A 57671-nucleotide genomic window follows, 5' to 3' on the forward strand; every position below is an offset into this window, starting at 1 on the left:
CTGCGGTCAGCCGACCACCTCTGACCGGCTCGCCGAGCGCACCGACACGAACGAGCGCTTCTTCCGACGGGGCTACAATGCGAACCTCGTCGAATCGTGGATCCCCGCGCTCGAAGGCGCCCAGAAGAAGCTCGGTTCCATCGACGCTTCGCGCGGGCCGCCAGCCAAGAAAGAGGTCGTCATGGAAGCGAACGAAAAATGGGTGCTGTCGGTCACCTAATCGCTGGTCCACCTGATGGGATCGTGGGCGCTCTTCGCTGCCTTCACGACAGCCCCCTGAGGTAACCGGCTTGACCACGGCTCACACTGCGCGCGAATGTCGCAGGATGAGCACCTCACCCGTCACGCACCTCCGCACCTGCCCTCTGTGCGAGGCCATGTGCGGTCTCGAAGTCACGGTCGAGGGCGACCAAGTCACGGGAATTCGCCCCGACAAGGACGACGTTTGGAGTCGAGGATACGTCTGCCCGAAGGGCCCCGTCCTCGGCGATCTTCACCACGATCCCGATCGACTCCGCGCACCGCTCGTCCGCAACGGTGACGACTGGAAGGAGGTCGGGTGGGACGAGGCGTTCGAGACCATCGCCGAACGCCTCCATCCGGTGATCGAGAAGCACGGGATCGGCGCCGTCACGGCGTACATCGGGAATCCGACCGCGCACAACTTCTCGCTCTCGCGCTACGTCGGCGCCTTCATGCCGATGTCGACCCTGCCCATCATCTACTCGGCAGGCACCGTCGACCAGTGGCCGAAGAACGTTTCGAGCGCTCTCATGTACGGCGGCATGTGGAGCATCCCGGTGCCCGACATCGATCGCACCGACTTCTTCCTGGTTATGGGAGCGAACCCGAGCGCCTCTCAAGGGAGCCTGCTCGCCGCCGCGGACGTGCTCGGGCGCATGGACGCGATTCGAGAGCGCGGAGGCAAGATCGTCGTGATCGACCCCCGGCGAACCGGGACCGCGGACCACGCGGACGAGTGGATCCCGATCCGACCCGGAACCGACGCGGCGTTGCTCGCGGCCATCGTGAATGTGCTTTTCGCCGAAGGACTCGTCGACCTCGGGCGACTCGCGCCCCTCACCGCCGGCCTGGACGACGTCGAGCGCCTCTGTCGTCCGTTCACACCCGAACGCGTCGCAGCGACCTGTTCGATCTCCGCCGAAGCGATCTACGGACTCGCGCGCGACCTCGCCCAGGCGAAGACGGCCGCCGTCTACGGCAGGATCGGAACCTGCAACCAGGAGTTCGGCACACTCGCCTCTTGGCTCGTCGACGTCGTGAACATCCTCACGGGCAACTTCGATCGCCCCGGCGGTGCAATGTTCTCGAACCCGGTCGCCTGGTCACTCACAAGCCTGCATCCACCCGACCAACCGCCCGGCTTCGAGTTCGGCCGGTGGAAGAGCCGCGTGCGCGGTGCCCCCGAAGTGCTTGGCCAATTCCCGGTGTCGTGCCTCGCCGAGGAGATCGCCACCCCGGGCGAAGGGCAGATCCGAGCCTTGATCACGATCGCCGGAAACCCCGTGATCAGCGCGCCCGACGCGGGCAAGCTCGACGCCGCCCTGCCTCAGCTCGACTGCATGGTGTCCGTCGACAACTACCTGAACGAGACGACCCGACACGCCGACGTGATCCTCCCGGGGCTCTCACCGTTCGAGCAGCCGCACTACGACGAGCTCCTTTGGGCGTGGGCGGTCCGGAATGCCGCGAACTACTCGGGTGCGATCTTCCCACCTGAACCGGGGCGCCTTGCCGAGTGGGAGACGCTGCTCAAACTCGCCGCCGTGATCTCGGGGGCGAAACCCGCCGAGGTCGATCCGCACGTCCTGGACGATCTCTATTTCGGCGGCCTGGTCGGCGTCGTCGCCGCGAACGAGAAGTCGAGGATCGCCGGCCGCGATGCAAACGAGATCGTCGCCATGACCGACGGGAACGGTCCCGACCGCTTGCTCGACTTCTCGATCCGCTCGGGACCCTTTGGGGATCTCTACGGGCGGAATCCCGACGGGCTCACCCTGGCGAAGGTTCGAGACCAACCGCACGGCATCGACATGGGCGCGCTCGAGCCAAGGGTCGAGGAGATCCTCCGAACGCCATCGGGGAAGATCGAGCTCGCGCCTGCGTACATCACCGGCGACCTACCGCGACTCGAGGAGCGGCTCGCCCGCGAGGACCATGGGCTGGTCCTCGTGAGCCGCCGCCACCTTCGGTCCAACAACTCTTGGATGCACAATCTCGAGAAGCTCGTTCGGGGCCGCGACCGCTGCACTCTCCTGATCCACCCCGACGATGCCGCCCGCGCCGGCGTGGCCGAAGGCGACCAGGCGCGCGTGTCGTCCAAGGCCGGATCGATCGAGGCACCGGTGGAGGTCAGCGACGAGATGATGCCGGGAGTCGTTTGTCTCCCGCACGGGTGGGGCCACGACCGCAGCGGCATTCAAATGGACGTCGCGGCCCGACACGCCGGGGTGAACAACAACCTACTTGCACCTGGTGACCTGATCGACGTGCCATCGGGGAACGCGATCGTAAACGGAATTCCGGTTGAGGTGACGCCCGCCTGAACCGAGCGTAGGAGCCTGACCTAAGACGGGGCAGGCTCCTACTCGCCGTATTCGGCGAGAGTCCCCTCCAGCCGCCCAAGGGACTCACGCAGCCCGCCCGGGCGGCTGCGCTCGAGCCACGCGCTGCGCTGCAGGTCGATTGCCTCTGCAAGGTCGGTTCGCAATTCGGCGACCGGCGGGGCGTCGAAGCCGGTCTGGCGCGCACTCCGCCAAGCGCCGTGGCGCGCGAGCCGCGCCGCCGCGATGAGCTCGCGCTGAACGATCTCACCATCCACCCCGCGAGGCTCTGCAGCGGCGATCGTCGCCATGATCTCGTCGAGCTCCTCGACGACGGCGGTGAGGCCCTTCTCGCTCGGACTCCCCATGAGGCGCGCGAGGAACGAGAGGCCTCCGCCCAGCAGTTGGTAGTGGAGCACGCTCCCGTTCATCGGCTCGACGCCGGTCTTCGCCGACAGACCGCCCGCGGCCTCGAGGGCACCGGCGAGGCAGCCCGTGCCGTCGAGAAAGATCTCGGAGTCGAGGAACGCGGAGGTCTCGACATCGCGATTCGTTTCCGTGCACCAACTCACCGCACCGCCGTAGGCGATCGGCGGGAAGCTCACCGACGGGGGCTGAAGGTGGCCGCTGTCTCCCCAGTCGGTGATCAGATAGCCGCACGCACCGTTCGCAAGCCCCTCCTCCGCGGCATCGAGTAGGTTCCCGCGGGCATTGGGAAGGCGCCCGACGAGCGAGTTCCAGCTCGAGGTCCCCGGGCAAACCCAAAACGGGAATCCGGCCTCTGCGAACGGAGGCACGTGCCCGACGAAACCCCGCATCACCTCGCGGGTGATCCCGAAGTCGCCGAGCATTTCGAACAGTTCGGAAGGCAGCTTGTCGGGATCCGTCGGCGCCTCGTAGTGCCACGCGAGCGCCGTCGTATTGGTCTGGGGGATCTTCGCGATGAACTCCGGAGCATCGCGCACGATGTCCCCCCAGAAGAGGGCCTTCTTTCCGCGACCGTGAACGGACGCAAGAATCCGATTCAGGAAATCGACGTACACGGCGCCCCTGCCGCGATTCGCGACTTCCGCACTCGAGGCCCCGCGGCCGAGCTCGAACGTCTCGTCGCAGTTCACGTTGACGGTGTCGCTCGTAAACTCGCGGAGGAGCTCGGCAAACAGGCCGTCGACGAACGCCAGGCTCTCATCCGTGGGCGCCAATACGCCCGGAGATTGGGTCCGGCCAAAGCGGGTCTGCCAGCCTTCGGGGGCTTCGGCCAGCCCTCGATACTCGTCGTGCTTCAACCAGCGCTCCATGTGTCCGAACGCATTCTGGTTCGCAACCAGCTCGATTCCGTGGCTCGAACAGCACTCGTCCAACCAGCGGACGTCTTGCGCAGTGATCGGCGAGGCATCGCGCCAGACCACCTCGTGCTGCCCGTAGGCGAAAGTGTGCTCGGTGTAGAGCTGTAGGTGATTGATGCGAACGCGGCTGAGCAGCCCCACGATACGTTCCAGCGTGGCTCGGGTCGGGACCCGATCGCGACTGACGTCGAGCATGTATCCGCGGACCGGGAAGTCCGGGCTGTCTCGGACCACGAGGCCCGGGAGCAACGCTCCGCCATGGGCACGGATCTGGTCGAGTGTCTGAAGCGCATAACGCTTCCCGTTTTCATCGGCGTGCCGGATATCGACGCCAGCCGCCGAGATCGAAAGCGAGTACGCCTCCGCTTCCATCCGGACATCGACCTCGAAACGTGGCGCGAATGCGTCCGCGGAACAACCTTCCCCCGTCGTCTCCAAGCTTCGTGGCCGAGGGAACAACCGCAATTCGTTAGCGTCACTGCCCATGACGCACTTTGTACCGCGGGGGCGATGAAACGACCAGCCAGTTCAGCCCAAAGGGCGTCGGGATTGCATTAGCTTGACAATTCGCCGACGCTATTTCGTTGAATCGGCCGTGGACGTATGTTGACTTGCCAAGGCTCGGGTTCTGGAGGGAGATCGATGTCGTCTTACAATTATGATCGCTTGTCCGCGCAGGATTACTCCTTCCTGACGTTCGAAAAGGGTGGCGTGCACATGCACGTCGCCTCCGTGCAGATCTTCGAAGCGGGCCCTATGCGTACTGAGAGCGGAGGCGTCAACATCCGGGCGATCCGCAAGGCCACCGAGTCCGTCCTGCACCTCATCCCGCGCTACCGACAACGTCTCGCGTGGACGCCGGTCGAAGGACGGCCGGTGTGGGTCGACGATGCGGAGTTCAATCTCGGCTACCACATCCGCCACACGAGCCTACCGCGGCCGGGCGATACCGAGCAGCTGAAGCACCTGGCCGCGCGCATCATGTCGCAGCCGCTCGATCGCACACGCCCGCTGTGGGAGTCGTGGGTCGTCGAAGGCCTCGAGGGCGGAGACCGTTTCGCCATCGTGAGCAAGATGCACCACTGCATGATGGACGGCAGCTCCGGTGTCGATCTGGCGCACATCCTCCTCTCCCCGGTTCCCCAGACCGATACCCCGAAGCCGGTGGCGTACATCCCACGGCCCGTTCCGACCGGCTACGAACTTCTGCGGGACTCGGTCGGCCGTGCTCTGAGCGCCCCGATTGAAGCTGTCCACGGTCTCCAGGAATTCGCCAACGCCAGCGCTGACCTCCGCGACGAGCTCCGCGTACGCATCGACGCGCTGCGCGAGCTCGCGGGCTGGGTCGTGAAGGGGGCATCCGACACCCCGATGAACGGGAAGCTCGGCCCCCACCGGCGGTTCGATTGGCTGACCATGCCTCTCGACGACGTGAAGGCCCTCAGCAAGCGCCTTCACTGCACCGTGAACGACGTGATCCTCGCGACCGTCAGCGGCGCCGTGCGGACCTTCCTGATCCATCGTCGGGTCGACCCGGAACGGATCGATTTCCGTGTCTCCGCGCCCGTGAGCGTCCGCCGCGAAGAAGACCGCGGCAAGATGGGCAACCACGTATCGTCATGGATCGTGAGGCTGCCCATCGACCTGTCCGACCCGCTGGACCGCCTTCGCGGAATTCACGCCATCACCCAGGATCTCAAGGCCTCGAACCAGGCGCTCGGCGTCGAGATGATGATGGCGATGGCCGAGTGGACGCCTTCGGTCGTGCTCTCGCTCGGGGCGCGCGCGGCGTCGGGCCCCATCAACATGATCGTGACGAACGTCCCCGGGCCGCAGATTCCGCTGTATCTACTCGGCGCTCGGCTCCTCGAGGCCTTCCCTCTCGTGCCCCTGCTCGAGAATACGGGCCTCGGAATCGCACTGTTCAGCTACGACGGGCGGCTCTGCTGGGGGTTCAACGGAGAATACGAGCGGCTGGCCGACATGCGACGCTTCGTCGAGGCGGTCCAGGCGGCGTTCGAGGAACTCCGCGCGGCCGCGCCCGCCCCCAAAGAGCCCGCAGCGGTCGTCGAAGAACCGCAGTCGCGCGTGGCGGCCGCGAAGTAGGGGTCCGCTCAGCCGGCTCGGCGCACACCCGGCTGCTGCCGGCTGATCTTGCCGGCGCGCACGGCCTCCGCGAACACGGTCACCGCTCGCACGGCCTGCGTCGATCGCTCGGAGTGGAAGATCTCGAAGGCATGCTGCGCTTCGTCGAGCTCCGCGTACAATACGGGGTTCTTCGAGACGTGCTGAAGGTTGTCTACGAACAGCCGGGCCTCCTCGACGAAGACCAGCGAGTCGTGAGTGCCATGGATGACGAAGAACGGCGGCGCATCCTCATGAATGAGCGATACAGGGCTCGCCGCCTCCCAGCGGTCTCGCTCCGCCACGGGCGAGCACTTCATCACCAGGCGTTCGGCAAACGGGGTCATTGAGTTCGAGCCCCGAACACCGTTGCGATCGAGGAAGTCGTACACACCGTAAAACGGTACGCAGGCCGCGACGGAGGTATCCACGTGTTCGAATCCGGGTTGGTACTGCGGATCGTTCTCGGACAGCGCCACCATTGCGGCGAGATGGCCCCCCGCGGATCCACCCGTGACCACGACGAGATTCGGGTCGGCGCCGTACTCGGCCCCGTTCTCACGAATCCAGGCGAGTGCACGCTTCACATCCACGAGATGGTCGGGCCAGGTCGCCTTGGGGCTGAGACGATAGTTCGGCGCGAAGCAAACCCACCCGTTGGAGGCGAGATGCGTCATGAGCGGCAAGCCCTGTTGATCCTTCTGTCCGACGGTCCAGGCGCCACCGTGGATCTGGAGGAGGACGGGGCAGCCTTCAGGACGCGAGGCCGGGCGATAGACGTCGAGGAGGTTGCGCTTCCCCGCTTCGCCGTATGCGATGTCGCGAATCCGCTCGACTCTGGAATCCTTGAAGCCGAAGGGTCGCGCGAGGCGGCTGAGCGATGCCCCCGGTTCCGGGCGCGCGAACTCCGCGCCGAGCCCTTCGCCGAGGACCTTGGCAAAGGTCTCACGCGCTTCGCCAGCTTTGCTCTGGACTCCGAGGAGCCCCCACCACGAGCCGAAGGTCAAAAAGAGACCCAATATGCCCGGCCAGGAGTCCAGGGCCCCGGCCGCGGCAAACAGCACCGTAGCTAGGGCCTGCCAGGCCAGGTGCACCAGAGCCAGTTCGCTCGTGAGCCACCCGGCAAAGAAATAGGGCACCAGCGCCGGCCCCAGCCGGAACCGGAAACGCGCACTCAGAGTGAACGCCAGACCAACGATGCTCACCGCCAAAAAGATCCACGAAACCATGGGCTGGAGTATGGCGATCCGTGGGAGCCGTCGCCACGGGGCTGCGAGCCACGCCGAACGACCGCTCAGAAGGCCGGTTTGGGACTCGGCGCAGCACCGCTCGGCTTGCGCCCGTCGCGGCGACTGCGCTCACGGCCGATCTTGCGCTGCAGCTTGATCTTGAGCAACGCGAGACGGGCGCGTTGATCGGTGTTGAGCTTGAGCATGTCCTGCATCGATTCGAACAGGGTGTACGGCATCAGAACGAGCTCCTTGTCGATCGCGAGGAACTGATCGGTGAGCTTTCGGATGTCGGGTTCATTCTGGGGGCTGCGTCCGAGGGCGGTATCGAGTTCGACTTCCGTCACCGCGCGCTGCCCGATCAGATCGTGCCGGCGCTTGTCGAACTTCCGATACTGGCTTGCCAGGCGAAGGGTCTGGTCCTCGTCGAGGTCGAGCTCCTCCGAGATTCGAAGGACAACCATGGTGCGATTGCGCTTCGGATCCTTGGGCTGCCTACCCTGCGCGTCGGTCAGGACCGCGGAGCCGAGGCCCACGAGCAGTACGCAGACGAAAAGGTATCGTACCGTTGCAGCGCCCCGTGTGGCGCCAGCCTTTTTCAGTTTCTGTTTCATGAACGGGAACCTCATCGGACGGAACTCAACCCAGACTCGGCGCGGAGCCGAACACGCCCGCGAGGGCGTCCAATTCATCGTCGGTCAGATCTTCCACCTGCCAATCCGAGTCGGCGATGTCGAGAGCGAAGATGTCGTAACTCGCGAGGAGCCAGGCATCCTGCGAAGCGGCGAGTTCTGCGGGATCCACGTCTCCGACCGATACGACCTCGATCTTCGGTGCGACGTCGACGTGAGCGACCTGTAGGCGCGGCAGGGGTCGGTCGGGACTCGGGCCAACGACCAAGATGAGCGCGATTCCGGCGGCGAGGGCCACCACGGTGCCGACCAGGCGCCGACGGCGGGACGCCGGACGAGCCCCGCGCGAGACACCGCTGGGGCGACGGCCCGATTCAGCCACACCGACGCGGGCCTTCCATCGACCGCCCGTGAGCCACCCGGCTTCCGGCTCGGCACGAACGGCCGCCATGATCTGCTCAGCACTCGCCGCAAAGGCGGACTCCGTCGGCAACGCGGCGTCGAGATTGCGGACCTCCTCGAGCAGGGGCGCCGATGCCGGCTCGCAAAGGCCACACTCCTGACACGACTCGAGGTGCGCGGACGCCCTCTCCATTTCTTCGGCGGTCGGCTCGCGAGCCTCGTCGCCGCACAGACGCTGGAGAAGCTCGGTTGCCACTAGGCACTCCGCGCGCTCGGTCACGAGTCCGCTCCGTCGTCGTCCGGGTTGGGAAGCACCCACCCTCGAAGCTTCTTGACGGCGTGAAAGTAGTTCACCTTCGCCGACGCCTCCGACGTGCCGAGGATCTCGCCGATGTCTCGGAAGGGCAGGTCATCACAGATCCGAAGAACGACTGCAGCTTTCTGCTTTTCCGGCAGGCGACCGACCATCTTCCCAAGTACGAGCCGATCCAAGGCGTGTCCGCCCGTCTTCGGCGCAACCGGTTCCGCGACCGAGTCCATTCCAACGGTGCGGCCGGACTTTCGGTAGAGCATTCGGCATTCGTTGAGCGCGACGCCGTAAACCCAGGTCTTGAAGGACGCCTCGCCGCGGAAGTTTCCGATCTGACGGAAGGCGTTCAGGAAGGACGTCTGCACGACGTCCTGAGCCTCTTGCGGGCTCCCAGTCATACGTTGGGCCAATGCGAAGACCATCTTCTGATACCTGGCAACCAATATACCGAAGGCTTCTCGATCTCCGCCCTGCACGAGTGCAACGACGTCGGTGTCATCGAGATCGCCCCCCGGCTTCGAGGAATCCATGCTCCGGCGCCTTCCCTACCGCGCTCCGGGTCGGCTCATGACCGACCTCAACCGCGCTCGGCACCCGCGCTCGGGAAGGGAATCCTCTCTCGCTTTCGATCCTGTCTGTCTCCCGGCCAGACAAGCAAGGAATTTCGCCCGCAGGCACCTCGATTGTCCGGTCCGGCTTTCATCGTCACGTTCTCCTCGGGAATTTTGGGGTCCGACTGAGCCGATCTGTGACTCGAGTCTTCCGATGCATCGACCCCGACAAACGTAAAATCCCGGTGGAGGCAGCGTCACCAAAAAATCTCGAAATTCCAGGGAACTCTCAGATTTCAGTGGAGAATGCTCAACCATCGTCCGGCGGAGGCTCGGTCGCTTGGACCCGCGCCCGCGGTTCAGCAGAGCAGAAGCCATGGCGTCCGCCATCCAGGAACTCGAACAGTTGTGCAAGCTCTGGTGTCGTTCCAGCTTCCCCTTCGAGCTCGCTTTGCAGCTTCGCGCGCGCCCGGCCGAGGTTCGGGCGCCCAAAGAACAGGGCCCGGTAGGCCTTCCTCACTGCGATGATCCGTGGCCGCTCGAGACCCGCTCTCCGCAGCCCCACCACATTGACTCCCCGCAACGTGTTCACGTCCGCGGCGATACAAAAGGGGGGGACGTCCCGGCTCGCCGCGCACAGCCCCTGTAGCATCGCGAGGCGCCCGACGCGGGTATGCTGATGAACCACCGCATTGCCAGATACGAATGCACGATCTCCCACCTCGACGTGACCACCAAGGAGGGCACCGTTCGCGAGCATCACGTGATCCGCCACCGTGCAGTTGTGGGCAACGTGGGTGTTCGCCATGAAGAAACAATCGCTGCCGATGCGTGTCTCCGTGCCGGCAGCCGTACCCCGGTGCACCGTACATCCCTCGCGAAAGACGTTTCGGTCCCCGATCGTCAAACCGGTCGGCGCGCCGTCGTAGCCGAGATCCTGCGGCTCGTTGCCGAGGAACACACCCATGTGGACGACGTTGTCTCGACCCAGCGTCGTCCCGCTACAGATGTAGGACTGCGCCTGAATTCTCGTACCGGCGCCGATCCGCACACCGGCTTCGATGACGGTGAAGGGCCCGACCGAGACGTCCGCCGCAAGCTCGGCTTCGGGACTGACGAGCGCGCGCGGGTGGATCAGCGTCGAGGTCACGAGGATTCATCTCCATCGTCGTCGGGCACGCCCCCCGGCTCTCCGGGAATGACGTACCGCTCATCCAGCCACGAACCCAGATCGATCAATCGGCATCGCTCGGAACAGAAGGGACGGGATTTCGCCTCCTTCCAGATCACCCCTGCGCCGCACTGTGGACACTGAATCCTTCTCATCGCGTCTCTAGACTCTACCACTTCGCTCGCCTCACGCATTGTGAAACGCCCGACCTGGACGTACTGTCGCGTCCATCGTGGGGAAGCTCGAAGGGCTGACGATCGTGGCGTTCGAGCGGCGAAGAGCCGTGGAGCTCGAGCGGCTACTCGCACGACACCAGGCAACCTTGGTCTCCGCGCCCGCGCTTCGGGAGATCCCGCTCTCCGAGAACCCCGAGGCTCTCCGCCTTGTCGACGAGCTCCAGTCGGGGACCATCGGCGCGATCATCCTCCTGACCGGAGTCGGCACGCGAGCGCTCGTGGAAGCCGTCGAGTCCCGATGCCCGCAGCCGCAGTTTATCGAGCTGCTCCGGAGCGTCCCTCTGATCGCGCGCGGACCGAAGCCCGTCGCGGCGCTCCGCGAGCTCGGCCTGACCGCCAGACTCCGCGCGCCGGAGCCCAATACGTGGAGAGAGATCCTGGCCGAACTCGACAAGAGCTTCCCCGTCGAGGGCCTGCGCGTAGCCGTCCAGGAGTATGGCCGCACGAATCCTCATCTCACGGCCGGACTCGAAGCCCGCGGCGCGACCCCGCTCCCGATCCCCGTCTATCGGTGGGGCCTCCCAGAAGACCTCGGGCCGCTGCACGGCGCCATCGAGCGGCTGATCCGCGGCGACGCGCAGGTCGTCGTCTTCACGACCGCTGTTCAGCTCGATCACCTTCTCGAGGTCGCGGGGGAAGCGGCCGACGAGGTCGTGCGAGCCCTCCGAGAGAACACCGTCGTGGCCTCGATCGGCCCGTCGGCGACGGAGGCCCTTGTAGAGAAGGGGATCACGCCCGAGATCGAGCCGGAGCATCCGAAGCTCGGCTACCTCGTAGCCGCGATCGCCGAACGAGCAGCTGCGCTGGTCGCCGGCAAGGCCCGCCCCGGCTCGTGAAGCCCGAAGGTGCCAAAGCCAGTCGGCCCGATTAGGATGGGAACGATGAGCTCCGACGCCCCATTCCTCCTCGCTTGCCGACGCCAGAAGACGCCGTTCACGCCAATCTGGATCATGCGCCAAGCCGGCCGCTACCTGCCCGAATACCGCGCCGTCCGCCAGCGGTTCAGCTTCCTCGAACTGTGCAAGACACCTGAGGCGGCGGCCGAGGTCACGATACAGCCGATCGATCTCGTCGGGACCGACGCGGCCATCCTCTTTGCCGACATCCTGCTCATCCTGGAACCGCTGGGCCTCGGTCTCGAGTTCTCGCCGGGCGACGGGCCATCCCTCGCCAACCCCATTCGGAGCCCCGAGCAGGTCGCAAAGATGCCGCGGCCCGACGTTCAGGACTCGCTCTCCTACGTCTACGAGACCATCCGCCAGGTGCGCAGCGGGCTCGCCGACCGGGTGCCGCTCATCGGCTTTGCCGGTGCGCCGTTCACCCTGGCCTCCTACGCGATCGAAGGCGGCGGCTCGCGCAACTACCTCACCACGAAGCGCTTCCTCCTCGAGCACCCCGAGGCCTGGAACGAACTCATGGCACGGCTCGTCGACGTCACGGTCGACTACCTGAGCGGACAGGTCGACGCGGGCGCGCAGGCTCTGCAGATCTTCGACAGCTGGGTCGGCCACCTCGGCCCGGACGACTACCGAACGTCCGTACTGCCCCACATGCAGAACCTCTTCTCGCGGCTTCCGAAGAGCGTTCCCGTGATCCACTTTGGCACCGGAACGCTGGGACTGCTCGAGTTGATGACCCGAGGGGGCGGTGACGTGATCGGCCTCGACTGGCGCGTTCCGCTCTCCGAGGGTTGGCGCCGCATCGGACACGACCACGCCGTGCAAGGAAATCTCGACCCGGCGATTCTGTTCGCGCCCTTCCCGGTGATCCGAGAGAAGGTGCGTGCGCTGCTCGCGGAGGCCGACGGACGCCCGGGTCACATCGCCAATCTCGGGCACGGCGTCCTTCCGAACACGCCGGTAGACGGGGTTCGCTGCCTGGTCGATACCGTGCACGAGCTCAGTACGGGAGCGTGACCATGGAGGCCCAGCAGCGCCCACGCCTCGTCGTAATCGGCGCCGGAATCACGGGCCTCGCCGCCGCGCACCGGGCCTGGGAGAAATCGGGCGACAGCGTCGACGTGCGAGTTCTCGAGGCATCTCCGCGCGCCGGTGGCGTGATCGCGACCGAGAAGCAGGGGGAACTCCTCCTCGAGGGCGGGCCGGATTCGTTCGTCACCGACAAGCCCGGCGCGATCAACTTGTGCCGCCGAATCGGGCTCGAGGACGAGATCCACCCCACCCAAGAGCAGTTCCGCAAGACGCTGATCGTGTCCCGAGGACGCCTACACTCGATGCCCGACGCGTTTCAGTTGATGGCACCAGCAAAGCTCGGCCCGTTCCTGCGATCCCCGGTCCTCTCGTGGAAGGGGCGTCTGACCGCGCTGAAGGATCTGGTCCTTCCGCGCGGGGGACCCGCCGAAGGTGGCGACGAGAGTCTCGCGTCCTTCGTGCGCCGACGCCTCGGGGACGAGGTCCTCGACCGAATCGCACAGCCGATGATCGGCGGGATTTACACCGCCGACCCCGAGACGCTCTCCCTGGCCTCCACGATGCCGCGCTTCATCGACATGGAACGCGATCACCGAAGCGTGGTACTCGCGCTCGCAGCCCGGATGCGTCAAGCGCCGAACGAAGCGGCGAGCGGACCTCGGTACGGAATCTTCGTCTCTCTGCGCGGCGGGATCGGTGCCCTCGTCGAGAGGCTCGTCGAACGGCTCCCGCCGGGGGCCTTGCGAACGAATGCTCCGGTCGCCCGGATGACGCGAGACGAAGCCGGGCCGCGTCCTTGGAAAGTACACCTCGAGAACGGCGACGCCGAAGAGGCCGACGCGGTCATCGTGAGCGCACCGGCCCAACGGGCGTCGACCCTGCTGTCCGACTTCGACGGCGCACTCGGGGCGGGACTCGGGGAGATCGCCTACTCCTCCGCGGCGATCGTGTCCCTCGCGTATCGACGCGCCGATGTTCCGTTCGCGCCCAAGGCGTTCGGATTCGTGGTTCCCTTCGTTGAAGGACGAAAGATCATTGCGGGGTCGTTCTCCAGCATCAAATACGCCGGCCGCGCACCCGAGGATCAACTCCTTGTTCGCATCTTCGTCGGCGGAGCGCTCCAGCCCGAGGTCCTGGAGAACGACGATACCGCGCTCGCCGCCCTCGTCCGTGAAGAGCTTCGCGACCTCCTCGGGATCCGATCGGAACCGAGCCTCACGCGGATCCACCGATGGCCGTCCTCCATGCCGCAGTACTACGTCGGGCACGCGGGCCGAGTCCGCCAACTCGAGCAACAAGCCGCCGCCCACCCCGGGCTTGCACTCGCCGGGAACGCCTACCATGGTGTCGGCCTCGCCGACTGCATTCGAGATGGAGAGGAGGCCAGCGCACGGATGCTCGGCTATCTCCAGACAAGCGGACGCTCCGAGGGACCAGTCACCACATGAACCGATTCATCACCATCGAGGGCGTCGAGGGCGCGGGGAAGACGACGCAAGCCGCGCGACTTGCCGACGTACTCCGGCGCGAAGGGCACGACGTCGTCCTGACCCGCGAGCCCGGGGGAACGGATCTCGGGCGCCGGCTTCGGCACCTCCTCCTGGACGAGTCGTCTCTCGCACCGACGCCGCAGACCGAGCTTCTCCTCTATCTGGCCGATCGCGCCGAGCACGTTCAGCGCCTCATCCAGCCGGCGCTGGAGAAGGGCTCGGTCGTCATCGCCGACCGCTTCTCCGACTCGATGGTCGCCTATCAGGGCCACGGGCGAGGCGTGCCCGTCGAGACGGTTCGCAGCCTCGACGACTTCGCCCGCGGGGGCATCGAGCCCGCGCTCACCTTCGTGCTCGACCTCCCTCCCGAAGAGGGCCTCGAGCGCATCCGCGCCACCCGTTCCGGCGACCGCCTAGAGAACGAGGACATCGAGTTTCACCGCCGCGTACGAGCGGGGTTCCAAACCATCGCGGCGGAGTACCCCCAGCGGGTCACCGTGCTCGACGCGCGCAGCGACGTACCCGCCGTCGCGGCCGAGATTGCCGCACTGGCTCGCAAGCATCTCGGAGCGCCCGCGTGACCTTCGAGTCGATTCGAGGTCAGGACGGAGCCATCCAATCAATCCGTCGTGCTCTCGGGCGCGGCCGCCTCTCCCACGCGCTCATCTTCGCGGGGCCCGGGGGCGTCGGCAAAGGCATGGCGGCACACGCACTCGCGACGGCCCTCTTCTGCAAGAACGACCCCGGACTGGGCTGCGGCGCCTGCGAAGACTGCCACCTAATGGAGACGGGGGGCCATCCCGATCTCTTCGTCGAGGATCTGGCCCGTGCCCGGGAAGAGAAGCCGACGGCCAGCCGACTCTCGATCGACCAGATCCGGCGGACGAGGTCCCAGCTCGCGATGCGCGGCGTTCGCGGGAACAAGAAGGTGGGCCTGATCGACCAGGCGGAGCTGCTCTCGATCGACGCGCAGAACGCGCTGCTGAAGACGCTCGAGGAACCGCCCGGCGAAACGACCCTCGTGCTCGTCTCCACGAACGCCGACGCGCTGCTCACGACCATTCGGTCCCGCTGCCAGACCCTCCTGTTTGCACCTCTCGAGCGAGAACTCCTGCAGGAACTCCTGGTGAACGACGGAACCGATCCTGAGGTCGCCAAGCACGCCGCCGCACTCGCCGAGGGTAGCCTCGATCGCGCGCGATCACTCGCCGCCGAGGGAGGACTCGAGTACACCGCCGAACTTCGCGGTAAGCTCGCAACACTACCGAAACTCAGGCTCCCCCAAGTGCTCGATCTCGCCGCGGAGCTGGCGGCGCCACGCGGCGAGAAGGGGCAGGCGCAGCAACAGCTGAACCGGGCGACGGTGCTCGATTGGTGCCGGGACCAGCTTCTCGAAGCAGCCCGCGCCACCGAGTCGACGGACGCCGCAGGCACCGACGACGAAGCCGAAGCCCACGATCGGCTGCACGAGATTCGTCGGGCGCTCCGGCGAGCCGATCGCGCCTATGCTATCAACCGGGAGTTCGAGAGGAACGCGAACTCCCACCTCGCCTGGGACCGCCTGCTCTTGGATCTGCGCGAATCTCGTTAGTCCCATGGAAGAAACCCACGAACAGGAAGCCCCCGAGGTCGCTCCGACGGCAGACGTCGTCGACGTCCGCTTTCGCGTTCCCGGTCGAGCCCGCGCATTCGACGCCACCCGGGTCGAGACCCGCGCCCAAGACCTCGTCGTCGTCGAGACGGACCGAGGTCCGGAGCTCGGCGAGGTCATGGCACCCGCTCGGCCTCGCTGGCCGAACGAAGCCAAGACGAAGCTGCCTCGCGTCCTTCGGACGGCCGACGCGAACGACATCAAGCGCGCGGACCACAACCGTCTTCAAGAACGGGCTGCCGAACAGCACTTCGCCGAGCAGGCGCGAGCCCTCAAAATACGCGCGAAGCTAAGCCGAGTCGACTATCGCTTCGACGGCGGCAAGGCCGTCTTCTATTTCATCGGAGACGACCGACTCGACGCTCGGGGTCTCGCCCGCGATCTCGCGCAGAAGCTCCATACACGGGTCGAGATGAGACAGCTGGGCCCGCGCGACGCGACGCGCATAGTCGGCGGGATCGGCCCCTGCGGCCGAGAGCTCTGCTGCAGTAGCTGGATGCGCGACTTCGGGCCGGTGTCGATCAAGATGGCCAAGGCGCAGGACTTGTCGATGAACCCGTCGAAGCTCGCCGGGATGTGTGGCCGCCTCAAGTGCTGCCTCCGCTACGAGTACGACACCTACCTGACGCTTCGCCGATCCCTGCCCCGGATCGGCAAGAAGGTGAAGAGCATCAAAGGGAACGGCGTCATCGTACGCCAGGTATTGCTGAAGCAGTCCGTCCAGATCGAGCTGGAAGACGGTGAAGTCGTGGAGTGCTCCCTCGAAGAGTTGGTCGAACGCCGGCCGCCGGAAGCGAAATCGTAATCGAATGTCGGACCGCGCCTACATCACGACCCCGCTTTACTACGTCAACGCCGAGCCCCACCTGGGCTCGACGTACACCAACGTGGTCGCGGACACTCTCGCCCGCTTCCAGCGGCAGCGCGGCGTCCCGACGGTCCTCCAGACCGGTACCGATGAGCATGGCGAGAAGATCGCCGAGACCGCGCGTGAAGCCGGAGTCAGCCCGAAGGACTTCGTCGACGACGTCGCCGCGAAATTCCAGGCCACGTGGGACTCGTGCGGCATCGAGTACGACAACTTCATCCGCACCTCGAACCCGGCGCACATCGAGTTCGTCCAGGGCGTCCTCGCGCGCCTGCACGAGAACGACGACATCTACTTCGGCTCGTACGAAGGGCTCTACTGCATCGGTTGCGAACGCCTCTACACCGAGAAGGAACTGAAGGACGGCCTCTGCCCGGATCACCTCACCAAACCGAGCGAGGTATCCGAGCCGAACTACTTCTTCCGCATGGCGAAGTATCAGGACGCCGTGCGCGAGCACATCGAGAAGAACCCCCGGTTCATCCACCCGGAGGGCTACCGCAATGAGACGCTCGCGATTCTTCGCGACGACCTCGGTGACTTGTGCATCTCACGTCCGAAGGAGCGGCTCTCGTGGGGCATCGAGCTGCCCTTCGATTCAAACTACGTTACCTACGTCTGGTTCGACGCTCTCCTGAACTATGTGAGCGGGCCCGCCACTCTCGGGAGACTCGACGAGCTCTGGCCAGCCACGCTGCACCTCATCGGCAAGGACATCCTGAAGCCACATGCGGTCTTCTGGCCCACGATGCTTCTCGCCGCCGGCTTCCCGCTATATGACCGGCTTGGCGTGGGGGGCTTCTGGTCGAGCGGTGGACACAAGATGTCGAAAAGTCTTGGCAACGTCGCCAAGCCTCTCGAGCTGCGCGACAAGTACGGCATGGACGCGCTGCGCTACTTCTTACTGCGCGACATGGCCTTCGGCCAGGACGCCGACTTCACCGAGCAGGCGCTCATCACAAGACTCAACGCCGACCTCGCGAACGGACTCGGCAACCTCGTGAGCCGCACGCTCGCGATGAGTAACAAGTACTTCGATGGGCAGATCCAGCCGCGCCTCCCCGAGGAGCCGGCCGACGCTGCCCTTGCGGCCGCGTTCGCAACCGCCCGGACTCAGCTCGACCAACACATCGACAACCTCGCATTCCACCGAGGACTCGGTGCCGTGTGGGAGGCGATCGACGCAGCGAACAAGTACGTGGCCGACCAGGCCCCTTTCAAGCTCGTGAAGGACGAAGCGCAGCGCCCACGCGTCGGTGCGATTCTGCACAATTGCGTCGAAGCGTTGCGGGTCGCAGCGCAGCTCTGCGCGCCCGTCCTACCCGAGTCGGCCGAGAAGATCCGAGAGGCACTCGGGCTTTCGTCCGATCGCTTCGCCGATCTCGATCTGGCCTGGGGTGACGCGTTCCAGGACGGGCACGCCCTCGGCGGCCCGATCAATCTGTTCCCCCGCGTCGAGGCCTAAGCCCCCCTCCCGAACCTAGGGCGTCCGGGGCGTTCGGCCGGCGCCTTCACGACATTCGCGACAGATGCCGTAGAGTTCCATCCGATGACGCGCGAGCACGAAGCCCAACCGCTCGGAGATCTCTTCCTGGAGCGCCTCGAGGCCCGGATCGTTGAACTCGACGATCCTGCCGCACTTGTCGCAGATAAGATGATCGTGGTGCTCTTCGTCGCTCTCTGAGTTCTCGTAGCGCGTTTGGCCGTCGGCGAAGTGCCGCTCCTCGGCGAGTTCGCAATCCTTCAGCAGCTTGATGGTGCGGTAGACGGTCGCGTACCCCACCCGCTCGTTCACCTTGCGAACCTCCTGATAGAGGTCGTCGATGCTCATGTGACGAGTGGACGCGAAGAAGACGCGCGCGATGTCGTCTCGCTGGGCCGTGGACTTGAGCCCCTTCTCCTTCAGCGCTCGCCGGAAAGCGGAGAACCTCTCCGTGCGCGATTGCATGTCGCTGCGTTAGAAGCGCCGCGCCCAATTGTCAACGCGCAGCGTCGCCTACTGGGCGGGAACGGGCTCGCCGCCGCGGATCATGACGAGCACTTCCTCCGAAAGGGGCACTCCGGACAGGTCGCGTCCCGAGAGGGCACCCAGGAGCAAGTCGACCTGGATGTCCGGCGCCAGCTCCGATTCCACGAGGAGAATCTCCTGGTCGTCGACGCGGCAGAGCCCACTGCGCACGTGATAGCCAACCTCACGAAGCAGCCTCTCGCGGCGCACACGGATGCCGATCGACTCGGCGGCCGTGCGCAGCTCGGCGATCAGCGCTTCGAGCTTCTCTTCCTTCGCGCGATCTTTCGCGGAGCCTCGGCGGCGTGCCGAAGCGGGCGGACGCTTTCGAACCTTAGATTTTGTGGCTCTAGCCATGTAGCCGCGCTACTATACGGCGCGAAACGCCGTTGTAAAGAGAAGCAAACTACGCAAGACACTGCGCGTCGGCAGAACTCTGGCCTCATCATCGGGAGCAGAAGATGATCAAGAGCATCATCGTAGGCTTAGACGGCTCGGACCATTCGCGAAGTGCCCTTCGGTACGCCACCTGGTTGGCGCGACAGTTCGACGCCACCGTGACGGGCCTCCACGTGGTCGACATCGTCTCGATCGAGGGATCGTTCTTCCACGACATCTCGGGCTCGCTGGGGTTCGAACCGTACCTCGACTTCACCTCCAAGATGCGCGAGGCGCTTCAGGATCGCGGCGCCGCGATCCTCGAAGAGTTTAGTCAGACCTGTCACTCCGAAGGCATCCGGTCGGAAACCGCTCTGCAGATAGGGATCGTCCCGAGTGAGATCTGTGAGCGCGCACGCGAAGCCGATCTCGTGGTGCTCGGGAACCGCGGCGTCAATCAGCGATTCACCACCGGCCTCCTCGGAGGCGTCACGGAGAGCGTGACGCGGCAGTGCTCCAAGCCGGTCCTCGTCACCCCACTCGAGTTCCAGACGCCTGCCGCTCCCTTGCTCGCGTATGATGGCAGTGAGCGAGCCAGCGCCGCGATGCACGTCGCTGCCGAGGTTTGTTCGCAGCTCAGCCTACCCCTCTCGGTCCTGACGGTGTGCCGCGACGCGGAGCAGGGCGACCGCGTACTCGACCAGGCCCGGCGCTACCTCTCCTCGTACTCTCTACCTGCGTCGACAAAGGTGATGGACGGCCACGCATACGAGACGATCCCGAGCGAGATCACGAGCCACGGATACGACCTGGTGTTCATGGGGTCGCACGGACACGGCCGCGTCATGGAGTTCGTTCTAGGCAGCACGACCGAGTACGTGCTCAGGAACGTGCCCTGCCCAGTGTTCCTCAGCCGCTGAGACGGTTCGTCTTGATCTTCGGCCGTCCCCGGTGCTTCCACTGATTTCGGCCGGGCACGGGAGCCACTACCGGTTCCGCTTGAATCCCACAGGCGTCACGCCTCACTCCGTGGCAAGACCCACTCCTTCACCAAGGACCACCCAGAACAGCAGGCCGCGTCGTCGGGGTCGGACCGTCCGAGTTACAGCGGGCCACGGGTCGGGGGCGAACTCAGGTACGCTCGCCGGTGGCGTCTCGGCCCGAAGCCGCGTCTTTGGACGTATTCACGTCAGGCCCCGCGGAGTCGTCCTGACGCGCTTCGTCATCGGCGAGGTCGAGCAGGTTCCGCAGTCGGACCTCGATCTCTCGCAGGCCGTTCTCGAGCCGTTCCACCTCGGGGCCGATTCCGGGGACTTCACGAAGCCGGCTGACCGACTCCTTCAGACCTTCGTCCACGCGGCGCTGAAGATCGTCGATCCGGCGGCGCGACGTCTCGAGCATGTCGTCGATGATGCCAGCACCGGGGGCACTCTCGGGAACGAACTCCGATACACGCTTCTCGGCGGCCTCTCGCATCTCGCCGAAGGCCTCCATGCCCTGCTTGGTCGCTTCGGCGATCGCGTCGCCGCCGTAGCGGACCAGGTCCTGTAGGACGGGCAGCGAAAGGAAGCTCTTCTTCTTCCGCTCATCCTCGAGGATGATCTGGGCGAGGGTCACGGCTGTGAGATCTTCACCGGACTCGTTGTCGGTGACTTCGACCTCGTCACCCCGCCGGACAAAGGCGGCAACATCGTCCAGAGCGACATAACGACTGCTGGTCGTGTCGTACAGCTTGCGGTTGGCATAACGCTTTACGACGCGGCGCATTGTCGTGCTCGGTAACACTCACCCCAGAAGCGGGCAAGGATACGGCTGCCATACGCCTGCATCAGGATCCCCGCCCTAGGCGGTCGGGCGACGCTCTGTCAGGACCTTGAAAAACTCTGGGGTTTCTCCCGCTCGCACAAATTTGTCCACGGGTAAGAGCTCGCACCCAACCACCCGGTGTGAGAATCAGCCCCGCGGTCCCTGCACTTTTCCGGCGCGAACGAACAACCCCACCGCAGGCGGTTACGTACATGAACACCAGCGCACAATACCGTCACTTTCGTAACGCCGTGCGGCGCGGCTCATAACGCCTAAGTGCCCTCCCAGAATTTCGCCCGAAATCCCTCAAACGTTTGATTTTTCAAGTTATTGACCTGGCAATCTCGTGACACGGACCGACAGCACCGACCATGGCGTCATCCTTGCTGTAATCGGCTGAGCGTCGCAACGAACGGATCCGCGACGAATCTACCGACCCCACAAACGAGAGATCAGGAGAGTGCGCATGGCCCGCCACGACGATGCACGTGACACGACTACCCCCCGATCCGAGTTCATGGGTCTCGTGGGGTCCCACCCCTCCATGCAACGCGTCTTCAACCTGATCCGGAAGGTCGGCCCGTCCCAGAGCGCGGTCCTGATCACAGGCGAGAGCGGGACGGGCAAGGAGTTGGTGGCGCGTGCGCTGCACGAGCTCTCGGGGCAGAAATCCCGCAACTTCGTCCCGGTCCACTGCGGCGCCATTCCCGAGGAGCTCCTCGAGAGCGAACTCTTCGGCCATGTGAAGGGCGCGTTTACCGGCGCCCTCGCCGCTCGAACCGGCCGATTCCAGCTCGCCAACGGCGGCAGCATCTTCCTCGACGAGATCGGTGAAATGAGCCCGCGGTTCCAGGTGAAGCTCCTTCGCGTGCTCGAGGACGGCTCCTTCGAGCCCGTCGGAGCGACCTCGACGCTACACACCGACGTCCGCGTCATCGCGGCGACCCACCGGGACCTCCGGACGATGGCCAAGGAGGGCGGATTTCGCGAAGACCTCCTGTACCGCCTCGATGTCGTCGAGATTCATCTTCCAGCCCTCCGCGAGCGGCGCGAAGACATCCCGCAGATAGCCGAGCACTTCTTGACGAAGCTCCGCGAGACCCGCGGAATACCTCGGTTCGAACTCGCTCCAGAGACCCGTCGCAAGCTGATGGCCTACGACTGGCCGGGTAATGTCCGCGAGCTCCGCAACGTCCTCGAGCGCGCCGCCGTTCTGGCCGAAAACCCGGGCGTGATCGTCCCGGCTGACCTACCCGACTGGATCGCAGCGGCAGCCGGCGCCGAGACGCCCCTCCCCGCGACCTCGCGCGACTTCGTGAGCCCCTGGGACTTTGGGGCCGAAGGCACTGATTTCTATAAGGAAATGGAGAATTTCGAGCGCAGGATGATCGGTCGGGCGCTGCAGCTCGCAGGCGGTAGCAAGCGCGAAGCGGCCCGCCTGCTGCAAGTGAACCGCACCACACTGCTCGAGAAGCTGAAGAGGCGCGGTTGGGAGATGCGCGGTGGGTCCCTCGAGCCCGTCGAGGCCCCCGCGGCCACGCCGGACGCCTGGCAGGGCCTCCGCCGCGGCCAGGCTTCGTTTCAGCCGGGCCAGGCCGCCCTCGAACTCCAGAAGCCGATCGCCGTCACGGGGAGCTGAGCCGGAAATCGTAGAGGGTCCGGGAACAAGTCCCCGGACCGCGCAGGCCCTGTAAGAAGTGGGCGGTACCGTGCGTCTCTCCTCGGAACCCTTCGGCTCGTGGTGCCCGCGTTTGGACATCGTTGTCGAGTGGGCTCCAGCTGGGAAGAACCTCGACTTCGGGGGCCGATCGGCTGGTTCAGTTGTAATGGGCTAGGGGAGTTGCTAGGAAAAAGCCGTCTTTTCGAGGGGCTTGTACCAGAGGAGCGAGAACGTGCCCACGGCGCGTTTCAGCTGGGCGAATAAGGCCGCGGGCAACTCGTCTTCAATATTCTGGATTTTGTACATGAGGTCTGAGGGATCTCTTGGGTGGCGTTTCCGTCCGGTTTCTTCAAAGGCACCGACGGAAAGAAAGGAGCTTTGACGTGAAGTACGAGAGGAGTTGGCTGGTCGCGCTGGCCATGACAGGCGCGATGGTTTTGGGGCTGAGCGGGACGAGCTCTGCGAACCAGGACGAAATGAGCTCGTACACGCAGCCGGGCGCACAGCTCGTTCTGCCGTACGACACCAACGAAGAACGTGTGACCTTCCTTGTGGCCAGCAACATCAGCGGCCGCCAGGTTTCGACGCACTGGGTCTTCTGGAACGAGGGCTGTGACGAGGAAGTGAATTTCTCGATCTGCCTCACGCCTAACGACACGGTCGTCGTCGATCCGTCTAACATGCAGGCCATCGGGCGGGACAACGAGGGCATTGGTCCTGAGATCTCGCTCACCGGCGTGCGGGGTGTTGCCACGGTCGTCGCGTACGAGACCGATGACGAGTGCGCTGCGTTCACCTCGAGCAGCAGCATCGCCGACGACGCGATCGTGGGTTCGTTCACGTTCGCGGACACCGTTGACGGCTACTCGTTCGGTAACGACGCCCTCGCCCTCGGCACCATCGGTGGCGCAGTGCAGGTTCCCGAGCCCGATGTCGGCAACGACTACGAGTTTGTCGTGCAGACGTTCAACCCGAGCACCGTCGAGGCCAGCCTCGTCGTCCTGACCCACCTCGAAGAGCAGGCGAGCGATGGGACGGTCATCCCGGCTAAGGGTCAGCTCCGCTTCTCGACGAACTTTGTCGACACCACGGAGATCCCGACCTCGCTGCCGGATACGACGGTCAGCTGCACCTCGTTCTACAGCGTGGCTGGTGGGGACAATTCACTCATCCCGGCCGCGACGACGGTGGAGACCTCGGGTATCATCCGACTCCAGCCGCAGTCGGGTCTCACCAATGGCGACGATTACCTCTACGGTATCGTTGGCCAGGCAGTTGTCGCCTACGGTGCCAGCTCGAGCGTGAAGGTCGAAGAGGTCCCTGGTTCGGCCTCGCCGGCTTTCATCGACGGCATGGACAACAGCCTGTTCTAGATCCCACTCGGATCTAGCAGCAGTGCGAAGCGGCGCCCGGGGGAGACCCCGGGCGCCGTTTTTTTTTGGTGCGCCGTCTGCGGTGCAGAGTGCCTGCGCACCGCGGCACAGCGCACATGAAACCTTGCGCAGTCAGATCGTTTCTGCCCTTATCCGTTGGTGCTCCCGCCTCGCCTCGGACTGACGCTCATCGCTACTTTCTGGCTTCTCTCGTGGGCAACCATCGCCTCTGCACAGTTTGGCGTAGGACAGGGAGGTGGCGGCCAGGGCGGTGCTCCCCCCCAGGGCCAGGCGCAGCAAGCCCCCGGGACTGCCGGCGGCTCCGACGTTGACGAGCTCGGCGGCCAGCTCCGCGATGCGGACCCCACGATCCGCCTCGAGGCCGTGAAGGCCCTCGCGGACGCGAACAAGGACGAAGACGCGATCCAACACCTGATCGACGCGACGGCCGACGTCGATACCCGCGTTCGCCTCAAGGCCATCGATTGCCTGGGCGAAGCCCGCGCGAGCGCCGCGACTCCGGTCCTCGTGCAGACCCTGTACCTACGCGACAGCAAGCCCTGGCTGAAACAGCGAGTCCTCGTAGCGCTCGGCAAGATCGGTGATCCCCGCGCCGCGAAACCCATCGCGGACTTTCTCGAACGAGACGCCGAAGCCAACTTGATCGGTACGGCAATCTTCTCGCTCGGCGAGATCGGCAACGAAGGGTCGATTCCTGCGCTGCGCGACATGGCGCAGGGAACCGAAAACGAACGCCTTGCACTGCTGGCGAACGATGCAATCGGCAAGATCCAGCAACGCCAGGTAAACCCAGAGATCGAAATCCAGGCATTGCGGCCGCAACCGGGCGACATCCAGCGACCGGCCAGCGCAAGCGCCGGTGCGCCTCTCGCCGGCTTCTGAAGTCGGCAGGGCACAAGGAGCCCTCGCATGGCACAAGATGACAAGCCGACGCTGACGACCGCGTCCGGCATCCCCGTCGCACCCCTCTACGGCCCGGACGACGCGAAGAACTCCCTGGGCGAGCCCGGGGCCTATCCGTTCCTCCGTGGTCCGTACGAGACCATGTACCGCGACCGTCGCTGGACCATGCGCCAGTTCGCGGGATTCGGAAGCCCGGAAGACACCAACCAGCGCTTCCGCTTCCTTCTCGACCAGGGGCAACAGGGGCTCTCCACCGCTTTCGATATGCCCACTCTGATGGGGTACGACTCCGACCATCCGCGCTCGCGCGGTGAAGTCGGGCGCGAAGGCGTCTCGGTCTCGACGCTCGAGGACATGCAGATCCTCTTCGACGAGATTCCGCTCGATAAGGTCACCACGTCGATGACCGTGAACTGCACCGCGTCGGTCCTCCTCGCGATGTACCTCGCGATCGCCGAGGAGCGCGGTGTGCCCTGGACCTCCCTGGGCGGCACCATCCAGAACGACATGCTGAAGGAGTTCATCGCTCAGAAGGAGTGGATCTCTCCTCCCGAGCCCTCCGTCCGCGTCGTGGCGGACATGATCGAGTTCTGCACGCGCGAGGTTCCGCGATGGCACGCCGTCTCGATCAGCGGCTACCACATCCGCGAAGCCGGCTCGACGGCTGTGCAGGAACTCGCGTTCACGCTCGCCGACGGCATCGCCTACGTCGAGGAGGTCGTAAAGCGCGGCACGTTCACGGCCGACGACATCGGCCCCCGACTCTCCTTCTTCTTCGACGTCCACAACGACTTCTTCGAGGAGATCGCAAAACTCCGCGCGGCACGCCGACTGTGGGCCCGGATCATGCGCGAGCGCTTCGGCGCCACGAAGGACGAGGCCTGCCGACTGCGGATGCACGCGCAGACTGCAGGCGTGACGCTCACGGCGCAGCAGCCGCTCAACAACATCGTACGCGTGGGACTCCAAGCGCTCGCCGGAGTACTCGGCGGAGTGCAATCGCTCCACACGAATTCGTTCGATGAGACCCTCGCACTGCCGACGGAACAATCGGTCATGGTCGCACTCCGCACCCAGCAGATCATCGCTGAGGAGAGCGGTGTCGCGAATACCGTCGATCCGCTCGGCGGTAGCTACGCGCTCGAGGCTCTTACCGACAAGATCGAAGCAGAGGCCGAAGCTTACATCGCCAAGATCGACGACCTCGGCGGGATGGTGCCCGCCATCGACAAGGGCTATCCGCAGCTCGAGATCGCCGAGGCCGCCTACCGGGAGCAGAAGGCGTTCGATGCAGGCCAGAACATCATCGTGGGCGTGAACGGCTACGAGGCCCCCGAAGAACGGCCCATCGATACGTTGCACATCCCGATGGAAGTCGAAGACCGACAGGTCGATCGCGTTCGGCGCTTCAAGAAGAATCGCGATGCAGCGCTCGCTCGCGAATCCCTGGCCGAGGTCCGCACCGCAGCCCAATCGGGGGCGAACCTGATGCCTCCGTTGGTGCGCGCAGTGAAGAACGGCTGCACCGTGGGTGAGGTCTCCGACATCTATCGCGCCGTCTTCGGCGAATACCGCGACCCCGCCCACATTTGATCTCCATGCTGCCGCACTCGCGCACCGCTGTCACGCTCGTCACCGCTTGCGTGATCGGGCTCGGAGCTCTGGCCGCCGGCCCGGCCCAGGGGGAATCCGCTCGGCCCTGCAACCTCTATTACCCGCTGCCCGCCGGCGGGACCTGGACGTACTACGAGGGACCGCTCGACGGGAAGCCGCGCGTCGAGAAGCTGGTTGTCGTGAAGTCCGTCGAGGGCACCACAGCCCGCCGAACCGCGATCGTCGAACAATCGGTCCGCACCCCGGGAGCGCCCGGTGTCGCCGCCGGCCAAGCACAAAGCACGGTGCATTGTGACAACGGCCGGATCGGAATGACCGTTCAAGGCGTGGCGCAGGGCAGGGAAGGGGGCCGAACGTCCAGCGGCACCGTCACCGCGGAGATCCCCGGGATCGCGCCCGCAGCCAAACTCGTTGCCGGCTACCGGTGGAAGTCCAAGAGCCTGATCAAGGCGACGGATGACGAACTACGGTCCGTTACTGAGGGGCACCGGGAGAACCGCGTCGTCGGTTTCGAGCCGGTTACCGTGCCGGCAGGTCGATTCGACCGCGCGTTGAAGATCGAGTCGGTCGAGACCCTCCAGCAACAGGGACAAGGGCGAACCGCGCGCCAGGAACTCCTCGAGTGGTACGTCGCCAACGTGGGACTGGTGAAGCGAGAGACCCGAGTGCGCAGCGGCAACAACGCCGCAACGAGCGTGGAGGTCCTGGTGAAGTCCAGTCTCCTCTCCGCGACACGCTAGTTCGCCTAGATCCGCTCGACGAGCCCGCGGGACCCATCGATCCGGACCCGCTCGCCGGATCGAAACGCGGTCGTCGCCCCCGCCAGACCCACGACCGCCGGGATCCCTAGCTCCCTCGCGATGATGGCTCCGTGCGAGAGGAGACCGCCGACCTCGAGCACCAGACCGGACGCCAGAGACAAGTACGAGGTCCAGGCCGGATCCGTAGCCGCAGCGACGATCAGATCTCCGCGCTGAACCGATTCGAGTTCGTCCGCCGATCGCACGACGCGGATCGGTCCGACGATCGTCCCCGGAGACGCCGGCGTGCCGCGAAGCTCGGTTGCCCCTTGTCCGTTCGAGCCAGAGCCTCGGTCAGACGATTGCGGGCGCTCCCCATCATCGTCTCCCCACACCACTGCAGGCGGCATGGCGTCCCCATACCGCTCGTACTCCTCTCGACGCCGTGCTGCGCTGTCCGCGAGTGCGCCCCCCTCCCGCGGGCGCAGCAAGACGCCCTCGAGCTCCTCCACCGTCAGATAGAACACGTCGGCTTCGGACCGGAGCAATCCCCGTGCGGCCAGATCATCAGCCGCCGCACGGGCGAGCGATCGAAAAGCCGCCAGGAAGTAGTCGGCGTGGTAGCGCATGTTCTCGCGGACGGCGTAGTACTCCTGACACCATCCAAGGCCCGCCTCGAAGAGCTTCCAGCGCACCGCACCCCCGAGTCCGCTTCCGATCGTCCGCCGCGCACGCTCGAGTACGACCGCCGGATCCGGCCGCGCCGCCGCGGGTTCGGACCTCGCCAGACGGCGGACCATCTCCACCAGAACCTCCGGCCGCTCACCCCACGTCGGGAACACGAGATCGCGCCCGACCAGCCGATGCCCATGACGGCGCCGAACCTCACCCAGCGCACGGCCGAACTCGCCGAGCTCCCCGCGGCCTGCGGCTTCCACCACATCGGCCGAAGAGAACTCCATGACCGTCGCCCGCAGCCGGGGGTCGGCACGCACCGAGTCCGCCAGTGCGGACAGCTCCGCGTGCACTTCGAAGGTTCGGATTCCCGGAATGCCCGCGACGAGCAAAGCGAGCGACTCCTCTTCCGGCAACCATTCGCGGGAAAGATGGGCGGTTAGATGGAAGAAGACGTAGGCGTAGATCATCGCCCAGCTCACGACGTCGAGGAAGCGTCCGAGACGTTCGCGAACTCGGCCGATCTGCTCTGCGATCTCGGTGGCCGACGCGCCCGGCCGGACCGCGAACCCTGCCAGTTCTTCGGAGACCCGCGCTGCTTCCTCGCGAAAGAGATCTGCACGCGACCATGGTGTCCAGCCGCGCTCGTTCCAGGTGAGCCGCGCCACCGTCGCGACCGTCCTCGGGTCATACAGTGCCCGCTGCCCACCGCTCAGGTCCCCTCGCAATTCTTCGGGGAGAAGCGCGAGCACTCCGTCGCTCAGGAAGACACCCGGCACCTCCTGCATCACGTCATGAATCAGCGAAGCGTTGACGTAGACGTGCCCACGGATCAGCCGGAAGACCGGCTGGCGGCTCGCCTCGAGCAACCCCGCCTGCCGCAATCGTTGCTGCGCCATGTGCTCGGCCATCTGCTCGGCGAGAATCGAGAAGGTGAGCGGTGTCACGACCCCCGACCACAGCTCGTCCGCGGCGCGCCGGCTCCAGGCAATGGGTGTCGTCACCCCCGTGGCTTATCGCGACTCCACGTGCGCCGCTACGGACGAACAGGTTGTCAGTGATCCACTCTGCGAGTAAGCTCGGCGTAGACGCGCGAGCGACTTCCCGAGCGGATGTCCTGCCACGAGAACCAGCTCGCCACGGAAAGCAGCGTTATGGCGGCAGAACGAGGTCAGTCGTCGCAAAAATTGGTCTACCTGCGAGACCACACTCCGCGGCCGCGATCCCGCATCGCGCGCAACAGCCAGCGCTCCACACCACCGCCGGCAGATCTTGCATCGGAAGCAACGTGGCTCGCGCGGTCCTTGCTAGTAGTTGCCGGCGGGCTCCTTCTGTACTGGATGGGACTGGCCAGCGGGACGTCGCACCCGGGTGGCAGCGAATCCTGGCGCTGGGCTTCGTCTCACGCCCTGCCGCACCTCTTCCTTGCCGGCAGCGCGGCCTTCACGGCCCGCACCCTGCTCCGGTCCGAGGAGAGGGCCCATCTTTTCGTCGCGCTCGTGGCCGGTGCGCTGATCGTGCTCGCACTCGAAGGTCTCACCCGCGCCGTGATCGGAGGCGATCTCGGCGACCTGTCCCTGAGCGTTCGCACCGACGTACTGGTTCATACGGGAACGCTCGCCATCGGGGTCTGGGCCGCCTCGTTCGCCGTGCGCTCGGACAGCCGCCCGGCAGCGGCTTGAAGATTCAGCCGTGAAGGGACACGACGCCGGAGCCGAAGTCGAGTTTCTCAGCGACCGGTACGGGCGGCCGCTCGACCTGGCCCACACGCTTCCCGACACGTCGTTCCGCCCCGTGAGCACGCGGCGTGAGGCCGAAGTCGCGATGGCGATCCGTCGGCCGAACGGGAAGATCCTCCTTCAGACCAAAACGAACTACCCCGGCGGAGTCTTCCGGATCCCTACCGGGGGACTGAAACGTGGCGAAGCCATCGAGCGCGCGCTGCTACGCGAAACCCAAGAAGAAACCGCTCTCGACGTCGACATCCGCGAGTTCATCGCGGTCTTGAGCTATCGCTCGAAGTCGAAGGAAGTCGTCTTCAAGAGCTACCTCTTTCTGCTCGACGAGACCGGGGGCACGTTGCAGGAAGAGGATCCCGAAGAGGGGATCACGGGATGGATCGAAGCCGACACGGCGGAGCTTCGCTCCACCGCGCAACAACTCCGCACGGGACCGAAGAGCTGGCGCAACTGGGGAGACTTCCGGGCGCTCGTGATCGACGCACTCCTACCGGCCCTCCAGTAGGAGCGCCGGCTACGCGACCATCGTGCGATTCGGATCCCGGTTGCGGTCCGAGTCACGGATCTTGGCGTCCGCGAGAGCCTCCTTTAGCGCATCGCCCTCGAGGTTCTCGGCGGCTTCCAGGGTGGCGGCGAGACGATCGACGCCACGACGGCGCTCGGAGAGGAGCTGTCGAGCTCGCGCGTGCGACTGGCGCACCAAAGCCGCGACCTCGTCATCGATCGCCTCGGCCGTTGCCTCGCTCGCGGATTGAGGTCGCCCGAGAACATCCCCAAGGAAGGCCGACTCGCGCCGACCAAAGCTCAGGGGGCCGAGTTTTTCGCTCATCCCGTAGAGACACACCATCTCGCGCGCAAGCTGCGATGCCCGCTCCAGGTCGTCCTGCGCACCTGTACTGATATCCCCGAACACAATTTCCTCGGCGACACGCCCGCCGAGTAGGACGGCGAGTCGATCGAGCAACTCCGCTCGTCGCATCAAAACGCGGTCCTCGGTCGGAAGCTGCATGGTGAACCCGAGTGCGCCGATCGACCGCGGGATGATCGATATCTTTGTCACCGGATCGGAATTCTCGAGAAGCGCTGCAACCAAGGCGTGACCGGACTCGTGGTGCGCGACGAGAGTCTTGTCCTCGGGGCGCAGCACCCGACTGCGCCTCTCCAGGCCGGTCATGAGCCTGTCGGCGGCATCCAGGAAGTGCTGCGTCTCGACCGCCACCGCGCCCGTCTGAGCGGCCAGGAGTGCCCCTTCGTTCACGAGGTTCGCGAGATCCGCGCCGGAGAATCCGGGCGTACGCGCGGCGATTCCGTTCACGTCGACATCAGGAGCCGCCTTCACTTCCTTCAGGTGGACGCGGAGGATCTTGTCGCGCCCGACACGATCCGGGAGCTCGACGACGATCCGTCGATCGAAACGCCCTGCGCGCAGGAGCGCAGAGTCCAGAACCTCGGGCCGGTTGGTGGCAGCCAGCAACACGACGCCCTTCGACGAGTCGAACCCGTCCATCTCGACTAGGAGCTGGTTCAGCGTCTGTTCCTGCTCGTCGTGCCGTCCCATCTGTAGACCGGCGCCCGCACGAGACTTCCCGACGGCATCGAGCTCGTCGATGAAAACGATGCACGGAGCCTTCGCCTTCGCCTGCTCGAACAGGTCCCGAACGCGAGCGGCGCCGAGTCCCACGAACATCTCGATGAATTCCGAGCCGCTGATCGAGAAGAAGGGAACCCTCCCCTCGCCGGCAATAGCGCGAGCCAGAAGCGTCTTGCCGGTTCCGGGCGGCCCGACCAGCAGGACGCCCTTGGGCGTGCGCCCGCCAAGACGCTGAAAGTGCGCGGGGTCGCGCAGAAACGAAACGACGGCTTCGAGTTCGGCTTTGGCCTCGTCAATTCCCGCGACGTCTCCGAAACGCGAGGTGATGTCGTCCTCCCCGTAGATCTTGGCCTTGTTGCGACCGAACGACAGCGCACCGGCCGCACCACCCCCACCCATGCGACGAGAGACGAAATTCCAAATCAGGAAGATGAGCGCGAACGGGAGAAGCCAGCCCAGAAGCAGAGTGCGCCAGAAGTCGTCGGCGATCTCGCCCGAGAACTCGACGTCGTGTTTCGACAAATCGGCGACGAGCGGAGCGGGGTCCAGGCCCGGAGGCCGGGTCGCTACCAAGGTCACGGTGGGATCGGTCGCGAACGATCCGACCACACCCTTGGCCTCCTTCACCTTCTTCCCGAGCTCTCCGGTCACCTTGTAATCGGGGCGGAGTTGGAAACGGATCTCGTCCGAGGTGATGAGAGCCTTCTCGATCGCGTTCTGCTCGGTCAGGTTGCCGAGCTCGCTGTAGTTCACCTGAACCGGCCGCGGTGCGACAAACAAGCTCTGCACCACGAGCAGCACCAGGAGTGCCGCCGGCAGGTACCAGATCGAGAAGCGGACGTTCTTCAAGAGTTTCTCCCGCTCGGGAGCATTTCGGTCGCTCGGGCGAGGAAGGTCCTCGCGCGCTTTAAATCCTGCACGAATTCCAACTTAAGGCCGCGGCAGCCCCTGTCAACGCGCGATTCGGGCGGCCCAGAGCTCGTCGAGCCGTCGGCGGAGATCCTCTCGCTGCCCGTCGTTCTCGATCACGACGTCCGCAGCCGCCCGCCGCTCGGCATCCGGCATCTGCTTGGCGACCCGGGCGGCGACCTCTTCGGCAGTCAGTCCACGGCTCTCGGCCAGCCGGGCTCGCACCGTCTGGGGCGCCGCCGTGACCACCCAGACCTCGTCTACGATGTCCCGCCATCCCGCCTCGAGGAGGATCGCCGCTTCCACCACGGCGAGGCGGGTTTCGCCCCCGTCGCGGGCTGACGCCAGGCGCCGCTCGATCTCATCACGGATCAGGGGGTGCACGATGGCGTTCAGGCGCTCGAGCTGACCGGGTTCGGAGAACACGCGAGCGCCGAGCTTCTTCCGATCGACCATCCCGTCCGCCCCCACGACCTCGGCACCGAACCCGTCGACGACGGCGTCGAAGCCGCGCGTCCCCGGCTCGTAGACGCCGTGCCCGACCTTGTCGGCATCGATGACCGCAGCACCCATCGACGCGAGGAGGGACGAGGCCTCGCTCTTTCCCGACCCGATGCCACCGATCAATCCCACGACGCGCATGCCACGCTTCTGGCAACCCCCGGCGCCCGCCGCAACCGAGTGCGCTTCACCTCAGGGAGTCGTTCGCTCCAGCATTCGTGGGAATGCAATGGTCTCACGCACGTGGTGAATGCCGCAGAGCCACGCGACCATGCGTTCGATCCCCATCCCGAACCCGGCGTGCGGAACCGAGCCGTACCGGCGGAGGTCGAGGTACCACTCGAACGGATCGAACGGCAGATCGTGCTCGGCGATCTTCCCGCGCAGAACCTCCAGATCGTCCTCGCGTTGTCCGCCACCGATGATCTCGCCGTACCCCTCCGGCGCCAACACGTCGACGCACAGCGCCAGATGGGGCGCCGCGGGATCGTTCTTCATGTAGAACGCCTTACACGCGGCCGGGTACCGATGGACCATGACCGGGCGATCGTACTGGCTGGCCAAGACGGTTTCTTCCTCGGCGCCCAAGTCGTCGCCCCATTCATGCGTGTGCCCGAGCCCACGCAACGCCTCGATCGCCTCGTCATACGTGACGCGCGGGAACGGCTTCTGCACCTTTTCCAATGCGGCCACGTCGCGTTCGAGCAGCTCCAACTCGTCGCGTTTCTCCTCGAGGACACGAGCGACCACGGACACGATGAAGTCCTCGGCCAGATCCATGTCGCCGTCCAGATCGAGGTAGGCGACTTCCGGCTCGATCATCCAGAACTCGGTGAGGTGACGGCGCGTCTTCGACTTCTCGGCGCGGAACGTCGGGCCGAGGCAGTACGCCTTCCCGAACGCCATGGCCCCGGCTTCCATGTACAGCTGGCCACTCTGCGTGAGGTAGACCCGTTCGCCGAAGTAGTCGACGGGAAACAGCGTGGTCGTCCCTTCGCAGGCCGCCGGCGTGAAGATCGGGGCGTCGATCAGCGTAAAGTTGCGGTCGTCGAAGTAGCTGCGGCACGCGCGGACGACGCTCGCGCGGATACGCATGATCGCGTGTTGCCGGCTCGAGCGAAGCCACAGATGACGCCGATCGAGAAGAAACGCCGTGCCGTGCTCCTTGGGCGTGATCGGATACTCGTCGGCCGGGGCCACGACCCGGATCTCTTCGATCTGGAGCTCGAACCCGCCCGGCGCTCGCTCATCGGGATTCACGTTCCCGGTCACCGTCAGAGAGGACTCCTGCGGCAGGTGCTTTGCCTCCTCGAAGACCTCTGGGGGCAGATTCGGCCGGAAGGCCGTGCACTGCATCGTCCCGGTCCCATCCCGGACCTGCAGGAACAGGAGCTTCCCGCTCGACCGCTTTCCCGCGAGCCAACCCCGGACCGTGACCACCTGTCCGGCATGGGCTGCGACCTCCGAAACGTGCGCCACCACCATGGCCGCGTTAAAGGGGCGCACCGCCCGAATTGTCAAGGATTCCGTGGGATTCCGTCGACCCGGGTTGACTGCTCCCAAACCGTACCCTACTAATTCATACTAACCAGGTCGGAATAGTCTTCTCTCGCCCCAGGACTCAAAAAATGAAGCGTCGAATCTACATGGACAACCACGCCACGACCCCGCTCGATCCGCGAGTGCTCGAAGCGATGATGCCCTACTTCCAACAGGAATTCGGGAACGCAGCCAGCCGCAATCACGCCTACGGGTGGGAAGCCGAGCAGGCCGTCGACCGCTCTCGTGAGATCGTCGCCGAGCTGATCGGGGGCAAGGCGAAGGAAGTCCTCTGGCTGTCCGGCGCAACCGAGTCCAACAACCTCGCAATCAAAGGCGTGGTGGAGTTCTACAAAGACAAGGGCAACCACATCATCACGGCGTCGACCGAGCACAAGGCGATCCTCGACACGTGCAAGGCTCTCGAGCGCAAGAAGCTCGCTCGCATCACATACCTGTCCGTCGATGAGCAAGGCCGCGTCGACCCCGAGCAAGTCCGCGCCGCGATCTGCGACGACACGATCCTCATCTCCGTGATGCTCGCGAACAACGAGATCGGCACGATTCAACCGCTCGCCGAGATCGGCAAGATCGCGAAAGAGAAGGGCGTCTTCTTCCACACCGACGCTACCCAGGGCTTCGCAAAGATCCCGATCGACGTGAACGAGATGGGAATCGATCTCCTCTCTGCTTCGGGCCACAAGGTCTACGGGCCGAAGGGCGTCGGGATCCTCTGGGTTCGCTCGCGCGGCCCCCGCGTTCGCCTCGCCTCGCAGATGGACGGCGGCGGCCACGAGCGCGGCATGCGATCGGGAACGCTCAACGTCACCGGCATCGTGGGCTTCGCCAAGGCTGTGGAAATCGCCAAGGCCGAGATGGTCGAAGAGACCGCGCGCATCCTCGCACTCCGCGAGCGCCTGAACTCGAAAATCACCGCCGATCTCGACGAGGTGTACCTCAACGGCCATCCGACCGAGCGCCTCGCCGGCAACCTGAACCTCAGCTTCGCCTACATCGAAGGCGAGTCGATGCTCATGGGCCTCAACGGCTCGGGCTCGCCCGACCTCGCCGCGATCGCGGTTTCGTCCGGCTCCGCCTGCACTTCGGCGACTCTGGAGCCTTCGTACGTACTGAAGGCCCTCGGGGTGGGTGACGAACTCGCACACACCTCCATCCGATTCGGACTCGGGCGCTTCAACACCGAAGAAGAAGTCGACTACGTCGCCGAGCGCGTGATCTCCGAAGTGAACCGATTGCGCGAGCTGTCACCGCTCTACGAGATGGCCAAAGAAGGCATCGATCTGAAAGATTACTTCGCCGGCGCCCAGCACTGAGAAGCTCCGCAAAGCGCAACGGCTTTCGAACAAGCGACGAACTTAGAGATACGGAAGGGCAAGAACATGGCTAGCTACAGCGACAAGGTACTCGACCACTACAGCCACCCACGCAACGTAGGTTCGTTCGAGAAGGGCGAAGAAGACGTCGGCACGGGTATCGTCGGCGCTCCCGAGTGCGGCGACGTCATGAAGCTCCAGCTCAAGATCAGCAAGCAGGGCGTCGTCGAAGACGCGAAGTTCAAGACCTTCGGCTGCGGCAGCGCGATTGCCAGCTCGAGCTACGTGACCGAGCTCGTGAAGGGCAAGACCGTCGACGAAGTCGAGCAGATCAAGAACTCGATCATCGTCGAGGAGCTCTCACTCCCTCCCGTCAAGATCCACTGCTCGGTGCTCGCCGAGGACGCCATCAAGGCGGCCGTGAAGGACTGGCGCGAGAACAACGGCCAGAAGGACGACGAAGGCACCGCAGTCGCCTAAGGCGACGCATTCCCCCCAAACTCGAGGACGCCCGTGGCAGCAAAAGGAATCACTCTCAGCGACGCAGCGGTGACCAAGATCCGAACCTTGGTCCCCGACGGCGAGGACGAAGAACGCGGCCTGCGCGTGAAGGTCATCGGCGGCGGCTGCTCGGGGCTCTCGTACAAGATGGACCTCGACGAAAAGCGGACCGGCGACCGCGTCTTCGAGCGTGACGGCGCCCGCATCATCATCGATCGCAAGAGCTACCTGTATCTGAACGGTACCGAGCTCGACTACGCAGACGATCTCATGCAGTCGGGCTTCAACCTGCAGAACCCCAACGTCAAGCGAAGCTGTGGCTGCGGCGCCTCCTTCGGGGTCTGAACCGCAGATCCGTTGCTGGCACTGTAAGGAACCGAATCCACCGGCGTTCTTCTGTGCCGGCTGCGAGGCGGTTCAGTCTCTCCCCAGCGACAGCAACTATTCGAGTCTCCTCGGCTTCGACGGTCGTCCGTCGGTCGACGAGAAGCTCCTGAAGGAGCGGTACTACGAGCTGAGTCGGCGCCTCCATCCCGACCGGTTCCAGACTGGGTCTCCCCAAGAGCAGCGTGTTAGCCTCCAGGCCACCGCGCTTCTGAACTCTGCCTTCAAGACACTGAAGGACGTCGAGAGCCGCGGACGCTGGTGGCTCGAGCACGGCGGAGAGTCGCTGGGCCAAGACAACAATCAAGTACCTGCCGGACTCGCTGCGCAGGTCTTCGACATTCAAGAGAAGATTTCCGACCTCTCCGGGGCCTCAGGCGCAGATCGCGAAACACTCGCCACGGAACTCCGGCAGGTCCAATCGGACTTGACTGAACGAATGAACGAAGAGAGATCCAAAGTGGAGCGTCTCCTCGGAGACTGGCCGAGCGACGAGAAGACCGCGGGGCCCTCGCGCGCCGAGTTGAAGGGCCTTCTCTCGGAACTCTCCTACCTACGCACCCTGGCGCGCGACGTCCGGGGCGCCCTCGAGGAATGAAGCCCATGCCTCCGCGCATCGTTGGAATCGATCTAGGCACGACGAACAGTCTGGTCGCGTACATGAACGGCGACCGGCCGGAGATCATCCCGGATCCGGGAAGCGGCGACTCGCTGCTCCCTTCCGCGATCTCGCGGCTGGACGAAGGCTCTTTCGTCGTGGGCGAAGTCGCGCGACAGCGCGCCCGGTTGCACCCGAAGAGCTCCGTACTCTCGGTCAAGCGCTTCATGGGCCTGGGAGTCGAACACGTAGACGCCGGCGACCGCTCGCAGTACCAGTTCGCCGACGACGAGGGCCCCCTCCGCATCGTGATCGACGAGGATCCGGAGACCGCACTCACGCCGCCGGAGATCTCCTCGTTGATCCTCCGGGAGCTACGCCGGCGCGCCGAGCAGACCCTCGGCGAGGAAGTGCCCCGCGCGGTCATCACCGTTCCGGCCTACTTCAACGACAGCCAGCGTCAGGCAACCCGTGACGCCGGACGAATCGCCGGTCTCGAAGTGCTTCGACTCGTGAACGAGCCGACCGCGGCGGCCCTCGCCTACGGCCTCGACAAGCAGGAAGAAGCGGTCGTCGCTGTATTCGATCTCGGAGGCGGCACGTTCGACGTTTCCATTCTTCAGCTCCGCGAAGGCCTGTCCGAGGTCCTGTCGACCGGCGGCGACACGCGGCTCGGTGGTGACGACTTCGATCGCGCCGTCGTCACGCAGTTCCAGAACGACCTCGGGCTCGGCGATCAGCCCGACACCGAAACCTTCGCGCTGCTGCTCGCCGCAGCGCAAGAGGCCAAGCGGGCACTGTCCTCTCAGGACGAGGCGCGCGTGGAGCTTCCTCTAGCCGGAGGCACGAAGATCGCGACGATCTCCCGGGCGCAGTTCGAAGCCGCAACGGCGGCATTGGTCGAGCGCACGATCGATCGCTGCCGGCAGGCCCTCGCCGACGCCGATCGGTCGACGTCGGATATCGACCACATCATCCTGGTCGGCGGTGCGACCCGGATGCCGGTCGTCCGCGCGCGGGTGGAGGAGTTCTTCGGCCGCGAACCCCTCGCCGGCATCGACCCCGACAACGTGGTCGCCCTCGGTGCCGCGGTTCAGGCGGGAATCCTGTCGGGCGGAACCAGGGACATGCTGCTGCTGGACGTCGTCCCCCTCTCTCTGGGGATCGAGACGATGGGCGAAGTGTTCACCCGCCTGATCGATCGCAACACCACCATCCCCGCAGCCGCACGAGAGCAATTCACGACCGCCGTCGACAACCAGACCCACGTGGACGTGCACGTCCTCCAGGGTGAACGAGAGCTCGCGAAAGACTGCCGAAGCCTCGCTCGGTTCCGCATCCCGATCCCTCCTCAGATCTCGGGTCTCCCCAGGGTCGAAGTCACGTTTTTGATCGACGCGAACGGGATCCTTTCGGTGTCCGCGCGCGACGAGCGGACGAACACAGAGCATTCGATCGAGGTGAAGCCGAGCTACGGACTCACCGACGATACGATCGAGAACATGCTAGAGGAGTCCTTCGATCTTGCCGAAGAGGACTTCACGGCGCGCCTTCTGATCGAGGCGCGAGTCGAAGCCGAGACCCTGCTTCACACCACGGCTCGTGCGCTCGAGGGACACCCCGATCGGATCACCGATGAGGAACGCACGAAGCTCCTCGAGTCGGTCGACGTGCTGAAGGCTGCGTGCGCCGCGACCGATCACAACGCGATCCGCGACCAGATCGATGTCGTAAACGAGAACGGTCGACCGCTCGCCGAGCGGATCATGGACGACTCAATCCGAGCGGCTCTCTCGACTCGCTCCGTGGACGAGCTGACGAACTCATGAAACATAAAGTGACATTCCTGCCGAAGAACGTGACCGTCGAGGTCGACGCCGCGGAGTTTCCCTACGGCGACCATGGCAAGCCGGGATCACTCCTCGACATCGCCATCGAGAACGGCATCACACTGGAGCACAATTGCGGCGGCAACTGCGCCTGCACGACGTGCCACGTGATCGTTCGCGAGGGCGAAGCGAATCTCTCCGAGATGCAAGAGGACGAAGAGGACAAGCTAGACCAGGCACCGGGCCTGACGCCGTACTCCCGCCTGGGCTGCCAGTGCGTCGTCGAGGGCGACGTCACCGTCGAGATCCCCGAATTCTAGAGGCGCCGTATGGATTTCCGAAGGGGAAATGGGCGGATTGGCACCGTTGACCTAGGGCTTCGCCGGTCTGCTAGGATGAGGGGACAGAATGCGGGGTAGAATGCAGAGCAGCCGAGCCTGGAGGGTATCCCCATGGCTCTGATGCAGGTGAGCCGGCGGGTGGATTACGCCCTCCGTGCGACGATCTACCTGGCCCGTCAGGAGCCTGGCCGGGCCGCGTCGGTCAGTGAGATCTCGTCGACAGAGGCGATCCCGAAGAAGTTCCTAGAGAAGATCATACAGGACCTCATCCACGCCGGCCTGGTGAACTCGCGACGCGGCGCACACGGCGGGTGCTTCCTGGTACGCCCGCCCGAGGAAATCTCCTTCAAGGAGGTCATGGAGGCCGTAGAAGGCCCCATCGCGCTCAACGTCTGCGTGGGCGTCCCCCACGCGTGCTCGGTCAGCACGACGTGCGGCATGCAGCACATCTGGGCCGAAGGTCAGCGACGTCTGATCGACTATTTCGCCGCTACGAAGCTGTCCGAGCTTCTGGGCGCGCCGGGCTTACCGATCGTCACTCAGGACGAGCCCCCCGCCGCTCAGAGCGATTCGATCGGCTGAAGCGCCGCAGCCCAAAACCTGCGGTATTGGGGTTCGGAAATTCTCACCACGTGCGTCGAAATGCCGCACCCTCCGTGTCGAATACCTGATCGCCGAACCCGTCTATTGGGTCATGCAATCATCCTCTTTGGCCCGTGACGACCGTGGATATGACCGCGGAATCGACAGCCTCGACCCGGACCACATGACCCCCGAACAGTTCTCCGGGATGCTCCGCAGCCACTCGTGGCGTGACGGAGAGCACCGCCTGGTGGCAGCGGTCCTTCAGGACGCCATCGAGACCTTTCACAAATGCGCCTTCGCCGAAACACAAGAGAAGCGTGATCAGTTCTCGGAGGTCTTGCGCTGGGTGTCCGACCGGGAGAATCACACGCTGTTCGCCTTCGCGACGATCTGCGACATTCTCGACCTCGACTCGGACTGTTTGCGTGAGGGGCTCATCCTCTGGTTCGACCAAAACAAGAAGCGACCGGTTTCGATCGGTGCCCGCTTCCTCGCTGACCCGCGGCGACAGATCGAGCGACTCGCCGCCGTAGGCTGATTTGGCGCATCGCCCACCCGACCCGTAGGGTTTGGTCGGCGATGCCCGTTCACCAGTACCCCCCTTGCCCGGGCTGCGGAGAGAAACTGATCCGCAAGCCGGCCGGACGATGCCCCAATTGCGGGGCCGAAGTCGCTGACTTCGTAGTCAAGGAGCGCGACCGCGAAGAGCGCATCGAGAAGGTCGTCGCCGTGGTCTCGACCGTACTCGTCATCACCGTGATGGTGATCGGAGGCGGCTTCGGAGTGCTCGAGGGGGTTCTGATGTACGCAGCCGGCGGTGCCTTTGTGTGGTACCTCGCCAAGGGGACGTTTGGGAACAACCCCGAGCCGAAGGAACCGAACGAGCCCTGAGTCGGCCCGCGACCGCTACGAATCGCTCTCGCGATTCACGGCGGAACACGCGACCCCAGCGGCCAGAACGCAGAGGATCACCTCGTTGAAGGGGAGGCGAAAGCGAACCGCCGCCTCAAACGGAAGCTGCGCGAGCCACGGAGCCAGGAGGCAAAGTGCGAGGAAGGCACTCACGGCCGGGCGCCGCCGCGACAGCTGCCATAGCCCCAGAAAACCCGCCAGCAGCAATGGCACGAGGAGCACCGCGCACGCCAACACCACCCATGGGGGCACGGCGCTGCGCGACGGCCACGGTCTCCAGTAAACCCGCGCCTTGCGGACGACGTACCCGGCGGCCAACGCCGGATCCGCGCGCAGGTTCTCGAGGGCCAACCGGCGCCACTCCGCACTCTGACCCTGGAGCGTGTCCGCGCGGCTCGCAACTTCGGCGGCGACGCGAGGCGAGGTCTCCTGCTCGAACCGCACCGCAACCGCCCGTGCAACGATCGGGTCCGCGGCCACCGCTCGGGCGAGCTCGGGGTGCATCCCCCGCCACAGATTGTGGCCGCCCCCGTCGGTGATGAGCACGAACCCTCCGGAAGCCTCCGACGCGACCAGGGTCCACGGCCACAAGGTCAGCAGAGCACCCAGAACGAGAAAGCCCGCCCTCGCGCCCATCCGCGGGGCGCGAGCGCCGCCCAACAAGACGGCCGCGACGAGGCCCAACGGAAGGCACAAGAGCGCTGCCGGACGCGTCAACGCAGCCAGGCCGGCGGCGATCCCCGCAACCAACCAGAGCGCCGGGCGTAACCGCCGAGCATCACGAGCACCCCAGAGCATCGCGGCGAGCCAACCGCTGATGAGAAACGTAGCGAGCGGCTCGCTCGTCACTCCGGTGCTCACCAGAACCAGAATCGGGTGAACCGCGACCAGACCTGCAGCCACAAGGCCTGCGCGAGCCTCGAATCGGAGTCCCCGGGCGACGAGATAGGTCAGCACGACGGAACCTCCGTCAAGCAACACGATCGCGCTCTTCACCCAGGCGATCGACTCGGGACGACATCCACTGGCGATTGCGATGAAGCCCGGTAGCCCCGGGGCCCGGAACAAGGGCAAGTTGCTCGTCCACGGATAGCGACCCTCTCTGCACAGCGTGGTCGCGACCTCGAGGTAACTCGCCGCATCTCCGAACCAGAGCCCCGAGGGCCCCCGTTGCCAGAGCACGACCGCCCGGAGAGCCAACGCAGCGAAGACGATGCCGGCCAGGATCGCCCCTGGATGGCGCACGGCCGGGCGACTCACCGCGCATCCTCCGCCGAACCCAGTGCCAGTGGCGCCACGGCGCGTCCGCGAACCATCACGAGCACGAGCAGAGTCACGAGGTACGGCAACATCAGCGCGAGTTGATGCGGCACCGCGACGTCGGCCGCCTGCAATTGAAACTGCAGGGCGCTGACCAGCCCAAAGAGAAGGGCCCCCGCGAGAACGCCCCACGGGGACCAGCGGCCGAAGACGACGACGGCCAAGGCGACGAAGCCACGCCCCGCGGTCACGCCCTCGACGAACGTGTTCGTCGCCGCGAGCGTCAACGTCACCCCGGCGAGTCCGCTCAGTGCACCCGCGCAGAGCAGCGCGCCGATCTTGTACCGCCGCACCGAGAAGCCGAGGCTCGCAGCCGCCTGTGGATGATCCCCCATCGCGCGGAGGCGTAGGCCGAGGCCGGTGCGCCGGAAGAGGAACGCCAGCACCGGAACCAGAAGGAGCGCAAGGTAGACGAGCCCGTTCTGCTGCGCGAACACCGATCCGACGCCGGGGATCGCCACCAGCCCTGGAACCGGCACCCCGGGCAACGTCGGCAGGACCAACGCCCCGCCGGTCGTCCCGTAAAGTGCGCGATACACAGCGCCGGTTCCACCGAGCGCGAGCAGGTTGATCGCCGCCCCCACGATGATCTGATCGGTTCCCCGCACGATCGCAGCCCAGGCGAAAATCGAGGCAACGGCAACGCCGGCAAACCCTCCCGCCAGAGCGCCGATCCCGGCGCTGCCCGATGCGTCCGCGGCAACGGCCCCGACGAACGCCCCCGTCAACATCATCCCTTCGACGCCGATGTTGAGGACGCCTGTGCGCTCGACCAACAACTCACCGAGAGCCGCCAGAAGAATCGGCGTCGCAAGCAAGAGCCCCGCTGCCAAGAAACTCTCAAGCAGCATCGCGTGACTCCGAGTCCGCCAGCGGAGGCGCCGACGCGAGGCCCGTCCAGGAGGTCCTACTGATCACCGCGACGGCAAGAAGGGTCGCGCCTTGGATGGCTACAGCCAGAACGGCGGAGATTCCGGCACTGCGCTCCATCGCCGACGCGCCCGTCCCGAGGGCCGCAAAGAAGAGCGCGGCCAGGAGAACGCCTCCCGATCGCAATCCACCCAAGAGCGCGATCGCGATGGCGGTGTAACCGTATCCCGGCGACATGCGTTCGTACAGGCGTCCGGTCACCCCAGCCACCTCGATCGCGCCGGCGAGGCCGGCGAGGGCTCCCGAGGCCGCGAATGCCAGGAACAGGTCGCGCCCGACCGGGAAGCCCGCCACGCGTGCCGCGCTCGGATTGAGCCCGGAGCTTCGCAGCCGAAGACCGAGCGAGGTTCGTGAGAGGAGGGCGCCCACCACGACCACCGCGACCAATCCGATGAGCAACCCGACGTGGAGGCGGGATCCCGGCACCAGGCGCCACAGTTCGGCGGTCACCGGGAACGGGTCGGACTGCGGATACGCACCCGACTGCTCCTTGAGAGGCCCGTTCACCGCGTAGGACACGAGGTAGAGCGCGACGAAGTTCAGCAGGATCGTCGTGATGACCTCGCTCACGCCGCGTCGCTCGCGCAGGAAGGCCGCCATCGCCGCCCAGAGGGCACCGGCAACGGCGCCCGACACGAGAACCAGCACCGCCTGCCCCGTCCAGGAACCCGTTCGAGTCGCTACCGCCGTCGCCACGAGAGCACCGACCAGAAGCTGTCCTTCCGCTCCGATGTTGAACACACCGCTGCGGAAGGCGAGCATCACGGCGAGGCCGGTCAGAAGTAGCGGACTCGTTCCAAGCAGGGTTGCAGCAAGGCTGCCCCCCGACCCGACGCTGCCGGAAATCAGTGCCCCGATCGCCTGAAGCGGGCTCGCACCCACGACCGCAGCCATCAGCCCGGTGAGAACGAGCGCGAGCGCCACCGCAGCCCCAGCCGGCGCCGCAGCGCGCATCCATCTCGGAACGCCGGTCGAGTTCATGCGGCCTCTTCCAGGCCGGCCATCAACCGCCCGATGACGACGCGATCCGCTGCGCCACCCGGAACCGCCCTGACGCGACCGCGGTACAGGACGAACACTCGATCCGCGATCGCCTCGACCTCGTCGAGATCCGTCGACAGTACGAGAACCGCGGTCCCGGCCACGGCAAGTGCGCGTAGCCTCCCGTGGATCGAACGCGTCGCGACGAGATCCAGACCGCGCGTCGGATTCGCCGCCACGACGACAGCGAGATCCTCGCGAGAGATCTCCCGCGCGAGGACCAGCCGTTGTTGGTTTCCACCCGATAGAGCCGCCGCGGAAATCTCGGGGGCCGCCGGCTGTACCGAGAACGAACGGAGGAGCTCGCGCGCAGATGCCGCCTCGCGCCCGGGAGACATCCAGCCCTTCGGCGCGGCCCGTCGCAGCGGGGCGAGACCGAGAAGTAGATTCTCCCACAGCGCCATCTCCCCGACCATTCCGTCGCGCCTTCGATCACCAGGCACCGCGGCCAACCCGGCGTTGCGCGCGTCGGCCGGGCTCCCGATCGGCACACCATCGATGGAAACGTCCCCCGTGAGCTCCGGAGCCCGAATGCCGACGAGGGCATCCAGCAGCTCCTGCTGACCGTTCCCATCCACGCCAGCGATGACGACGACCTCGCCGCTCCGAACCGAGAGGTGGACGTCGGCCAGAGCGTTCCGCCCGTCGACGGCGGACCAGGTCAGAGCGCGTGCTTTTAGCCGAACCTCCCCCGGGCGCGGCTCAACCTTCGCGAGTTCCTTCGCCGACGTGCGATCGCCCACCATGAGCCGCGCGAGCGAGTCGCCATCGAAGTCGGACGCGGCACCGGTCTGCACGAGCTTCCCCTGACGCAGGACGCTCACCCGATCGGCGATTGCGAACACCTCGGCCAGCTTGTGGGTAACGATCGTGATCGCCGTCCCCTGCTGCGCCAGATCCCGGAGCATCGAGAAGAGATCGTCGACTTCGGACGGCGTCAGAACCGCAGTGGGCTCGTCCAGGATCAGGAGGGATGGAACTTCGACCAGTGCCTTCAGGATCTCCACCCGCTGCTGCTCGCCAACCGACAGCTCGTCGATGCGGCGGTCAGGGTCTCCCACTTCGATTCCGCGCTGCTCCGCGAGTGCCCGCACCTCTTGACCGAGTGCCGCCCGGTCCAAAACGCCGAACGCGCGGCGCGCGAGGGCCAGGTTCTCCGAGATCGTCATCGTCGGCACGAGCATGAAGTGCTGGTGCACCATCCCGATCCCGGCCGTGCGCGCCTCATCGGCCGAACGCCACCGCACGACGTTTTCGCGCAGCCGGAGCTCGCCCTCATCCGGTCCGAGAAGGCCACACACGACGTGCATCAGCGTCGACTTCCCCGCCCCGTTCTCACCCAGAAGAGCGTGGATCTCTCCCGCACGACACGTCAGGCTGACGCCGTCGAGGGCGGCGACATCCCCAAAACGCTTCCCGATCGCCGTCGCCTCCAGGATTCGGTCGCTCACGAATCCGTCTCTCTCGGCACCCGGTGGTGTGCCGCGACCCACGTTCGAGCCGCGGCGGTGGTCGCGAACTCACCTTCGAGCTGAGCGTCGAACGCTGCATCCAGGATTCGCTTGAAGTCGGGCCCTGGCGCGAAGCCGAGCTCGATAAGGTCCTGGCCTCGCAGGAGAGGCTCCGGACGAATCTCTTCCACGGGGAGAGCAGCGAGCTGATCGACACAGTACTGCCACGTGGTGAGGTTTCCGGAACCCGACGAGACGTCGATCCGGATCAACTCGAGCAAGGAGGCGATCCAGGGCTCGCCGAGGAACCGCTTCAAGGTTGCCACGCGCATGTCGGGGGCCTGCATGTGACGCAGGTGGTTCGCGATGAGCCACGCCACCCGATCGCTGGTCTCACCGCTTTGCCGAAGTCGCCTACAGATCACGCGGGACAACTCCGCGCCCTGTTCACAGTGACCGAAGAAGCGAATCCGGCCGTCGTCGCCCTTCTCGAACGTGTGGGGCTTCGCCACGTCGTGGAGCAGCACGGCCAGGGCGAGCGCCGAGTCGTGTTGGGCCGGATCGAGCTTGTCGATACAGAGCAGAGTGTGAACGAAGACATCGCCCTCGGGGTGGTGATCGGGCGACTGCTCGACCCCGCGCATCGCCGCGATTTCGGGCAGCACCGCTTCGAGAAGCCCGCACTCTGCGAGGAGTTCGAAACCACGGCGGGCGGCCCCGTCTCGCAGGATTTTCACGATCTCGTCACCGATGCGCTCCCAGGCGATGTCCCGGATCGTCGACGCATGAGCGACGATGCTCTGCCAGGTCGCCTCTTCGATCCGGAATCCGAAGCGGGCCGCGAAACGGATCGCCCGCAGCAACCGAAGGCGATCTTCGCCGAACCGAGCATCGGGATCTCCGATCGCCCGGATGCGCTTCGCCTCGAGGTCCGCGCGCCCCCCGACGTAGTCGGTGATCTCTCCGGTCTCGGGGTCGAGGAACATCCCATTGATCGTGAAATCGCGCCTCTCGGCGTCGCCGCGCGCATCGGAGAAGCGGACTTCGGACGGGCGGCGATGATCCACGTACACACCGTCGCTACGGAACGTGGCGACCTCGGTATCCCCGGCTTCGCCCAGCACCTTGATGACACCGAACTGTCTCCCGACCCCGACGGTACGGGGGAAGAGCGCCTCGACCTGGCTCGCCAGAGCCGAGGTCGCGACGTCGTAGTCCTCAGGCGGAAAGCCCAGCTCGAGATCACGGACGCAGCCGCCGGCAAAGAGGGCCTCGAAGCCGGCTCCCCGCAGGCGCTCCACGACGCGCTCGGATTCTTGTTTGAGAGTCGGTGGCACAGCCGATGCTCGCACGCGCCTCGGGGGGGGCGCAATTGGGACCGTCCTCGACGTTGGATTCCCGCCGAGACGGCGGTACAACGCAGGGAGGGGCCGCGTTCGTGGCCCCAGACAGGTACATCATGCGCGGCCTCGGATTCGACCCCCTTCTCGAAGGCTGGTTCGTCGATCGCTTCGGCGAGGCGACACCACCCCAAGCGCTCGGCTGGAAGGCAATCGCCGCCGGCCAGGATACGCTCATCTCCGCGCCAACCGGGTCCGGCAAGACTCTGGCGGCCTTCCTCTGGGCGATGAACGGGCTCGTCGAGAGCGCGCGGAACGATGCTCTCGAATCGACGACGATCCTCTATATCTCGCCGCTCAAGGCACTCGGGAACGACATCGAGAAGAACCTCGCGATCCCACTCCGCGCGGTGCGTGAACGGGCCGAGACGGCCGGAATCCCACTGCAGGACATCCGCGTCTCGGTGAGAAGTGGAGACACCCCGGCCTCCGAGCGTCAGGCGATGCTGCGACGCCCACCCCACATCCTGATCACCACTCCCGAGTCTCTGTACATCCTCCTCACGGCCGCGAAGAGCCGCGAGATGCTCCGAACCGTCAAGACGGTCATCGTCGACGAGATCCATGCCGTGGCCGGCGACAAACGCGGCGCCCACCTCGCGCTCACCCTCGAACGGCTGGACCAGCTCGTCGGCCACCGCCCCCAGCGCATCGGCCTCTCTGCGACACAGAAGCCGATCGAGAAGGTCGCCGGACTCCTCGTCGGAGCGGGGCGTACCCGCAAAGACGGCACGCCGGACTGCGAGATCATCGACACGGGTCACCGGCGCGCCATGGAGCTGCGCATCGAAACGCCGGACATGGAGCTCGGCGCGATCGCGACCCACGAGCTCCGTGCTTCGATCTACGACCGGATCGCCCAACTGGTCGCCACCCACGAGACCACGATCATCTTCGTGAACACCCGGCGGCTCGTTGAACGCGTCGCACACGATCTCGGAGAACGGATCGGCGCCGACCGGATCGTCGCTCACCACGGAAGCCTTTCGAGGCGCAGCCGGCTCGCGGCCGAAGAGAAACTGAAATCCGGCGATGTCCCCGTCGTCGTCGCGACGGCGTCCCTCGAGCTCGGAATCGACGTCGGGCATGTCGACCTAGTCTGTCACCTCGGCGCACCTCGCGCCCTCGCCACACTCCTTCAGCGCGTCGGCCGCTCGGGGCACTGGCTGGGGAGCGTGCCCCGCGGCGTGTTCTTCCCGCTCACCCGCGACGAGATGCTCCAGACGGCAGCTGCAGTACGCGCGATTCGCACCGGCGAGCTCGACCAGATCCTCATGCCCAACGCGCCGCTCGACATCCTCGCGCAGCAGATGGTCGCCAGCATCGCGGCCGAGGAGATGGGGGTCGACGAACTCTACGGGCTCGTGCGCCGGGCCCACCCCTACCGGGACCTTTCCCGGGAGAACTTCGACCGGGTCCTCGAGATGCTCGTCGAGGGTATCTCGACGAGTCACGGTAGGCGCGCGGCCCACCTGCATCACGACCGCGTCAATCAACAACTCAAACCCCGCCGCGGAGCTCGGCTCGCATCCATCACTGGCGGCGGCGCCATCCCTGACACCGCCGACTACGCGGTCATCGAAGACCCCACCGGCGCACGAGTCGGCACTGTCAATGAGGATTTTGCGATCGAGAGTATGCGGGGGGACATCTTCCTCCTCGGCAATCACTCCTGGCGCATCCGACGGGTCGAATCCGGAACCGTGCGCGTCGAAGACGCCGGCCAGGCCCCACCCACGATCCCGTTCTGGCTCGGCGAAGCTCCGGCACGGACCCGCGAGCTCTCCGAGGCCGTGTCCACGTTGCGCGAAGATACGGCGACTCGCCTCATCGACCGCGATGCCGCCGTCACGTGGCTCATGAGTGAGTGTGGGATCGACCGCGGCGGCGCAGAACAGATCGTAGAGTACGTGGCGGCGACCGTGGCGATGCTCGGGACCGTCCCCACGTGCGAGCGGATCATCGCCGAGCGCTTCTTCGACGAGAGTGGCGGCATGCAGCTCGTCATCCACTCACCGTTCGGCGGCGCCGTGAACCGCGCGCTCGGGCTCGCGCTGCGCAAGAACTTCTGCGTCAATTTCGACTTCGAGCTCCAGGCGGCGGCCACCGACGACGGCGTCGTGATCTCTCTCGGCGAGCAACACAGCTTCCCGCTTCCGAGCGTTTTCACGATGGTCCGGCCCGATAAGCTGGAGGCCGACCTCATCCAAGCCGCGCTCGCAGCCCCGATGTTCGGGAATCGGTGGCGGTGGAATGTCACGCGTTCGCTCGCCCTCGCCCGACACAGCGGCGGCAAGCGCGTACCGATGAACATCCAGAGAATGCGGGCCGAGGATCTGCTCGCCGCCGTCTTCCCGGCCCAACTCGGATGCGGCGACAACCGCACCGGGCCGATCCAGGCTCCCGAACACCCGCTAGTCGACGAGACGCTCGACAACTGCCTGCACGAGGCGATGGATACCGAGGGCCTCCGCGCAATTCTCGAGAAGATGCGAAGCGGCGAGATCCGGACCGTTGCCGTCGAAACGTCGAGCCCCTCGCCGATGGCCCACGAGCTGCTGAACGCGTACCCGTACGCGTTCCTCGACGATGCTCCTTTGGAGGAGCGCCGCGCCCGCGCCGTAAACCTCCGCCGGACCGACTCCAGCATTGCGAGCGGCATCGGCGCTCTCGACCCCGCCGCGATTGCCGAGGTTCGCGAGCAGGCCTGGCCGGACGTGCGGGACGCGGACGAATTGCACGATGCGCTGCACGGCTTCGTGTGGCTCCCTCGCGAGACCCTGCGCCAAAACCCGCCCTGGCTCGCTTGGATGGACGAGCTCGCAGCGGCAGGGCGGGTCACGATCGCCCGGTGGACGGCCGAGGGAGACACGGCACCTCGCGAGGCATTCGTCGCCGCGGAGCGGATCGAGTTCGTCCGGCTCGCGCTCCCGGACGCGACCCTCGACCCCGCTATGGACGCGCCTACCGGTTCTCCCGTAGCCCCGGAAGCCGAGACCGCGGTCCAGACCGCGCTCCGGGGCTGGCTCAGCGCACAGAGCCCGACGACCGCCGCCTCGCTTTCCGCGACGCTCGGCCTTCGGCCGACGACGATCGAGGCAGGTCTCGCACAGCTCGAGAATGATGGCTTCGCGATGCGGGGGACCTTCTCTCCCGGTGCGACCGGCGAGGAATGGTGCGAGAGGCGGCTGCTCGCGCGAATTCATCGTCTGACCCTCGGGATCCTCCGGCGCGAAATCGAACCCGTCAGCGTCTCGAACCTGATCCGCTTCCAGCTCAGATGGCAGCATGTATCGCCCCGCACCCAGCTCCACGGGCGCGAAGGGCTCGCGATGATCATCGAGCAACTCCACGGGATCGAAGCGCCCGCGCCCGCGTGGGAGGGCTCGATCCTCCCGGCGAGGATCGAGGCGTATGCGCCGAACCTCCTGGACGAGCTCTGCTTCTCCGGCGAGGTTGCATGGGGTCGCTTCTCGCCACCGAATCCGAACCCCAACCGTGGCACCCGGCGCCCCAGCGCACCGACCCGCAACGCACCCCTGGGCCTCGCTCTGCGCGAAGACCTCCCGGCACTCTTGGCCGGACGGGCCGCCCCCGACACATCGCAGCTCTCGGGCGACGCGAAGGCTGCGCTCGCGGCCCTCGAGCGTGACGGCGCCTCCTTCCTCGGCGACATCGCGCGCTCCGCGTCTCTCCTCCCGACGTCCGCAGAGGGCGCCCTCTGGGAGCTCGTGGCACGGGGAATGGTGACCGGCGACGGGTTCGCCGGGCTGCGGACCCTACTCACTCCGGAAGAGAAGCGCCGCAGCGACCGACGCCTCCGATCCGTCCGAGGCGGACGGGGACGCAATCGCCGGCTTCCGGTCGGCCGCTGGGCGACACTCCTCCACCGGGACGTCACCACCCCCCTCGACGAGGAAGAGCACGCGGAGTGGGCTGCGGACCTGCTGCTTCGGCGCTACGGCGTCGTCTTCCGCGAGGTCACGGCCCGCGAATCGTTGATGCCTCCCTGGCGTATGCTCCTGGCCGCTCTGCGCAGGCTGGAGGCCCGCGGTGAAATCCGCGGCGGCCGCTTCGTCGAGGGGATCATCGGTGAGCAGTTCGCGAGCCCGGCGGCGGTCGAAGCGCTTCGCGCCACCCGAAGGGAAGATGGGGGCGAGGTCGTCTTGATCTCGTCTGCCGACCCTTTGAACCTCGTGGGAATCCTAACGCCCGGTGCCCGAGTTGCTCCGCAGAGCGGTCAGGTGATCGCCTTCGCCGATGGTGTCCCGATCGAATGCGGTGACCTTGGCCACGTTCGAAGCCGCCTCGCCGCCCAGGGCAAGGCTGAATCACTGCGATGAGCCTCCGCTCTCTTCCAAGCGTCGACGCGGCCCTTGCGACCCCGGAGGCGGCGGCGCTTCTCGACCGCGTTCCCCGCGCCCTCGCGACGGATGCCGTTCGGGTCGTGCTCGACCAGTGCCGGAAGCAGATCCGTTCTTCGGATCTCGCGGAAGCTCCCTCTACCGCGACGATCATCACGCGTGCGGACGTATGGATCCAGCAGGAGCTCGGCGCGAACTTGCCTTCGGTCGTGAACGCGACGGGCATCGTTCTTCATACCAACCTCGGGCGCGCGCCCCTGGCTCCCGCGGCGATCGAGAGCCTGGCCCAGGCCGCGCGCCAAACGAGCGCCATCGAGTTCGACGTCTCGACCGGAACGCGCGGCCACCGAGACGACCACGTCTCGCGCCTCCTCGCCGACCTCACCGGTGCCGAGGCGGGGATGGTCGTGAACAACAACGCGGCCGCTCTCCTGCTCGCCGTCGACTCCCTCGCTTCGCGGCGAGAGGTGATCGTCTCCCGTGGAGAGCTCATCGAGATTGGGGGTGCTTTCCGACTGCCCGACGTCCTGCGAAGAGCGGGCGCGGTACTTCGCGAGGTCGGCACGACGAACCGTACGCGGGTCGAGGATTACGCAAAGGTCCTGTCGCGGCGGACGGCGCTGATCCTTCGGGCGCATCCGTCGAACTACCGCGTCGAGGGATTCACGGAGCAACCCGGCCGGGCGGATCTCGCGCGGCTCGCGCACGAACACGGGATCCCCTTTGTCGAAGACCTGGGCAGTGGTGCCCTCGTCGACCTCCGCCAGTTCGGCGTTCCCCATGAGCCGACTCCTGCCGAAGCAATTCGGTCCGGCGTCGATATCGTCACATTCAGCGGCGACAAGCTCCTGGGCGGGCCGCAGGCCGGCCTCCTCGTCGGCAAGGCCGACCTGATCGCCAAGCTCCAGAAGAATCCTGTGAGGCGAGCCCTTCGCGTCGACAAGCTGATCCTCGCGGCGTTGCGCGCCACACTCACTCTCTACCGAACATCCAACGACCTACCCGCGGATCTCCCTACACTCGGCCTGCTCGCGCGAACGGAAGAGCGCCTCGACGAGATCGCCCGTGAGGCGCACGACCTCCTGCGTGAAGCGCTTCCCGCCGAGTTCACCCTCCAGGTGATCCCCTCGGAGAGCGAGATCGGCAGCGGCGCACAGCCGACGATCACGCTCCCGAGCCGCGCCATCCGCGTTCGGCACGAAGGTTGGGACGCCGCCCGAGTCGCCCACTTCTTCCGATCGGCCTCTCCGGCCATCCTCGGCCGCATTGCACACGGCGACCTTCTCCTCGATCTGCGTGCCGTTCCCGAAGCCGCAGATCTGCTCCCGCACGGAATCGAGACAAGCGAATCATGAGCCAGACTGAACGCGTGATCCTGGGCACGGCCGGTCACATCGACCACGGCAAAACGGCGTTGATCCGAGCGCTGACCGGCCAGGAAACCGACCGACTCGCCGCCGAGAAGGAGCGCGGCATATCCATCGAGTTGGGATTCGCCCACTATGAGATCGACGGCCACCGATTCGGCGTCGTCGACGTGCCCGGCCACGAGCGCTTCATCCGGCAGATGCTGGCCGGTGCCCACGGGATCGACCTGGTGCTGTTCACCGTCGCCGCCGACGACGGGATCATGCCGCAGACCGAAGAGCACTTCGACATCCTCCACCTTCTGGGCGCGCGCCACGGCGTGTTCGTCATCACCAAGACAGATCTCGTGGACGCCGATCGGCTGGCCGAAGTCCGGTCCGACATCGAAGTTCTCGCGGTGGGCACGGCCTGCGAAGCCTGGCCGGTCCTCGCGGTTTCCAGCATGACCGGTACGGGCCTCGACGAGCTTCGATCCGAGCTCTCGCGACAACTCTCAGCTCTCCCGGGGCGCGATACGTCCGGGTACTTCCGGCTACCGATCGATCGGTCCTTTACGCTGCACGGCCACGGCTTGGTCGTCACCGGAACCGCCATCGCCGGTGCCGTTCGCGAAGGCGATGCGCTCGCGATTCGACCCGGCGACATCACCACGCGGGCCCGCTCGGTGCAGGTCCACGGCGAAGCCGTCACACAGGGTCTGGCCGGCCAACGCGTCGCCGTGAATCTGCCCGGAGTCGAGAAGAGCGATGCCAAGCGCGGCTTGTGGCTGACGGACCCACGCATCGAGGTCACGACGGACCGCGTCGATTGCTGGTTCGAGGTGCGACCCGGTGCGCCACGCCCGTTGCGCAGCTTCGACCGACTTCGCGTTTACGTGACGACAGCGGAAGTCATGGGCCGGCTCATTCTGCTGGGTGACCAGAAGGAACTCGAGCCGAAGTCCTCGGGGTGGTGCCAGATCGCGCTGGACGAACCCGTTCTCGTCGCCGCGGGGGACCGATTCATCGCGCGCACGGAAGCGGCCACACGGACGACAGGCGGCGGAGAGATCGTGCATCCATTCGCCCCGCGGCACCGGGCTTCCGACTCGAGTCTGATCGAACGCCTCGAGGTCCTTCACTCGGGTGCCGCACCCGAACGGCTCCGTGCTTTCCTCGATCTCCTGAACGAGTTCGCTGCGCCCACGGAGTTCGTCGCCCAGTGCCTGGGACAGTCCGAGAAGAGAGTTTGCGAGTCGGCTTCGCAAGCGAAAGACGTGCTCCCGCTCCCCGATGCCGATGAGCCCGAAGCGTGGACGACCGTCGAGAAGTGGCAGAAGCTGGAGGCCGAGGTCCGCGAGGCGCTGAAGTCCTTCCACCGCGTTCACCCGATCGCCGAGGGGATGGATCTCGAGTCCCTCCGATCGCGGCTTCGCGTCCCTCTTCCGGCGAAGCTGTTCCGCCCCGTGATCGCGCGACTCGACGCCGCGGGGACCGTCATTCGAGAAGAAGCGACCGTCCGGCTCCCGGAGCACAAGGTGACCCTCGACAAGGCGCAGGAAGGCCATACGACGAAGATCCTGGAGGCGATCAACGCCGGCGGCCTCACGCCGCCCGACGCGAAGCAGCTGGCCTCCGCTCTGGACGTCACGCAGCCGAAAGCTCTCGAGTTGCTTCACCTACTCGAGAAGCAGGAAAAGATCGTGCGCGTCACGGCGGACCTGTTCTACGCGAGCGATTCCTACACGCAAGCGAAGCAGCTTCTCCGAACCGGGATGGAGGCCTCAGCCGAGATCACCGTTGCCGATTACCGAACGGCGCTCTCCGCGAGCCGCAAGTATGCTCTCGCACTGCTCGAACACTTCGATCAGTCGGGTATCACGATTCGCGTCGGAGACAGCCGCCGGTTGCGCACGACGTGAGACCCGAGCCCTAGCAGCGCTTTTGAAGGGCTCGGTCCGGAGCTCTCCAACGACCTGCTAGTGCCCGCCGCCGCGGAGGGGGTTCACTCCAGTCGCCGGACTCGGCACCGGCAGCTCCAAAGCTACGCGCTCGACGACCTCGGAGTCGATCCGGATGTCGGCCGTCTTCTTCAGCTCCTCGTAGTATTCCTGGGTACGAGTCTGGACGGCCGAATGCCGGAGGCTCGTGCGGATTTGCTCGCGAACCTGATCCAGCGGCTTGCCTTTTCCGTCACGACGCTCCTCGAGCTTGATGATGTGATGGCCGTACTGCGTCTTCACGACGTCGCTCAAGTTTCCCGGCTCTTTAAGCGAGAACGCCGCCGCCTCGAACTCCGGGACCATCCGCCCGTGCCCGAAGAAACCGAGGTCGCCCCCCTTGCGCGCGGACGCAGTGTCGACGGAGTGCTCCTTGGCCAGATCTTCGAAACTCTCCGGTTCGGTTTCGAGTTTCTCGCGCAGTTCTTCGGCGAGTTCCTCCTCGCGAACCAGGATGTGGCGGGCCCGCAGAGTGGTCGTCGAGTACCGCGCCTGATTCTCGTCGTAATAGGCCAAAATCTGCTCCTCCGTGATGGGCGGAACCGACTGGAGATCCTTCACCAATTTCTGCACGACAAGACGGCGGTTCATGTCCTCGACCTGCTGTCGGATGTCCGGATCCTGATCGAAGCCGCGCCGGATTCCCTCATCGAACAGGAGCTGATGCAGAACGTAATTCTCGACGAAACGGGCTCGTCCGTCTTCGTCCATCAGGCCTCGCGAGCGGGCCGGGAGTCGCTGCAACTCGACGGTGAGTTCGTCGACCGTCATGACGTCGTCGCCGTACCGCGCCGCAACCTCACCCGCGACCGTGGCCTGCGCGACGGTGGTCGAGGTCGGCTTCGCGCTATTCGTCTCGGGAACCGGCGGGGGCTTCCCATCGCAGCCGGCCAGAATCAGTCCAAGGACGACACCCACACACAAAGTAGTTCTTTCGAGCATCCTTCCTGAATAATGCAAAAGCGCCGGTCATGCGAAGGTTTTACAAGCCTCCGCAAAGCAGGGTCGGAGGGCGGTTGACCCCCGGGCGGGGTGTTCGGTAGAGCGAGTCTAGGTCCGCCCAAGCCACATCCCCCACCCGGACCCTCGAGCCCGATGAAGTTTCCGAGCGAAGAGAGGTTCCTCCAATACTGCACCAGCAAGCGAAGAACGTATCTTCGCCAGCTGTTCGAGCGGCGAAATCCGCGTGGATTCTACGACCTCTGGCACGGCGAGTTGGTCCTTTCGGGGACGCCCTTTGAAGTCGCGGGTGTCTCCCGAGCCCGTTGCCGGCGCCTGGGACGGGAGCTCCGCTGGCTGCTTCTGCAGGATCTCCACCGGGTGGTGCGCAACGTCGTTCCCGAGTTCTCTCCCGCTCCCCACTCGGTCCTGGACCGGTTGCCGGGCGCCATGCAGCAGGCTCGTGTCGCGAGGTCCATGCTCATCGCGGGCGAACCGGGTGTCGGCAAGGAGCAGCTTGCCATTCTGCTCCACGTCCTCTCCGGGAGACCGGGCGCCCTCGTCCGGGTGGCCGCCGCAGAGCTCGGCCGCGAGGGAGGTACGCCGACGCGGCAGCTCATGCCGGAGCGCGGCTCGGTCTTCATCCACGACCTCGAACGGCTGGCGCCGCAGGCCCAGGAGGAGCTCCTCACCTTCCTCAACGGGGATGCCAGGCGCCGCAACCTTCTCTTTTTCGTCGGCACGCAGGCCGAACCGAGGGAACTTGTAAGCCGGCACGGCATCCGCCGAGATCTCTTCGTCCGGGTCAGCCAGACGGAAGTCCGGCTGCCGTCGCTCGAGCAGGAGATGGACGCGCTCCCTGAGTTCGTGGCCGACATCGTCTACGACCTGGTCCGCATCTCCCCGGAAGAGCTAGCGATTCTCCGCGAGCAGGCCGAGGCGCTCGCCGCCGTCTGGAGGCGCGGGAAGAGTATCCCCGTGCCTGCGGGCTACGACTTCGTATCCGAGGCGCTCTCCTACGTGCTCTGGGATGCACGCAGGGCGCGTGCCGCAGCACTCCTCGGACCGGACCTCGACCGGGAGCTCGACGGCGCCGCGACGGCGGAAAACCATCGCGGCGTCCGTGACCTCGTCGCACGAGCCACGACCCTACGGCAGCGCAGCGGAACGAGCCAATCGACCCAGACAACGGCCGCGCCCGACCGCTCGGTCCAGCAGGCTGACCCGGCCAGCGCGGCGTCTCGCGGCCCAGTCGATACCGTTCCCACCCACCTCGGTCACGACGCGCTGTTGCGCGCGTACTACTCGGCGCTCCTGCGCGAAGAAGGTGAGGACATCGAACGGGTCGCCCTCCGGGCCGGCCGCGGTGTCGCGTGGGTCCATGCCGAACTCGAGCGGCTCTCACTCCGTCGCGTGCAAGCAGCGCCGCGCGCCTGATCGCTACACGTCGCGAGCGCTTTTCACAGTTGCACCCGGCCGCCGCATGAGACAACATCCTTGCACTTCTTGGATGTGGTATTACCTCTCATCAAGCATAAATAAGAACGGAACGACCGTAAAGTCGGCCAATGGTCACGCGTCCGACCTCGGGCCGGAACTGGCGCTGAACGTTCCGATCTCGAAAGGGTTCGAAATGGACGACGTGTTGCGCCAAGCGGAAGCTCTGCTCCGCTTCTCCGGTGAAGTCGAGAACCGCATGGCCGAGAGTGGCCTCGGAGGCGTAACCGGCGTCATCGAACGATACGTCCAGCTCCGCCAGGCACTCGATCGGCTGAGTCAGCGTGAGCTCGACTGGGCAAAGGGCGAAGTCGATCGCCTGATCGAAACGCTGAACGCGGTCGCGGAGCAGCTCGAACAGCTCCGCGCGATCAAGCTCGCGATCGTCGACCCGAACTGACGGGCCACCCTAGCGAGACGGCGACGCCTGCAGCGATCGCGGCCCCCAGCGTATCGAGAAGAACGTCCTGCACTGCGCTCGTTCGACTCGCGACGAACGCTTGGTGAAACTCGTCGGTCGCGGCGTACGACGCGCAGAGTGCGACGGCCCAAAGTCCGAGCTGCACGGGACTTCGCTCGTCGTCTGCCAGGGCCCGCAGCATGAGCAGCGACAGAATCGCGTACTCGGTCACATGCGCGAGCTTTCGAACCAATCCGTGTGCGAACTCGATCTGCTCCGCATCTGCCCACGGCAACAACAGTTCCAGAAGGGGGAAGAGGAACCGACTCGTTCCCGTGCCGCTGAAGCTGTCGGTCGAAAAGAGGAAGATCACCGAGGCCCAGACTGCGACCGGCCCCCAGCGCGACAGCGCGCTCGGCCTCGTGTGGGTCAGGGCGTCGCAGCCTGGGCGGCCTGGGCCGCAAGACGCTCCCGCTCGATCGCCAAGGCGTACCGGTACTGCTCGGGTCGGGAGAATCCACCCTTGATCCGACGCCC

General features: G+C 65.7%; 54 protein-coding genes (2 of these 54 running past the window's edge). 32 read left to right on the plus strand and 22 right to left on the minus strand.

Annotated features, from left to right (window positions below):
* Window positions 1-220 carry the 3' portion of a hypothetical protein gene (locus P8R42_25315; protein MDG2307911.1) on the plus strand. Its footprint begins 122 nt before the window's first position, so 220 of the gene's 342 nt are visible here — the last part of the coding sequence; the start codon falls outside the window, past its left edge; its stop codon occupies window positions 218-220.
* A gap of 106 nt (window positions 221-326) precedes the next feature.
* Window positions 327-2567: a molybdopterin oxidoreductase family protein gene (locus P8R42_25320; GenBank protein ID MDG2307912.1), complete on the plus strand. Its 2241-nt coding sequence runs from the start codon at window positions 327-329 to the stop codon at window positions 2565-2567.
* 38 nt (window positions 2568-2605) lie between these two features.
* On the opposite strand, the gene P8R42_25325 is transcribed toward P8R42_25320, so the two are convergent.
* Window positions 2606-4396, minus strand: a complete 1791-nt coding sequence (locus P8R42_25325) for a family 20 glycosylhydrolase (protein ID MDG2307913.1) — start codon at window positions 4394-4396, stop codon at window positions 2606-2608.
* A gap of 156 nt (window positions 4397-4552) precedes the next feature.
* Here P8R42_25325 and P8R42_25330 point away from each other — a divergent pair, with 156 nt between their 5' ends.
* Window positions 4553-6016 (plus strand): wax ester/triacylglycerol synthase family O-acyltransferase, encoded by a 1464-nt coding sequence (locus P8R42_25330; GenBank protein ID MDG2307914.1) that lies wholly within the window; start codon window positions 4553-4555, stop codon window positions 6014-6016.
* 8 nt (window positions 6017-6024) lie between these two features.
* On the opposite strand, the gene P8R42_25335 is transcribed toward P8R42_25330, so the two are convergent.
* The 6 genes from P8R42_25335 to P8R42_25360 all read right to left on the minus strand — a co-directional run bounded on the left by P8R42_25335 (window position 6025) and on the right by P8R42_25360 (window position 10484).
* On the minus strand, window positions 6025-7263 hold the full coding sequence (locus P8R42_25335; GenBank protein MDG2307915.1) for an alpha/beta hydrolase: 1239 nt from the start codon (window positions 7261-7263) through the stop codon (window positions 6025-6027).
* A 65-nt stretch (window positions 7264-7328) separates the two neighbouring features.
* A complete protein-coding gene (locus P8R42_25340) occupies window positions 7329-7877 on the minus strand; it encodes a hypothetical protein (protein MDG2307916.1) in 549 nt (182 codons plus the stop codon).
* 25 nt (window positions 7878-7902) lie between these two features.
* Entirely contained in the window at window positions 7903-8577 is a 675-nt protein-coding gene (locus tag P8R42_25345) for a hypothetical protein (protein ID MDG2307917.1), read from the minus strand.
* Window positions 8574-9137, minus strand: a complete 564-nt coding sequence (locus P8R42_25350; protein ID MDG2307918.1) for a sigma-70 family RNA polymerase sigma factor — start codon at window positions 9135-9137, stop codon at window positions 8574-8576. The genes P8R42_25345 and P8R42_25350 overlap by 4 nt, the downstream gene beginning before the upstream one ends.
* 331 nt (window positions 9138-9468) lie before the next feature.
* Window positions 9469-10308, minus strand: a complete 840-nt coding sequence (lpxA, locus tag P8R42_25355) for an acyl-ACP--UDP-N-acetylglucosamine O-acyltransferase (GenBank protein MDG2307919.1) — start codon at window positions 10306-10308, stop codon at window positions 9469-9471.
* A complete protein-coding gene (locus P8R42_25360) occupies window positions 10305-10484 on the minus strand; it encodes a DNA gyrase inhibitor YacG (protein ID MDG2307920.1) in 180 nt (59 codons plus the stop codon). The genes lpxA and P8R42_25360 overlap by 4 nt, the downstream gene beginning before the upstream one ends.
* Before the next feature lie 77 nt (window positions 10485-10561).
* On the opposite strand from P8R42_25360, the gene P8R42_25365 reads away from it, so the two are divergent.
* From P8R42_25365 to metG, 7 genes are read left to right on the plus strand one after another with little or no spacing between them, the layout of a single operon-like run.
* The gene (locus P8R42_25365; protein ID MDG2307921.1) at window positions 10562-11401 is read left to right on the plus strand and encodes a uroporphyrinogen-III synthase; all 840 of its coding nucleotides are present in this window, start codon (window positions 10562-10564) and stop codon (window positions 11399-11401) included.
* Between the two features lie 45 nt (window positions 11402-11446).
* Entirely contained in the window at window positions 11447-12481 is a 1035-nt protein-coding gene (gene hemE, locus P8R42_25370) for a uroporphyrinogen decarboxylase (GenBank protein ID MDG2307922.1), read from the plus strand.
* A 2-nt stretch (window positions 12482-12483) separates the two neighbouring features.
* Window positions 12484-13944 (plus strand): protoporphyrinogen oxidase, encoded by a 1461-nt coding sequence (gene hemG, locus P8R42_25375; GenBank protein ID MDG2307923.1) that lies wholly within the window; start codon window positions 12484-12486, stop codon window positions 13942-13944.
* Window positions 13941-14567 carry a dTMP kinase gene (tmk, locus tag P8R42_25380; GenBank protein ID MDG2307924.1) on the plus strand — a complete coding sequence of 209 codons (627 nt, stop codon included), beginning with the start codon at window positions 13941-13943 and terminating at the stop codon, window positions 14565-14567. The genes hemG and tmk overlap by 4 nt, the downstream gene beginning before the upstream one ends.
* A complete protein-coding gene (gene holB, locus P8R42_25385; GenBank protein ID MDG2307925.1) occupies window positions 14564-15577 on the plus strand; it encodes a DNA polymerase III subunit delta' in 1014 nt (337 codons plus the stop codon). Before tmk ends, holB begins: the two co-directional genes overlap by 4 nt.
* 4 nt (window positions 15578-15581) lie before the next feature.
* Window positions 15582-16442, plus strand: a complete 861-nt coding sequence (ricT, locus tag P8R42_25390; protein ID MDG2307926.1) for a regulatory iron-sulfur-containing complex subunit RicT — start codon at window positions 15582-15584, stop codon at window positions 16440-16442.
* Between the two features lie 4 nt (window positions 16443-16446).
* Entirely contained in the window at window positions 16447-17970 is a 1524-nt protein-coding gene (metG, locus tag P8R42_25395) for a methionine--tRNA ligase (GenBank protein ID MDG2307927.1), read from the plus strand.
* 15 nt (window positions 17971-17985) lie between these two features.
* On the opposite strand, the gene P8R42_25400 is transcribed toward metG, so the two are convergent.
* Both P8R42_25400 and P8R42_25405 read right to left on the minus strand, forming a co-directional pair.
* Complete coding sequence (locus P8R42_25400) at window positions 17986-18453, minus strand: transcriptional repressor (GenBank protein ID MDG2307928.1); 468 nt, start codon at window positions 18451-18453, stop codon at window positions 17986-17988.
* A gap of 48 nt (window positions 18454-18501) precedes the next feature.
* On the minus strand, window positions 18502-18870 hold the full coding sequence (locus P8R42_25405) for a hypothetical protein (protein ID MDG2307929.1): 369 nt from the start codon (window positions 18868-18870) through the stop codon (window positions 18502-18504).
* 104 nt (window positions 18871-18974) lie between these two features.
* On the opposite strand from P8R42_25405, the gene P8R42_25410 reads away from it, so the two are divergent.
* A complete protein-coding gene (locus P8R42_25410; GenBank protein MDG2307930.1) occupies window positions 18975-19811 on the plus strand; it encodes a universal stress protein in 837 nt (278 codons plus the stop codon).
* 211 nt (window positions 19812-20022) lie between these two features.
* Here the strand turns inward: P8R42_25410 and P8R42_25415 are convergent, their stop codons facing one another.
* Window positions 20023-20658, minus strand: a complete 636-nt coding sequence (locus P8R42_25415) for a polyhydroxyalkanoate synthesis regulator DNA-binding domain-containing protein (protein ID MDG2307931.1) — start codon at window positions 20656-20658, stop codon at window positions 20023-20025.
* Window positions 20659-21163: 505 nt separating this feature from the next.
* Here P8R42_25415 and P8R42_25420 point away from each other — a divergent pair.
* The 5 genes from P8R42_25420 (at window position 21164) to P8R42_25440 (ending at window position 27008) form a co-directional block, all read left to right on the plus strand.
* Entirely contained in the window at window positions 21164-22336 is a 1173-nt protein-coding gene (locus P8R42_25420; protein MDG2307932.1) for a sigma-54 dependent transcriptional regulator, read from the plus strand.
* Between the two features lie 404 nt (window positions 22337-22740).
* On the plus strand, window positions 22741-23730 hold the full coding sequence (locus tag P8R42_25425) for a hypothetical protein (GenBank protein ID MDG2307933.1): 990 nt from the start codon (window positions 22741-22743) through the stop codon (window positions 23728-23730).
* 159 nt (window positions 23731-23889) lie between these two features.
* Window positions 23890-24633 carry a HEAT repeat domain-containing protein gene (locus P8R42_25430; GenBank protein ID MDG2307934.1) on the plus strand — a complete coding sequence of 248 codons (744 nt, stop codon included), beginning with the start codon at window positions 23890-23892 and terminating at the stop codon, window positions 24631-24633.
* A 27-nt stretch (window positions 24634-24660) separates the two neighbouring features.
* Entirely contained in the window at window positions 24661-26247 is a 1587-nt protein-coding gene (locus P8R42_25435; protein ID MDG2307935.1) for a methylmalonyl-CoA mutase family protein, read from the plus strand.
* 5 nt (window positions 26248-26252) lie between these two features.
* Window positions 26253-27008 (plus strand): hypothetical protein, encoded by a 756-nt coding sequence (locus P8R42_25440; GenBank protein MDG2307936.1) that lies wholly within the window; start codon window positions 26253-26255, stop codon window positions 27006-27008.
* A gap of 5 nt (window positions 27009-27013) precedes the next feature.
* On the opposite strand, the gene P8R42_25445 is transcribed toward P8R42_25440, so the two are convergent.
* Window positions 27014-28687, minus strand: coding sequence for a PEP-utilizing enzyme (locus P8R42_25445; protein MDG2307937.1), 1674 nt, complete (start codon window positions 28685-28687; stop codon window positions 27014-27016).
* 150 nt (window positions 28688-28837) lie between these two features.
* Between P8R42_25445 and P8R42_25450 the strand changes: the two genes are divergently transcribed.
* Window positions 28838-29365, plus strand: a complete 528-nt coding sequence (locus P8R42_25450) for a hypothetical protein (GenBank protein ID MDG2307938.1) — start codon at window positions 28838-28840, stop codon at window positions 29363-29365.
* 10 nt (window positions 29366-29375) lie between these two features.
* Window positions 29376-29927, plus strand: coding sequence for an NUDIX hydrolase (locus P8R42_25455; GenBank protein ID MDG2307939.1), 552 nt, complete (start codon window positions 29376-29378; stop codon window positions 29925-29927).
* A gap of 9 nt (window positions 29928-29936) precedes the next feature.
* On the opposite strand, the gene ftsH is transcribed toward P8R42_25455, so the two are convergent.
* From ftsH to asnS, 3 genes are all read right to left on the minus strand, one after another.
* Window positions 29937-31862: an ATP-dependent zinc metalloprotease FtsH gene (ftsH, locus tag P8R42_25460; protein ID MDG2307940.1), complete on the minus strand. Its 1926-nt coding sequence runs from the start codon at window positions 31860-31862 to the stop codon at window positions 29937-29939.
* A 102-nt stretch (window positions 31863-31964) separates the two neighbouring features.
* Window positions 31965-32564, minus strand: coding sequence for a dephospho-CoA kinase (gene coaE, locus P8R42_25465; GenBank protein ID MDG2307941.1), 600 nt, complete (start codon window positions 32562-32564; stop codon window positions 31965-31967).
* Window positions 32565-32615: 51 nt separating this feature from the next.
* The gene (gene asnS / locus P8R42_25470; GenBank protein ID MDG2307942.1) at window positions 32616-33908 is read right to left on the minus strand and encodes an asparagine--tRNA ligase; all 1293 of its coding nucleotides are present in this window, start codon (window positions 33906-33908) and stop codon (window positions 32616-32618) included.
* 143 nt (window positions 33909-34051) lie between these two features.
* Here asnS and P8R42_25475 point away from each other — a divergent pair, with 143 nt between their 5' ends.
* From P8R42_25475 to P8R42_25515, 9 genes are all read left to right on the plus strand, one after another.
* The gene (locus P8R42_25475) at window positions 34052-35296 is read left to right on the plus strand and encodes an IscS subfamily cysteine desulfurase (protein ID MDG2307943.1); all 1245 of its coding nucleotides are present in this window, start codon (window positions 34052-34054) and stop codon (window positions 35294-35296) included.
* 66 nt (window positions 35297-35362) lie between these two features.
* The gene (gene iscU / locus P8R42_25480; GenBank protein MDG2307944.1) at window positions 35363-35776 is read left to right on the plus strand and encodes a Fe-S cluster assembly scaffold IscU; all 414 of its coding nucleotides are present in this window, start codon (window positions 35363-35365) and stop codon (window positions 35774-35776) included.
* A gap of 33 nt (window positions 35777-35809) precedes the next feature.
* A complete protein-coding gene (locus P8R42_25485; protein MDG2307945.1) occupies window positions 35810-36142 on the plus strand; it encodes an iron-sulfur cluster assembly accessory protein in 333 nt (110 codons plus the stop codon).
* Window positions 36114-36779 carry a hypothetical protein gene (locus P8R42_25490; protein ID MDG2307946.1) on the plus strand — a complete coding sequence of 222 codons (666 nt, stop codon included), beginning with the start codon at window positions 36114-36116 and terminating at the stop codon, window positions 36777-36779. The genes P8R42_25485 and P8R42_25490 overlap by 29 nt, the downstream gene beginning before the upstream one ends.
* Window positions 36780-36784: 5 nt before the next feature.
* Entirely contained in the window at window positions 36785-38608 is a 1824-nt protein-coding gene (gene dnaK / locus P8R42_25495) for a molecular chaperone DnaK (GenBank protein ID MDG2307947.1), read from the plus strand.
* Window positions 38605-38928 carry a 2Fe-2S iron-sulfur cluster-binding protein gene (locus P8R42_25500; protein MDG2307948.1) on the plus strand — a complete coding sequence of 108 codons (324 nt, stop codon included), beginning with the start codon at window positions 38605-38607 and terminating at the stop codon, window positions 38926-38928. The genes dnaK and P8R42_25500 overlap by 4 nt, the downstream gene beginning before the upstream one ends.
* A gap of 132 nt (window positions 38929-39060) precedes the next feature.
* Window positions 39061-39531: an Rrf2 family transcriptional regulator gene (locus P8R42_25505; protein ID MDG2307949.1), complete on the plus strand. Its 471-nt coding sequence runs from the start codon at window positions 39061-39063 to the stop codon at window positions 39529-39531.
* A 112-nt stretch (window positions 39532-39643) separates the two neighbouring features.
* Window positions 39644-40072 carry a hypothetical protein gene (locus P8R42_25510; GenBank protein ID MDG2307950.1) on the plus strand — a complete coding sequence of 143 codons (429 nt, stop codon included), beginning with the start codon at window positions 39644-39646 and terminating at the stop codon, window positions 40070-40072.
* A 41-nt stretch (window positions 40073-40113) separates the two neighbouring features.
* A complete protein-coding gene (locus P8R42_25515; GenBank protein MDG2307951.1) occupies window positions 40114-40425 on the plus strand; it encodes a hypothetical protein in 312 nt (103 codons plus the stop codon).
* A 15-nt stretch (window positions 40426-40440) separates the two neighbouring features.
* Here P8R42_25515 and P8R42_25520 read toward each other — a convergent pair whose 3' ends face one another.
* From P8R42_25520 to P8R42_25540, 5 genes are read right to left on the minus strand one after another with little or no spacing between them, the layout of a single operon-like run.
* Window positions 40441-41706 (minus strand): glycosyltransferase family 39 protein, encoded by a 1266-nt coding sequence (locus P8R42_25520; protein ID MDG2307952.1) that lies wholly within the window; start codon window positions 41704-41706, stop codon window positions 40441-40443.
* Window positions 41703-42617, minus strand: coding sequence for an ABC transporter permease (locus P8R42_25525; GenBank protein ID MDG2307953.1), 915 nt, complete (start codon window positions 42615-42617; stop codon window positions 41703-41705). The genes P8R42_25520 and P8R42_25525 overlap by 4 nt, the downstream gene beginning before the upstream one ends.
* A complete protein-coding gene (locus P8R42_25530; GenBank protein MDG2307954.1) occupies window positions 42607-43677 on the minus strand; it encodes an ABC transporter permease in 1071 nt (356 codons plus the stop codon). The genes P8R42_25525 and P8R42_25530 overlap by 11 nt, the downstream gene beginning before the upstream one ends.
* The gene (locus P8R42_25535; GenBank protein ID MDG2307955.1) at window positions 43674-45188 is read right to left on the minus strand and encodes an ABC transporter ATP-binding protein; all 1515 of its coding nucleotides are present in this window, start codon (window positions 45186-45188) and stop codon (window positions 43674-43676) included. The genes P8R42_25530 and P8R42_25535 overlap by 4 nt, the downstream gene beginning before the upstream one ends.
* Window positions 45185-46525, minus strand: a complete 1341-nt coding sequence (locus tag P8R42_25540) for a CCA tRNA nucleotidyltransferase (protein ID MDG2307956.1) — start codon at window positions 46523-46525, stop codon at window positions 45185-45187. Before P8R42_25540 ends, P8R42_25535 begins: the two co-directional genes overlap by 4 nt.
* Before the next feature lie 101 nt (window positions 46526-46626).
* On the opposite strand from P8R42_25540, the gene P8R42_25545 reads away from it, so the two are divergent.
* Genes P8R42_25545 through selB form a run of 3 tightly spaced genes read left to right on the plus strand, consistent with a single transcriptional unit; the run spans window position 46627 to window position 54220 of the window.
* Complete coding sequence (locus P8R42_25545) at window positions 46627-50931, plus strand: DEAD/DEAH box helicase (GenBank protein ID MDG2307957.1); 4305 nt, start codon at window positions 46627-46629, stop codon at window positions 50929-50931.
* Entirely contained in the window at window positions 50928-52307 is a 1380-nt protein-coding gene (selA, locus tag P8R42_25550; GenBank protein ID MDG2307958.1) for an L-seryl-tRNA(Sec) selenium transferase, read from the plus strand. Before P8R42_25545 ends, selA begins: the two co-directional genes overlap by 4 nt.
* Window positions 52304-54220, plus strand: a complete 1917-nt coding sequence (selB, locus tag P8R42_25555) for a selenocysteine-specific translation elongation factor (protein MDG2307959.1) — start codon at window positions 52304-52306, stop codon at window positions 54218-54220. The genes selA and selB overlap by 4 nt, the downstream gene beginning before the upstream one ends.
* 57 nt (window positions 54221-54277) lie before the next feature.
* Here selB and P8R42_25560 read toward each other — a convergent pair whose 3' ends face one another.
* A complete protein-coding gene (locus P8R42_25560) occupies window positions 54278-55240 on the minus strand; it encodes a peptidylprolyl isomerase (GenBank protein ID MDG2307960.1) in 963 nt (320 codons plus the stop codon).
* A gap of 153 nt (window positions 55241-55393) precedes the next feature.
* On the opposite strand from P8R42_25560, the gene P8R42_25565 reads away from it, so the two are divergent.
* Window positions 55394-56674 carry a hypothetical protein gene (locus P8R42_25565; protein MDG2307961.1) on the plus strand — a complete coding sequence of 427 codons (1281 nt, stop codon included), beginning with the start codon at window positions 55394-55396 and terminating at the stop codon, window positions 56672-56674.
* 196 nt (window positions 56675-56870) lie between these two features.
* On the plus strand, window positions 56871-57134 hold the full coding sequence (locus P8R42_25570) for a hypothetical protein (GenBank protein MDG2307962.1): 264 nt from the start codon (window positions 56871-56873) through the stop codon (window positions 57132-57134).
* Here the strand turns inward: P8R42_25570 and P8R42_25575 are convergent.
* Window positions 57106-57651: a VanZ family protein gene (locus tag P8R42_25575; GenBank protein MDG2307963.1), complete on the minus strand. Its 546-nt coding sequence runs from the start codon at window positions 57649-57651 to the stop codon at window positions 57106-57108. The genes P8R42_25570 and P8R42_25575 overlap by 29 nt on opposite strands.
* Window positions 57564-57671: the final stretch of a thioredoxin domain-containing protein gene (locus tag P8R42_25580; GenBank protein MDG2307964.1), read on the minus strand. It continues 1143 nt past the right edge of the window; only the last 108 of its 1251 coding nucleotides appear in the window; the start codon falls outside the window, past its right edge; it ends in the stop codon at window positions 57564-57566. Before P8R42_25580 ends, P8R42_25575 begins: the two co-directional genes overlap by 88 nt.

Source organism: Candidatus Binatia bacterium, from assembly GCA_029243485.1.
Classification (GTDB): Bacteria; Desulfobacterota; Binatia; order UBA12015; family UBA12015; genus VGTG01.

Bases quoted from the DNA above. Each gene is read 5' to 3' on its own strand.
- P8R42_25320 (MDG2307912.1), top strand. From the start codon at position 327: ATGAGCACCTCACCCGTCACGCACCTCCGCACCTGCCCTCTGTGCGAG.
- P8R42_25325 (MDG2307913.1), bottom strand. From the start codon at position 4,396: ATGGGCAGTGACGCTAACGAATTGCGGTTGTTCCCTCGGCCACGAAGC.
- P8R42_25330 (MDG2307914.1), top strand. From the start codon at position 4,553: ATGTCGTCTTACAATTATGATCGCTTGTCCGCGCAGGATTACTCCTTC.
- P8R42_25335 (MDG2307915.1), bottom strand. From the start codon at position 7,263: ATGGTTTCGTGGATCTTTTTGGCGGTGAGCATCGTTGGTCTGGCGTTC.
- P8R42_25340 (MDG2307916.1), bottom strand. From the start codon at position 7,877: ATGAAACAGAAACTGAAAAAGGCTGGCGCCACACGGGGCGCTGCAACG.
- P8R42_25350 (MDG2307918.1), bottom strand. From the start codon at position 9,137: ATGGATTCCTCGAAGCCGGGGGGCGATCTCGATGACACCGACGTCGTT.
- P8R42_25360 (MDG2307920.1), bottom strand. From the start codon at position 10,484: ATGAGAAGGATTCAGTGTCCACAGTGCGGCGCAGGGGTGATCTGGAAG.
- hemE (MDG2307922.1), top strand. From the start codon at position 11,447: ATGAGCTCCGACGCCCCATTCCTCCTCGCTTGCCGACGCCAGAAGACG.
- hemG (MDG2307923.1), top strand. From the start codon at position 12,484: ATGGAGGCCCAGCAGCGCCCACGCCTCGTCGTAATCGGCGCCGGAATC.
- tmk (MDG2307924.1), top strand. From the start codon at position 13,941: ATGAACCGATTCATCACCATCGAGGGCGTCGAGGGCGCGGGGAAGACG.
- ricT (MDG2307926.1), top strand. From the start codon at position 15,582: ATGGAAGAAACCCACGAACAGGAAGCCCCCGAGGTCGCTCCGACGGCA.
- metG (MDG2307927.1), top strand. From the start codon at position 16,447: ATGTCGGACCGCGCCTACATCACGACCCCGCTTTACTACGTCAACGCC.
- P8R42_25400 (MDG2307928.1), bottom strand. From the start codon at position 18,453: ATGCAATCGCGCACGGAGAGGTTCTCCGCTTTCCGGCGAGCGCTGAAG.
- P8R42_25405 (MDG2307929.1), bottom strand. From the start codon at position 18,870: ATGGCTAGAGCCACAAAATCTAAGGTTCGAAAGCGTCCGCCCGCTTCG.
- P8R42_25410 (MDG2307930.1), top strand. From the start codon at position 18,975: ATGATCAAGAGCATCATCGTAGGCTTAGACGGCTCGGACCATTCGCGA.
- P8R42_25415 (MDG2307931.1), bottom strand. From the start codon at position 20,658: ATGCGCCGCGTCGTAAAGCGTTATGCCAACCGCAAGCTGTACGACACG.
- P8R42_25420 (MDG2307932.1), top strand. From the start codon at position 21,164: ATGGCCCGCCACGACGATGCACGTGACACGACTACCCCCCGATCCGAG.
- P8R42_25435 (MDG2307935.1), top strand. From the start codon at position 24,661: ATGGCACAAGATGACAAGCCGACGCTGACGACCGCGTCCGGCATCCCC.
- P8R42_25440 (MDG2307936.1), top strand. From the start codon at position 26,253: ATGCTGCCGCACTCGCGCACCGCTGTCACGCTCGTCACCGCTTGCGTG.
- P8R42_25450 (MDG2307938.1), top strand. From the start codon at position 28,838: ATGGCGGCAGAACGAGGTCAGTCGTCGCAAAAATTGGTCTACCTGCGA.
- coaE (MDG2307941.1), bottom strand. From the start codon at position 32,564: ATGCGCGTCGTGGGATTGATCGGTGGCATCGGGTCGGGAAAGAGCGAG.
- asnS (MDG2307942.1), bottom strand. From the start codon at position 33,908: ATGGTGGTGGCGCACGTTTCGGAGGTCGCAGCCCATGCCGGACAGGTG.
- P8R42_25475 (MDG2307943.1), top strand. From the start codon at position 34,052: ATGAAGCGTCGAATCTACATGGACAACCACGCCACGACCCCGCTCGAT.
- iscU (MDG2307944.1), top strand. From the start codon at position 35,363: ATGGCTAGCTACAGCGACAAGGTACTCGACCACTACAGCCACCCACGC.
- dnaK (MDG2307947.1), top strand. From the start codon at position 36,785: ATGCCTCCGCGCATCGTTGGAATCGATCTAGGCACGACGAACAGTCTG.
- P8R42_25500 (MDG2307948.1), top strand. From the start codon at position 38,605: ATGAAACATAAAGTGACATTCCTGCCGAAGAACGTGACCGTCGAGGTC.
- P8R42_25505 (MDG2307949.1), top strand. From the start codon at position 39,061: ATGGCTCTGATGCAGGTGAGCCGGCGGGTGGATTACGCCCTCCGTGCG.
- P8R42_25510 (MDG2307950.1), top strand. From the start codon at position 39,644: ATGCAATCATCCTCTTTGGCCCGTGACGACCGTGGATATGACCGCGGA.
- P8R42_25515 (MDG2307951.1), top strand. From the start codon at position 40,114: ATGCCCGTTCACCAGTACCCCCCTTGCCCGGGCTGCGGAGAGAAACTG.
- P8R42_25525 (MDG2307953.1), bottom strand. From the start codon at position 42,617: ATGCTGCTTGAGAGTTTCTTGGCAGCGGGGCTCTTGCTTGCGACGCCG.
- P8R42_25530 (MDG2307954.1), bottom strand. From the start codon at position 43,677: ATGAACTCGACCGGCGTTCCGAGATGGATGCGCGCTGCGGCGCCGGCT.
- selA (MDG2307958.1), top strand. From the start codon at position 50,928: ATGAGCCTCCGCTCTCTTCCAAGCGTCGACGCGGCCCTTGCGACCCCG.
- selB (MDG2307959.1), top strand. From the start codon at position 52,304: ATGAGCCAGACTGAACGCGTGATCCTGGGCACGGCCGGTCACATCGAC.
- P8R42_25560 (MDG2307960.1), bottom strand. From the start codon at position 55,240: ATGCTCGAAAGAACTACTTTGTGTGTGGGTGTCGTCCTTGGACTGATT.
- P8R42_25565 (MDG2307961.1), top strand. From the start codon at position 55,394: ATGAAGTTTCCGAGCGAAGAGAGGTTCCTCCAATACTGCACCAGCAAG.
- P8R42_25570 (MDG2307962.1), top strand. From the start codon at position 56,871: ATGGACGACGTGTTGCGCCAAGCGGAAGCTCTGCTCCGCTTCTCCGGT.